Raw genomic sequence first — 56172 nt, 5'->3', positions numbered from 1 at the left:
CGTCCTCGGCCCGGTCGCGGCCGGCAGCGTCGCCGCCTTCGTGGCCGGCTACATCTCGGTGCGCTTCCTCACCAAGTACTTCGAGACCCGCAGCCTCACCCCCTTCGCCGTCTACTGCTTCCTGGCCGGCGTCGGCAGCGCGATCTACCTGTCGATCTGAGCCATTCCACCCGCTACGGGCCGTCCGGCAGGGTGCCGGGCGGCCCGTCGTGCTTCGGGCGGGGGTTACGCGGTGAGGCCCAGGGTGGCCAGGCGGGTGGGGTCGGTGAGGATGTCCAGGCCGGTGATCCGGCCGTCGTGGATGGTGAAGGACATGACCGACAGCGGGCGGCCGTCGGCGAAGGACACCACCCCGGGCGAGCCGTTGACCAGGACCAGGCGGGCCTCGGCGGCGAACCGGGCGAAGGCGACCGCCTGGGCGGCGACGTCGGCGGCGCCCAGGCGCAGCACGCTCGGCACCAGGGTGCCGCCGTCGGAGCGGGCCAGCACCTCCGGGGCGAGCAGGAGCAGCAGGGCGTCGAACTCCCCGCCCCGGGCGGCGGCCAGGAAGGCCTCCACCACCGCGCGCTTGCGGGTGTCGTCGGTGTCGGCCGCCGGGGTGGCGCCCTGGACCCGGCGGCGGGCGCGGCTGGCCAGCTGCCGGGTCGAGGCGGCGGTCCGGCCCAGCACCTCGGCGATGCCGTCGAAGGGCACGTCGAACATGTCGTGCAGCACGAAGGCCACCCGCTCCGCCGGCGAGAGCGTCTCCAGCACCACCATCAGGGCGATCCCCACCGAGTCCGCGACCAGGATCTCGTGCACCGGGTCCAGCGTCGCCAGCCCGCTGACCACCGGGTCCGGCAGCCGCACCTGCCCGTCCTGCTCGGGCAGCGGGTCCTCCCGGCGGGAGGCGCGGGAGCGCAGCTGGTCCAGGCAGATCCGGCCGACCACGGTGGTCAGCCACGCCCCGAGGTTGCGCACCTCGGAGACGTCGGAGCGGCCGAGCCTCAACCACGCCTCCTGGACGGCGTCCTCGGCCTCGGCCAGCGATCCGAGCATCCGGTAGGCCACCGAGCGCAGTTGGGGCCGCTCGGCCTCGAACCGCTCGGCCAGTTCGGCCAGTTCGGCCGGCCGATCCGCTGGAAAGGTTTCCTCGCCCATCTGTCACACCTTCGCGTCGGGATCCGTCGGATCAGTGACGGACGCTGACCGAACCGAAGGAGATCACGATCACCACCACCTCCGCCACCACCGCCCGGCGAGACCGACGAGGAGCCGGCCGGCGCCACCCGATGACCTCCGGCCACGCGAGAATGGGCGCGTGAACGGCTCCTGGACCGCCTTCGGCGGCGACCTGCACCTGGACCTCACCGAGCGACGCGCCGCCGGGGCCGGGCTGCGGGCCGCCCTGGAGGACGCGCTGCGGGAGGCCGTCCAGGACGGGCGGCTGGCCCCCGGCACCCGGCTGCCCTCCTCCCGGGCGCTCGGCGAGGACCTCGGCATCGCCCGCAACACCGTGGTGGAGGCGTACGGGCAGCTCACCGCCGAGGGCTGGCTCAGCTCCCGGCAGGGTTCCGGCACCACGGTCGCCCGGCGGGCCGTGCCGGTGCGGGGCGGGCGGGCGCAGGGCGGGTCGACGCGGACCGGGCCGGTGCGGGGCGGGCGGGCCGCACCGGCGCCGGTGCGGCCGACCGTCCGGCACGACCTGATGTCCGGCCGGCCCGACCTCTCGCTGTTCCCCCGCACCGCCTGGCTCGCCGCGGCCCGCCGCGCCCTGGCCACCGCCCCGCACGAGGCGCTCGGTTACGGCGGCCCGCTCGGCCGGATCGAACTGCGCGAGGCGCTCACCCACTACCTGGCCCGGGTCCGCGGCGTCCGCACCGACCCGGACCACCTGCTCGTCTGCAACGGCTTCCAGCAGGGCTTCGGCCTGCTCTGCACGGCCCTGCGGGAGCGCGGGGCGCGGGCCCTGGCGGTCGAGGGGTACGGGCTGCCGCCGCAGCACGCGGTGGCCCGGGCCGCCGGTCTGTCCCCGGTCCCGCTGCCGCTGGACTCCGACGGCGCGCTGGTCGACCGGCTGGACGCCCGCTGCGGCGCCGTCCTGCTCACCCCCGCCCACCAGTACCCCACCGGGGCACCGCTGTCCGCGGACCGGCGGGCGGCCGCGGTGCGGTGGGCGCGCGAGCAGGACCGGTACGTGATCGAGGACGACTACGACGGCGAGTTCCGCTACGACCGGCAGCCGCTGGGCGCGATGCAGGCGCTCGACCCGGAGCGGGTGGTGTACGCCGGGACGGCCGCCAAGAGCCTCGCCCCGGGCCTGCGGCTGGCCTGGCTGGCCCTGCCGGACGCGCTGGTCGAACCGGTCGCCCGGCTGAAGGCGCTGACCGACACCATGTCCCCGGTGCTCGACCAGCTGACGCTGGCCGAACTGATCACCTCCGGGACGTACGACCGGCACGTGCGGCGCTGCCGGCTGCACTACCGGCGCCGCCGCGATCGGCTGGTCGCTGCGCTCGCCGAACACGCCCCGCAGGTCGAGGTCACCGGCATCGCGGCCGGGCTGCACGCCGTGCTCCAACTCCCGCCCGGCTCGACGCCGGAGGCCGAGTTGCTCGCCCGTGCCGAGGCCGCCGGCCTCGCCCTCGGCAGCCTCGGCTGGCACCGCGTCGACCCGACGGTCGCCGAGGACGCCGCCCCCGCGCTGGTGATCGGCTACGGCACGCCGCCGGAGCACGCCTTCCCGGCGGCCCTGGCGGCCCTGTGCGAGGTGCTGCGCACGGCCTGAGGGCGAGCAACAGGAGCACGGGTGCGGCCCGGGGCCTTCCGCCTCGCGCCGTTCCCCGCGCCCCTTTCGGGACGCGGGGAAACAGAGAGGAGAGGGGATCACGGGGAGAGCGCCCGTCCCCGACGGGGGTGGCGGGGGCGGGCGCCCGGTATGGGAAGGGACCGGGCGACTACTTGTTGCGGGTGCCCAGTTCGAACAGCAGGATGATGAACCCGGCGAAGAGGTGGCAGCCCACGGTGTAGATCACCAGGCGGTGGTAGACCCGCTTGTTGGCCCACTTGCCGGCGTCGACGGTCTTCGGGCCGGCCGCGGTGTCGGGGGCGGCGGCGGGGGCCGCGGTGTCGGCGGGGGCAGCAGTGGTGGTGGGATCGGCCATGGGGATCTCCTCCGGGGTGTGCTGACGGCGGGTCAGTGGGCGGCGGGGCCGCCGCCGAGGCAGAGTTCGCCGCCGGGGCTCTGCAGCAGGGTGTGGACGAAGAGCAGTTCGACGCCGGAGCCGGACTCGGCGGCGATGCAGTGCGGGGTGAGCGAGTCGTAGTGGGCGGAGTCGCCGGGGGCGAGCAGGTGGACGCGGTCGCCGAGGGTGACCCGCAGCTCCCCGCGCAGCACGTACAGCCACTCCTCGCCGGGGTGCACCCGGACCACCGAGTCCTGGACGCCCGGCGGGACCTGCACCCGCAGGGCCTGCATGGCGCGGCCGGGGGCGCCGGCCCGGCGGTAGCCCCAGCCGCCGGCCCGGCCGGGGTCTATGGCGCCGCCGCGGACCACCGGGTCCGGTTCGACCATGGCCTCGCCGAGCAGTCCGGAGACGGACGTGCCGTAGGCGCGGGCGAGACCCAACAGGACGGGCAGCGAGGGCTGTCGGCGCCCGGTCTCCAGTCGGGACAGATAGGCTGGGGAGAGACCGACCCGGCCGGCCGCGACCTCCAGGGTGAGCCGGCTGCTGAGCCGGTGCTCGCGGAGGCGGGCGGCGAGGCCCGCGACCTCCTGGTCGTCGGACTGGTCGCCGTCGGCGGGGGTGCCGGTGGAGCTGGTGGTCATGTGACCAGTGGACACCCCACCTGCCCAGCGGGCAAGAATTTTGCCTCAGAGGCAAAGAGGCGGAGACTCCGGCTCACGGCCGGGGCACGTTCCGCAGGTTGCTGCGCGCCAGGTCGACCATCCGCCCGACCCCGCCCGAGAGCACCGTCTTCCCGGCCGCCAGGGCGAAGCCCTTCAGCTGGGCGGCGGTGATCCGCGGCGGGATGGACAGCGCGTTGGGGTCGGTGACCACGTCCACCAGCGCCGGACCGGGCCGCTCCAGCGCCTCCGCCAGCACCTCCCGGACCCGGGCCGGCTCGGTGACCCGCTTCGCCGGGATGCCCATCGCCCGGGCGATGCCCGCGTAGTCCACGTCGCCGTTGTCGATCTCGAACTCCGGGTAGCCGGAGACCAGCATCTCCAGCTTGATCATGCCGAGGGCGCCGTTGTTGAAGACCACGGTCTTCACCGGCAGCCGGTGCTTGACCACCGTGAGCAGTTCGCCGAGCAGCATCCCGATCCCGCCGTCCCCCGCCATCGCGACCACCTGCCGTCCCGGGCAGGCCAGTTGGGCGCCGATCGCGTGCGGGAGGGCGTTCGCCATCGAGCCGTGCAGGAAGGAGCCGATCACCCGGCGGCGGCCGTTCGGCTGGAGGTAGCGGGCGGCCCACACGTTGTTCATGCCGGTGTCCACGGTGAACACCGCGTCCTCGGCGGCCACGTCGTCCAGCACCGAGGCCACGTACTCCGGGTGGATCGGCAGGTGCTTGTCGATGTCCCGGGTGTAGGCGCCGATGACGTCCTCCAGCGACTTGCAGTGCTTGCGCAGCATGCCGTCCAGGAAGGAGCGGTCCGACTTGGCGTCCAGCAGCGGCAGGACCGCCCGCAGGGTCGCCGCGACGTCCCCGTGCACGGCCAGCTCCAGGGCGGTGCGGCGGCCCAGCCGGGTCGCGTCGTGGTCGACCTGGACGGTGCGGGCCTGCGGCAGGAAGGAGTCGTACGGGAAGTCGGTGCCGAGCAGCAGCACCAGGTCGGCCGAGTGCAGCGCCTCGTGGCAGGCGCCGTAGCCGAGCAGCCCGCTCATCCCGACGTCGTACGGGTTGTCGTACTGGATCCACTCCTTGCCGCGCAGCGAGTGCCCGATCGGCGCGTTCACCGCCTGGGCGAGCGCCAGCACCTCGCCGTGCGCCCCGCGCACCCCGGCGCCGCAGAACAGGGCCACCCGGCGGGCTGCGTTCAGCAGCCGGGCCAGCTCCTGCACCTGCGACCAGGGCGGCGCGGCGACGGCCTGCTCGGTGAGGAAGTGGCTGGTGCCGGTCGGCCCGGCGGCCGGGAGGGCGGCGACGTCCCCGGGGAAGGCCAGCACCGAGACGCCGTGCGAGCCGAGCGCGTGCTGGATCGCGATCCGCAGCAGCCGGGGCAGCTGGGCGGGGGTGGAGAGCAGCTCGCACCAGCTGCTGCAGTCGGTGAACACCCGCTCGGGGTGGGTCTCCTGGAAGAAGCCGGTGCCGATCTGGCCGGACGGGATGTGCGAGGCGAGGGCGAGCACGGGCAGGCCGCTGCGCTGGGCGTCGTACAGGCCCTGGATGAGGTGGGTGTTGCCGGGGCCGCAGGAGCCGGCGCAGACCGCGAGCCGGCCGCTGAGCTCGGCCTCGGCGGCGGCCGCGAAGGCGCCGGCCTCCTCGTTGCGCACGTGCACCCACTGGATGCCGTCCGCCCGGCGGATCGCGTCGACGACGGGGTTGAGGCTGTCCCCGACGACGCCGTACACCCGCTCCACCCCGGCCTGCCGGAGCACCTCCACCATCTGTTCGGCCACGGTCGCCACGGGCGCTTCCCTTCGCTCGGCACGGGTCCCCTGCAGCCTCGGACAGGGCGGGGGCGGGCGCACACGGGGCGGGTCGAACGGGTGAGCGGGATGTGGTGGCGCGCGGGGCCGGGGGCGGCCCCGCGCGGGTGGGGCTACTCGGCGGCCAGGTGGTCCTGCTGGCCGAGCTTGCCGGCCACCAGGCCGGCCTGGGGCTGGCGGCGGGCGGGTTCGCGGCCCGGCGGCTGGGCGCAGCGCTCCTGGGCGGGCGGGACGGTGGTCGGCAGGGTGACCGGGGAACCGGCCTTGACCTGGACCGTCCCGCCGTCGTGCCGCAGGTGGATCACCTCGCCCCGGCGCAGCGTGTAGGTGGTGGACTCGTGGCTGATCGTGACGCCCAGCAACTGCCCGCGGACCAGCAGCGAGAAGCTCAGCCGCATCAGCCCGGAGGGCAGTCGGGGCCGGAAGTCCAGGGTCTCGCCGTGGTCGCGCAGTCCGCCGAAGCCGGCCACCAGGGCGATGCAGGCCCCGGCGAGCGAGGCCATGTGGAGGCCGTCGCGGGTGTTGCCGCCGAGGTCGTGGAGGTCCATCAGGGCGGCTTCGGCCGTGTAGTCGTAGGCGAGGTCGAGTTGGCCGACCTCGGCGGCGATCACGGCCTGGGTGCAGGCGGAGAGCGAGGAGTCGCGGACGGTGAGCCGTTCGTAGTAGGCGAAGTTGCGGGCCTTCTGCTCGTCGGTGAAGGCGTCGCCGCGGACCTGCATGGCGAGCACCAGGTCGGCCTGCTTGACGACCTGCTTGCGGTACAGGTCGAAGTACGGGTAGTGCAGCAGCAGCGGGTACTTCTCCGGCGGGGTGGACTCGAAGTCCCAGACCTGGTGGTGGGTGAAGCCGTCGGCCTGCGGGTGGACGCCGAGGTCCTCGTCGTACGGGATGTACATCGCGGCGGCGGCGTCCCGCCAGGCGGCGGTCTCCTCGGTGTCGACGCCGAGTTCGGCGGCCTCGCGCGGGTGGCGGACGGCGGCCTCGGCGGCGGCGCGCAGGTTCGTCTGGGCCATCAGGTTGGTGTAGACGTTGTTGTCGGCCACCGCGCTGTACTCGTCGGGGCCGGTGACGCCCTCGATCCGGAACTTTCCGGCGGTGTCGTGGTGGCCGAGCGAGCGCCACATCCGGGCGGTCTCCACCAGCAGTTCGAGGCCGTACTCGCGCTCGAACTCCTCGTCGCCGGTGGCCCGGACGTAGCGGGCGACGGCGGTGGCGATGTCGGCGCCGATGTGGAAGGCCGCGGTGCCGGCCGGCCAGTACCCGGAGCACTCCTCGCCGCGGATCGTGCGCCAGGGGAACACCGCTCCGGCCAGGCCGAGTTGGGTGGCCCGCTCGCGGGCGAGCGGGAGGGTGGTGTGCCGCCAGCGCAGGGCCTGGTTGACGGCGCTGGGCAGGCAGTAGGTGAGCACCGGCAGGACGAAGGTCTCGGTGTCCCAGAAGCTGTGGCCGTCGTAGCCGGGACCGGTCAACCCCTTGGCGGGGATGGCGCGTTCCTCGCTGCGGGCGCCCGCCTGGAGGACGTGGAAGACGGCGAACCGGACGGCCTGCTGGAGTTCGACGTCGCCCTCGATCTCGATGTCGCTGGTCTCCCAGAACTCCTTGAGGTAGTCGGCCTGTTCGGCGACCAGGCCGTCCCAGCCGGTGTACCGGGCGGCGTTCAGCGCGGCCTCGACCTGGTCCCGGACGGCGGGCAGCGAGCGGGTGCCGGACCAGCCGTAGGACATGAACTTGACCAGCCGCAGCCGCTCCTGGGGTTCCAGCACGGTGGTGACGCTGATCCGGCAGTGGTCGGCCTCGGCCTCGGCGACGGTGTCGAGCCGGTCCGGCCCCTCGATGACGTGGTCCATCCCGGCGGCGACCCGGATGCCGCTGAACCGGGTGCGGTGCACCAGGACGGCCTTGGTGCCGGTGGCGTGGTGCGCCTCGGGCTGCAGCGGCGCCTCCAGGACGGCGGCGGCCCGCGGGTCGCCCTCGGGACCGCCGGGCAGCTGCTCGTTGGCGACCAGTTCGGACTGGAGCACGATCCGCACCGGCCCGTCCACCGCCTCGACGCTGTACTCGACGGCGGCGATGGCGCGTTGGGTGAGCGAGACCAGCCGGGAGGAGCGCACCCGGATGGTCCGCCCGGCCGGCGAGGTCCATTCGCACTCGCGGTGCAGCAGGCCCTCGCGGAAGTCCAACCACCGGGTGTGGCTGACGAGTTCGCCGTAGCGCAGGTCGAAGGGCTCGTCGTCCACCAGCAGTCGGATGATCTTGCCGTTGGTGACGTTGATGACGCTCTGGCTGGACTCCGGGTAGCCGTAGCCGCCCTCGCCGTAGGGCAGCGGGCGCAGTTCGAAGACGCCGTTGAGGTAGGTGCCGGGCAGGCCGTGCGGCTCGCCCTCGTCCAGGTTGGCGCGCAGGCCGATGTGGCCGTTGGAGAGCGCGAGGACGGACTCGGCGCGGGCCATCGAGGACGGGTCGACGCCGTGCTCGGTGATCTGCCAGGGATCGATGGTGAAGTTGTCGGCGGGACTCATGCCTTCTCATCCCCCAGCAGCTCGGCGAGGTCGTCGACGACCACGGTGGCGCCGTCGCGGCGCAGTTCGGCGGCCTGCCCGGTGCGGTTGACCCCGACCACCGCGCCGAAGCCGCCGGCCCGGCCGGAGGCGACCCCGGCGAGCGCGTCCTCGAAGACGGCGGCGTGCGCGGGTTCGACGCCGAGCGCGCGGGCCGCGTACAGGTAGGTGTCCGGGGCGGGCTTGCCGGGCAGCGCCTGCTGCTTGGCGACCACGCCGTCCACGATCACCTCGAAGAGGTCCAGGATGCCCGCCGAGCGCAGCACGTCCCGGCAGTTGGCGCTGGAGGAGACCACCGCACCGGGCAGTCCGAGCGCGCGCAGCCGGTGCACGTAGGCGACCGAGCCCTCGTACGGCCGCACCCCCTGCTCGCGGATCAGCCGCAGCACGGTGTCGTTCTTGGCCCGGCTGATGCCCTGCACGGTACGGGCGTTGGGCGGGTCGTCCTCGGTGCCCTCGGGCAGGTCGATGCCCCGGCTGCGCAGGAAGGACCGGGTGCCGTCCAGGCGCGGGCGGCCGTCCACGTAGGCGTCGTAGTCGGTGACGGCGTCGAACGGGGTGAACTGCCCGCCGGTGCGGGCGGCTTCGGCGCGCAGGAAGGCGTCGAAGGTGTCCTTCCAGGCCGCGGCGTGCACGGTCGCGGTCTGGGTGAGCACTCCGTCGAGGTCGAAGAGGAAAGCGCGGATGTCGTCCGGTAGCCCCAGCATGGGTGCAGTCTGCCCCGGGAACGCGGGGGATGCCGCCCATTCCCGGCGGCGCGTCGCGGGAAGGGCGGCTTCCGGTCGCCGGCGCGGGACGACGCGCGGGCTCAGGGCGAGTCGGGCATCTGCGCCTCGGGCGACTGGATCACCGCGAAGACCGCGCCCTGCGGATCGTTGACCACGGCCATCCGGCCGGCCTGCATGTCGAAGGGCGGCTGGATCACCGAGCCGCCGGCCTTGACCAGGGCGTCCACCACCGAGTCGGCGTCGTCCACCAGGAAGTACGTCATCCAGTGCGAGGGGGTGCCGGGCGCCAGGTACTTGGGGATCCCCTGCATGCCGCCCACGGTGCGGTCGCCGACGTTCAGCGAGTAGTAGCCGTCCATGCCCTGGATGGTGGCCGGGCGCAGGCCGAGGGCCGGCTGGTAGAAGCCACCGGCCGCCCCGGTGTCGGCGGTGTTGAGCTCGTTCCAGACCAGCGCGCCGGGCTCGTTGACCACGCCCGCGCCGATGAAGTCCATCGCCTGCCAGACGCCGAACACCGCGCCGGTCGGGTCGGCGGCGACCATCATCCGGCCGATCGTGCCGACGTCCATCGGGTCGTGGAAGACGGTGCCGCCCGCGTCGGCGATGGCGGTCCTGGCGGCGTCGGCGTCGTCCGAGGCCAGGTAGGTGGTCCAGGAGACCGGAGGCAGCGGCTGGCCCTCGGGCGCCGACTGCGTCATGATCCCGGCGACCGGGCGGCCGTTGAGGGTGCACACGGCGTAACCGCCGAACTCGGCCGGGCCGACCTCGCCCTGCCAGCCGAACAGGTCGCGGTAGAAGTCGAGCGCGGCCTGCTGGTCGCTCGCCATCAGGTCGACCCAGCACGGGGTGCCGGGCTTGTACGGATCGGTCACTACGGGCATTGCTGGGCCTCCCGGAGGCAGTGGTGGCCGGCAGTGGTCGTCGGGCGGGCGCGGGGCCGGTCCGACCGGTGCGGCCGTCCGCGCGGGCGGCCGTACGACGGAGGTACACCGCCCACCTTCGGCCCGCCGCCGCGTTCCCGCCACCGGACGGCGCCCTGGCGGGCGAGGGCGGGGGCCGCTCACCGGGAGGCGGTGGTCACTGCTCGTCGTGGCGCAGCGCGGTGACGAAGTAGGGCTGCGCCTTGCCGCTCTGCGCGTAGTCCTTGAGCCGGACCAGCAGTTCGGCCCAGGTGCCGGCCACCATCGGGACGCCCGCCTCGCTGCCGGGCTGCCAGCCGCCGTGCCGGAACAGCAGCCGGGTGCGCTCGGGCGCCTCCGGCTGGTCGTCGAGGTCCCAGCTGATCCAGGTGCCGGCCCAGTGCGGCGGGAAGGCCCCGGCGTTGGCCCAGAGCACCCGGTCCCGGTCGGCCCGCTCGCGGCGCAGCCGGAACGGTTCGGGGATGCCGGGGAAGTCGAAGAGCAGCACGTCGCCCTCGCGGTCCACGGCGGTGGTCCACCAGCCGGTCAGCCCGTCGTGGGTGTTGAGCGCGGCGAGGACGACGTCGCGGGGTGCGGCGATGTCGAACTGCAGGGCGATCCCGGGCATGGGGTCCGCCTTCCGGTGACCGGTCCCTCCACGGCCCACCATGGCACGACCCCGGGACGTACGCGCCCCGGGGTCGTGCCGCTCACGGCGGGTGCGGTCAGCCGCCGCTGCCGTAGGTGGTGTTCGCGCAGATGTCGTCGTCCGCGGAGCGGGCGTCGTTGGTGACGGTGGTGGGCAGCGGCTGCGGGGCGCCCGGGGTGCCGCCGGTGGCCGTGCTGCCGCCGGTGCTCGGCGTGGCCGCGCCCATGCCGTTGGCCGCGGCGAAGTCCTGGCCGACGATCACGTTGATGCCCTTGCCGCTGCCGGCCTCGACGCTCGCACCCGGGAACAGCGCGGCGAGCTTCTCGGCGTTCGCCTTCTGCCCGGTGCCGTACTCGATCGTGGTGGTCTTGTACTTGGTGCTGGCCGCCTGACCGGCCGTGGTGGCCGCGTACTTGGCGCCCTTCAGCTGCTCGGTGGCCTTGCCGGCCAGGCCGTTGGCGAGGGTGCCGTTGTAGACCGAGACCCTGATCGAGGCGTTGGCCGGGTCCGCGGCCGGGGCGGCGGGCGTGCTGGGCGCGGCCGGCTGCCCGGAGGCGGGGGCGCTGGCGGCGTCCGGCTGCTGGCCGGTGGCGTTCTGGCCGTCGATGGTCTGGTCGGCCTTGAGGGTCTCCCAGAGCTTGTTGGCGTCCGGCTGGACCAGGTCGATGTTGGCGTCCTGGGTGCGGTAGCGCCAGGGGGCCGTCACGAACTTGAGGTCGTGCATGTCGATGTTCTTGAGCGACAGGCCGAAGGAGAGCAGCTTGTCGGCGGAGTCCAGCCCGGGGTCGACGGTCAGCGACTTGGTGGCCGCGTCGGCCAGCGGCAGCAGGGTGGTCGGGCTCAGCCCGTCCTTCTTCATCTTGGTGGCGAGCGAGCTCATGAAGGCCTGCTGGCGCTTCATCCGGCCGATGTCGGAGCCGTCGCCGATGCCGTGCCGCAGGCGCACGTAGTCGAGCGCCTGCTGGCCCTGCACGGTCTGCTTGCCCTGCGGGAGGACCAGGTTGCCCTTCTTGTGCAGGTTGGGGTTGATGTCCCCCTCGTAGATCGGCTTCGGCAGGCAGATGTCCACGCCGTTGACGGCCTTGGTCATCGCGGAGAAGCCGTTGAAGTCGACCACCATGGTGTGGTCGATCCGGATGCCGGTGACCTTCTCGATGGTGTTCTGGGTGCAGGCGGGGTTGCCGCCGTCGCTGCCGCCGACCGAGAACGCGGCGTTGAACAGGTCGTTGCCGCCCTTGGTCCACTTGCCGTTGGGCAGCTTGCAGGACGGTATCGGCACGATCGCGTTGCGCGGGATCGAGATGCCGACGGCGTGCTTGTGGTCGGCGTAGACGTGCAGCAGGATCGTGGTGTCCGAGCGGGCGCCGCCGTCCTCGCCGCCGCCGAGGTCGGAGTTGTTGCCGCCCCGGCTGTCGGAGCCGATCAGCAGGATGTTCACCGGCTTGTTGCCGTCCGCGTCGGCCTTGGCCTCGGGCGGGCGGTCGGTGGCTATCGCGTCGGCGTCGAAGGACTTGATGTTGGCGTTCAGCTTGTAGTAGATCGCGCCGCCGGTGCCCGCGATCAGCACCAGCACCCCGGCCGCCGACCAGGCGACGATCTTCTTGACGTTCTTCTTGGGCTTGGCGCTGCGCCGCGCCGCCGCCCGTCCGCCGCCGCCCCCGGCGTTGCCCGCGCCGCCGTCCTTGCCCGCGCCGCCACCGCCGCCCTTGCCCTGGGCCGCGCGGCGGGCCTCGGCCCGGCCTCCGGAGCGCGGGGCGGGCACGCCGCCCGCCTTCTCCTCCGCCGGGAGTGCCTCGGGCGCGCCCTCGTCCCGAGCCGGGCTCTCGCCCCTGCGACCTGCCATGCGCGTACCTTTCACCGACTCACCGACGGAAGCGACGCCCCGGACGATCTGGCGCACCGCACACAGGGAGACGGGCCGAGCCGTTCCCAGGTTGTACGTACGAAGGTCGGTACGGACCGACTATCGCGGCTTCCGATCATATTGAGATCAGATAAGAACACGGACCTCCGGTACACCAACGATCCCGGCAGTCACAGGACCATCCCGCTACAGACCGTTCGAAATCGCCCGATTCGGGCAGGTACGCCCGCGCGGGCGGATCAGAAGACGCAGGGGATGCCGCCGTCGGACTGGGCCTCGACCTTGGGGCCCTGCATCGGCAGGTTGGCGGTCGGGTCGCTCGGCGCCGCGCTGGGGGCGGCGGGCCGGTCGGAGGCGACACCGTCGAAGGAGGTGCCCAGGGTGACCACCACATGGCCGGAACCGGCCGAGGCGGACTCCGCGGCCGTGACGCCGTACCGGGCGGCGATCTGGTCGGCGGCCTCCTTGGCGCCCTTGCCGTAGGTCACCGTGGTGGCCTTCGGTTTGGTGTGCGCCGGGCCGGTCACCCCCTGCTTGAAGCCCAGGCCGACCAGGACCTTGGCCTCGTTGGCGGAGGACACCCCGGCGGCGGAGGAGGCGTTGTACACGTCCACGGTGGCCGGGGCGGCGGCCTGGGTGGCGGTCGGGGCGGCCGTGGGGGCCGGGGTCGCGTCCCCGCTCGGGGTGTCGCTCGGCGCGGGCGCGGGGGCGGCGGCGTCGGCGTAGCCGAAGACCTGCTTGACCACCTTCTGGATCTTCGACGGGGTGACCAGGTTGACGTCCTGGCCGTCCCGCTTCGCACCGTTGTCGTACGTCAGCGTGTTGAACTCCACGTTGCCGCCGGTCAGTGCCGGGGCCTGCTGGGCGAAGTCCAGCACGTTCCACTGGTTGTCGATCACCAGGTCCTGCTGCACCACGCCGAACAGCTTCTGCATCGCCCCGAGGTCGCTGATCACGCCCTGGGTCTTGAGCTTGTGCATCACCGAGGAGATGAAGGCCTGCTGGCGGTGGGTGCGGGCGAAGTCGTCGGAGTCCCCGTGGCCGTCGTTGAGGTTGTGGCGCTGGCGGACGAAGGAGAGCGCGTCGGCGGCGTTGAGGTGACTGACTCCGGCCGGGAGCTTGAGGCCGGTCCCGCCGCCCTCGTGGCCGGGGGTCCTGGCGATGATCGGGTCGTTCACCGGGTGGGTCAGGCAGACGTCGATCGGCTCCAACTGCTTGGCGATGTCGTAGAAGCCCAGCAGGTTGACCTCGGCGATGTGGTCCACCGGCTGGTCGACGAACTTCTGCACGGTCCGGATGGTGGCCGCCCGGCCCGCGTCCCGGCCGGCCTTCTCCAGGTCGGCGCCCTTGAGCCCCTTGGCCTTGGCGCTGCCGTTGAACGCGTCCTTGGCGTTGCCGTAGGCCTCCTTGATCTTGTGCATGCCCGCCTCCTTGCCGTCCGCGCCGTACGTCATGACGTAGTCGTCGCGGGGGATGGAGACCGCCTGCACCTTGCCGCCGTTGGCCGGTATGTGCAGCAGGATCAGCGAGTTGGTGTTGTAGCCGCCGATGCTGGAGTCCGCACCGGCGTGCAGGTCGTTCTGGACGATGGCCGGGTCGACGTCCGAACCGTCCATGTTCTTGCGGCTGTCCAGGCCGATCAGCAGCAGGTTGACCGAGTTGTCGAGGTGCTTGGGGGCGTCCTTCTTGGTCTGCTCGATCGCGTTGGACGTGGTCATCCCGTCGGTCAGCGAGGTGTACTCGTACCAGACCACCCCGCTGGCCGCGAAGACCGCGAAACCGACCGTGCAGGCCGCCACCCGGCCGGCGATCAGCAGCGGGGAGCGCTTGGGCCCCTCGGTCGCCCTGCGGGCCGCCGCCCGACCGCCCGACGGCGGCTCCTCGGCGTCCGGCTGCTGTTCGCTGTGCTCGGCCATGGTGTGTCCCCCGGCTCCGGGACCGTTCGGTCCGTGTTCGACAGGCATGGAGCGGCCAGCGAAACACAGAAACGGTTCGGGCCAAAGCGCTTCGCCGTCAAATTACCCACCCTGCACCCGATTTACCGCCGATTGCACCCGTCGGAGGGCGCCTCAGAGCCAACCGCGGCGCCCCGCCAGCAGGCCCGCCTCGAACCGGCTGCGCGCGCCCAGACGGTCCATCAGGTCGGCCATCATCCGGCGGGCGGTGCGCAGCGAGAGGCCGAGGTGCTTGCCGGCCGCCTCGTCGGTGTAGCCCTGCCCCAGCAGGCGCAGCAGTTCCTGTTCCTGACGGGTGAGGCCCTGCTCGTCGCGTTCGCGCGGGGCGCCGAAGGGGGTGGCGTCGGACCAGGTCTGGTCGAACAGCGAGACCAGGGCGGCGAGCACGCCCGGTGACGAGATCTGGACGGCGCCCTTGAGGGTGTTGGCCGGATCGATCGGGACGAGGGCGACCTGGCGGTCGATGACCAGCATCCGCAGCGGCAGCGCGGGCGCCGTCCGCACCTCGCAGCCCAGTCCGGTGAGCCACTCGGCGTGCTGGACGGTGGCGCGGTCCTTGCGCACCGAGTCCAGGTAGACGGTGCGCATGGTGACGCCGCGGGCGAGCAGGGCCTCGTTGTCGGGGCGGCTGGCCTGGAGGGAGGCGGCGGACTGGGCGCCGCCGGGGCTGAAGGTGAGCAGTTCGTCGCGGACCCCGCCGACCAGCTCCTCCATCCGGGCCTCGACGGTGGCCATCCCGAGCAGCCGCTCCAGCTGGCTGTCCTCCCGGGCGGACTCGTCGCGGAACTGGGCGAGCATGCCGGAGATCTCGGCCTGGCGGCGCTCGAACTCCAGTTGCGCGCGCTGCTGGACGGATTCGTAGTGGCGCAGCAGGGCGGGCAGGCCGACCCGCGGATCGACCGGGCGCAGGTTGCCGGAGAGCTCGCCCGGGTCCCCCTCCTCGCAGGGGCGGAGCAGGCGCAGCCCGGCGAGCTGGTCGAGGGCGGCGCGGACCTGCTCGCCGGTCAGGTCGAGCCGTTCGGCCAGACCCTCGACATCGAGCTGATGATCGGTCAGCATCAACCGGTAGACCGCCTGCGCGGCGTCGTCGATCCTCCGCGTCATCGGCTGCACCACTCCCCCGAGGCCGGTACCGATTTCCGGCACTTGGCCGGACAAGTCCGCTGCCCGATCATGCCAGGACGGGCAGGTCAGGACAACTGCGGAAGCGTTTCTTTCGGTGCGCCGGAAGAGCCCGTCGGGATAAAGGTAAAAGGAAGGCAATGGCACCAAGGTGCCACGGCGATCTTCCTGCCGCCCCGAACACCTTCCGGCAGCCCTCGACATCCTCCAGACTTTCGGTTGTCGGGGAGCCGCGAGCTCCCCCGCCGGGCCCGCCGATGATCACGGACCGTCATCACCGACGGCCGACCGACCGAGTCGGGGAATCGGCCGGCACCCGCTTCCGAACGTACTTTTCCTGGGGGATTTCCATGCTGCTTTCCTGCCGCAAGCTCGCCTGTACCGCCGCGGTCGCCGTGGCCGCCGCGGGCGGTTTCCTGGCCGGATCCGCACAGGCCGCGCCGAGCCCCGTACCGGCCGTCGGCCCCGCCACCACCTCGGTGCAACAGTTCACGAACCATCTCACCAACCAGCTCCGCCCGAGCCAGCTGCTGATGCTCGGCGGCGAGGCCACCCCGGCCGACTGGCGCTGGGGATAACCCTCCCACCAGCGGTTCGAGGCGCCTGACGCCTCCCGCCACGATCGACCGACGGGCAGTTCCCACCCGCCCGTCCGAGCGGCCGCGAGCCGGACGAACTCCGGACCGCCGCATCAATTGAATGTGCAACAAACCTGCCAGGAGCGACAGTGCCGGTCATCGAGCCGATTGTGCTGAACTTCTTCGGCCTCGAAATCGCCCTCGTCCAGGCCGACCGCGACGAGATCGCGTTCCATTTCGGGCCGCACCTCACCGGGAATTCCCGGGACCCCGACCAACTGCGGGTGGAATTCTCCGGCGGCCCGGGGAAGGGCGCACCCGGCGATTTCCTGGTGCGCCGCAGTGACGGAACGCCATTGCTGCGCCGCACCTGCCGGGGCTGGGGGAACGTCCCCGGCGCGGTGCCGCCGTTCGCGGCGCTCCAGGACCGGTTCTGCCTCACCCCCGCCGTGGTGCTCGCCAAGGGCGACGCCACCGTCGCCCTGGTCGGCGGGCCGTACTCGGAGCAGGCCAACGTGGGCGCCGCGCTGGCGCAGCGCTCCTGGGAGTTCGTCTCCGGACGACTGCTGGTGCTGGACCGCCGCACCGGACACGTGCTGCCCTACCTCGCGCCGCTGGAGGCGCGCGGGGCGGCCGCGGCCCGGCTGCGCGGCGCCGGGCTGCCCGAGGGGACGTGGCGCACCGTCACCTCGCCGGTCGGCGGCGAGGTGCTGCTGGTACGGCCGGAGAGCCTCGGCCCGGTCGTCCCGGTGCGGGCCCGACTGGCCCCGCCGGCACTCGTCCGGCTCTGCCGCAGCGTCGACGAGGAAGTACGCCTGGCACCATGGGAGTTCACCACCCGGACCTGGCCGGCCGGCTCCAGCGGCCTGCTCGCCGACGCACCGACGCACTGCCTGCACCTGCCCGGTGTGAGCGGGGCGGAGGAGGCGGCCGGCCTGATCGATCACGCCATGACCAAGGAGAAGGACGACCCGTGCCTCGACGTACCGGCTATGCCATCGGCGCACCGTGCTGGGCTGACTGCATCACTCCCGATCTGAGCGGCAGCCGGGAGTTCTACTCGGCGCTGCTGGGCTGGGAGTTCGTCACCGAGTCGCCGGACTACCAGCTGGCGGTGCTCGACGGGGAGGTCATCGGCGGCTTCGGCGCCGCCCCGGCCGGGCTGCCGCCGCTGGCCGCCTGGAACGTCTACCTGGCGACCGAGGACGCGGACCACTGCTGCACCCGGGTCGGGCTGCTGGGCGGGCGAGTGGTGATGCCGCCGGTGCCGGCCGGGGAGAACGGGCGGCTGCTGCTCGCCGTCGACCCCTCGGGCGTCACCGTCGGCTTCTGGGAGGGCGCCCGGGCCGAGGGCGTGGTGCTCGCCGACGAACCGGGCGCGATCTGCGGGCACGAGCTGCGGGTGCCCTCCGCGACCCGGGCCGAGGACTTCTACGGGTCGCTCTTCGGCTACCGACTCGGCCCGGAGGGGGAGTTCACGCTGGACGGCGTCCCGCACGCCCGGGTGGTGGAGAGCGACCAGGGCCGGCCGTGCTGGCTGCCCCACTTCGGCGCGGCCGACCCGGCGGAGACCGTGCGGCAGGCGGTCGGGCTGGGCGCCCGGCTGGTCCGGCCGGGTCGGGAGCAGCCGCCGGTGCTGCGCGACCCCTGGGGGGCGGAGTTCGGCGTCGTGGCGGCGGGCTGAGCCGCCCCGGCCGCGGCGCCGCGCGTCACAGCCCCCGCCCTGAGTCACAGCCCCCGCCCCGCGTCACAGCCCCCGCCTCGCGCCTCACAACGCCTTGACGGCGGCGCCCAGTTCGGGCCTCCCCTTGATGGCCAGCTTGCGGTAGATCCGGCCCAGGTGGGTGTCCACGGTGCGCTTGCTGAGGCAGAGCCGCTCGGCGACCTCCAGGTTGCTCAGGCCCTGCAGCACCAGTTCGGTGACCCGCCGCTCGCTCGGCGTCAGCCGGACCGGCCCCGCGTCGCGGGTGCCGATGGCCGGGCCGCCGCGCGGCTCGGCCGGACGCGGCCGGGGGTCGCCGCCGGGCAGCGGATCGGCCGCGATGGTCCGGGCCGCGGCGTGCTCACCGAGCGCCTGGTAGGCCTGGGCCGCGTGGGTGCGCCACGGCACGCAGGCCGGGTTGGCCACGCCGCGGGCGGCCAGCTGGTGCCCGCACTCCAGGAAGAGCCGCAGCGCCTGCTGGTGGTCGCCGCGCTGCGCGGCGACCAGCCCGCGCGCCTCCAGCAGCACCCCGCGCAGCAACGGATGCGCCTCCGCGGGCAGTTCGACCGCGGCGAGGGCGGCGGCGTCCACCGGCAGGCCGCGCCGCAGCCGGGCCCGTACCGCGAGCGCCCGGGCGGCGCCCGCGAGGTCCTCGGCCCGGATCTGCCCGGCCAGTTCGGCGGCCTGTTCGGCGTCGGCGAGGGCGGTGTCCAGCCGGCCCTGCCGGTGGGCGATGTCGGCGCGGGCCAGCAGGGCGAGGGCGAGTTCGGCGCGGTGGTTCCAGCGCTGGGCGGAGCGGACCGCCCGGCCGACCCAGGCGGCGGCCTCGTCCAGGCGTCCGGTCCAGGCGTAGGCCATCGCCGCGCCCAGCACGTCCGTCCCGGCCTCGGCGGGCGAGACCCGGCGCACGCAGCGTCCGGCCAGCCGCACGGCCGTACGCGGCCGCCCCCCGGCTGCGGCCAGCGCGGCCAGCGCGCCGAGCAGGGCGGTGGCGGCGGGTGCGGCGGGCTCGGCCCGCAGTGCGGCCAGGGCGGGCCGCAGCGCGGTGCGCCGGCCGGTCAGCGCGGCCTGGGCGGCGAGCGGCAGCAGCAGGTCGGCCGGTGGCGGGCCGGCGGCGGTCCGCGCCCCGGCGACCAGGGTCCCGGCGACCAGCGCTCCGGCGGCCTCCGCGAAGGGGACGGCGGCGGCGCCGGCCGCGCTGAGCGCGAGCACCGGCCCGGTGAACGGCCGCAGCAGTCGGGCCCGTTCGACCGGGTCGGGGGTGGCGGCCAGGCCGGCGGCGCAGCGGGCGGCGGCGGCCACGTCGCGGTGGAGTTCGACGGCGCCGAGCTGTCCGGTGAGCGAGCGGACCAGGTCCGGGTCGGCGGCGTCGGCGAGGGCGCGCTGGAGGTAGCGGGCGGCGTCGTCCCAGTGGCCGTCGGCGGCGGCCTCCTTGGCGGCGGTGCGCAGCACCGGGACGGCCCAGTCCAGTCCGGTGGTGCCGGAGGACATCAGGTGTTCGGCGGTGCGGGCGGCCGGGGCGCCGAGGCGGGCCAGCAGGGCGGCGGCGCGCTCGTGCAGGGCGACCAGGACGCGCGGGTCGGTGCGGGCCAGGACGGCGGTGCGGACCAGCTCGTGCCGGAAGGTCTCGGGCGGGCCGGGGTCGATCAGGTCGGTGCGGCGCAGCGCCTCGCGGGCCTCGTCGGCGAGCAGTTCGCCCTGGCCGGTGAGCAGGGCGGCGGTGGCGAGGTCGGCGTCGGTGCCGAGCACGGCGAGGCCGGTGAGCAGTTCGGCCGCGCGGGGGTGGCTCTGCCGCAGCCAGCTGAGGGTGGTGTCGGCGAGGGCGCCGGCGCCGATCCGCAGCACGATGTCGAGGTCGGGCGATCCGGGCGGGATCCGGGCGGCGGCCAGGCGGGCGGTGAGTTCCTCGACCACCAGGGGGTTGCCCCGGGAGAGGTCGTGGCAGACCGCGGCGAGTTCCGGGTCGACCGGGGCGTCGAACTCCTCGGCGACGCGTTCGGCCACGCAGCTGTCGCAGAGCGGGCCGGGGGTGAGGGTGCGGGCGTGGCGCAGCGCGGCGAGTTCGGCGGCGAGCGGGTCGGCGGCCTCGTCGGCGGTGCTGGCGAGCAGGGCGACGGGCAGGCCGTCGAGCCGGCGGGCGAGGTAGGAGAACCACTGCCGGGACTCCTCGTCGGCCAGGTGGAGGTCGTCCACGGCCATCACGACGGGGGTCCGGGAGGTGAGCGAGCGGGCCGCGTGGAAAAGATTGCTCAGGACCCGTTCGCGCCCGTTTCCGGCGTTTTCGGTGCGCGCCCCGGAGGTTCCGTGAACTGTGCCCGGAAGGGCTTCGGTGAGGAATTCGTCGGGTGATTCGCCCAGGAATTGGGAGGCGGCCGTCGAGCCACTTGTCATGCCCATGAAAGGGTCGAAGAGCTGGCGCACCACGCCGTACGGAAAGTCCCGTTCGTTGGCGTGACATCGGGCCCGCAGCACCACCGCCTCGCCCGGTATCCGGGCCAGCGCGGCCCGCAGCAGCGCGCTCTTCCCGATCCCGCGCGGGCCTCTGACCAGCACGACAGCGGATCGACCCACCCCCGCGCCGGCCACCGCCCGGGCCAGCTCGGCCAGCTCCGTCTCCCGGTGCAGCAAAACTCCAGTCGGCACCGCAACCCCCCGTCGTACGCGCCTGCGGACACACCAATATCGCCTCCGGCACCCCCCTGTCAATGTTCCGGGCTAATACGTACGGGGCTACGTACCGTCCGCGCGGAATACGTAATTCCGCTCGATGCGTAACTCGACCACCCTGCCGAATATGCAGTATGTACAGCCGAATTGGTGACGTGCTCGAATACTCGCAAGGAACTTGTGAACACAGGGGGATGACTTATGGAGCGTCCGCGGCTCAAGGCCCATTTCCTCACCGAAACGGTGGGCGAGAAGGTCTTCCTGCTCGGAGAGGGGCAGGACTACCTCGTCCCGGGGGCCGCCGCGGTGCGCCTCCTGCCCTACCTGGACGGACGGCGCACCGTCGCCGAGATCCTCCAGGAACTGGGCGCCGAGGTCCCGCTCGGCCAGGCGCTGACCGCGCTGCGCCGCTACGAGGCGGCCGGGCACCTCGCCGAGGGCCGGCCCGACCTGCCCGACCACGTGCTCGCCTACTGGGACGCCCAGGGCGTCGACCCGGCCGTCGCGCTGGAGGCCGCCCGGGCCACCGAACTGCTGGTGCTCGCCCTCGGCGCCGCCGAAGCCGCCCCGCTGGTCGACGCGCTCACCGCCACCGGCCTGCGCGCCCGCGCCGTGACCGAGGAGCAGGCCGTCGCGGCCGGCCCGGACACCCTGGTCGTCGCCCTCACCGACGACTACCTGGACCCCGCCCTGGAGCGGCTGAACACCGCCCGGCTGGCCGACCGGCGCGCCTGGCTGCTCGCCAAGCCCACCGGCACCTCCCCCTGGCTCGGCCCGCTGCTGCGCCCCGACGAGACCGGCTGCTGGACCTGCCTGGCCCAGCGGATCAGCGGCAACCGCCAGGTCGAGCGCTACCTGGCCGGCAAGCGCGGCCAGACCGTGCCGCTGCACCCCACCCGCGCCGCGATCCCGGCCGGACCGGCGATGACCGCCCAGCTGCTGGCCACCGAGGCCGCCCGGATCCTGGCCGACGAGTGCTGCTCCGCCCTGGCCGGCACCATGGTCAGCCTCGACCTCAACACCCTGCAGACCACCGAGCACACGCTGGTCCGCCAGCCGCAGTGCCCGAGCTGCGGCGACCCGGCCCTGCTCACCGAGCGCAGCCCCAAGGTCGTCCTCCAGCCCAGCCCGGCCCGGCACACCACCGACGGCGGCTACCGGGTCCAGGCCCCGCAGTTCACCTACGACCGGCTCAAGCACCACATCAGCCCGCACCTGGGCGCGATCACCCGCCTCGGCGCGCACGACGACACCGGCAACGGCATCACCTACAGCTTCACCGCCGGCCACAACTTCGCCATGGTCAACGACAACATGGACCTGCTGCGCCGCAACATGCGCGGCCAGAGCGGCGGCAAGGGCCGCTCCGAGATCCAGGCCAAGGTCAGCGCGATCTGCGAGGCGATCGAGCGCTACTCGGCGGTCTGGCGCGGCGAGGAGCCCGTCGTCCGGGCCGCCTACCGCGACCTCGACCCGGCCGTGGCCGTCCACATGGACGCCCTGCTCCAGTTCTCCGACGCCCAGTTCGCCGGCCGCGCCGAGTGGAACGCCGACCCCAAGCACCGCCTCCACCTGGTGCCCGACCCGTTCCCGGTCGACGCCGAACTGGACTGGACCCGCGCCTGGTCGCTCACCCACGACGAGGAGCGGCTCGTCCCCTCCGGCTACGCCTGGTACGGCCACCCCGACCTCCAGCAGCACTTCTACTGCGTCGGCGACTCCAACGGCTGCGCCAGCGGCAACACCCTGGAGGAGGCGATCCTCCAGGGCTTCTGCGAGGTCGTCGAGCGCGACGCGGTGGCGCTGTGGTGGTACAACCGCACCGCCCAGCCCGAGTTCGACCTGGACTCGCTGAACGACCCGTACGTGGACACCATGCGCGCCTTCTACGCCTCGGTGGACCGCGAGCTGTGGGTCCTGGACATCACCTCCGACCTCGGCGTGCCGGTGTTCGCCGCGATCTCCCGCCGCAAGCACGCGGTCGAGGACATCATGGTCGGCTTCGGCGCCCACCCGGACCCGCGGATCGCCGCGATCCGCGCGCTCACCGAGGTCAACCAGTTCCTCCCGTTCATCGACCGCCGGGACGAGGACGGGAACACCCTCTACCGCACCGACGACCTGGAGACCCTGGAGTGGTGCCGGACCGCGACGATCGCGGACGAGCCCTGGCTGCTGCCCGCCCGTGAGCTGCCCGCCAGCACCCTCGCCGACTTCGCCCCGCTCGCCGGCGACGACCTGGCCGGACACGTCCGGGACTGCGTCGAACGCGCCCGCCGGGCCGGCGTCGAGGTGATCGTGCTCGACCAGAGCCGCCCCGACCTCGACCTCGCCGTGGTCAAGGTGATCGCCCCCGGCATGCGCCACTTCTGGCGCCGCCTCGCCCCCGGCCGGCTCTACGACGTGCCGGTCCGCCAGGGCCGGCTGGCCGCTCCGCTCACCGAGGAGCAGTTCAACCCGAAGAACGTCTTCTTCTAGGAACGGCCGGGTACCGACGCGATGACCACCGCCCTTGACCGGATCCACCGGCCCGCGACCGCCCGTGCGGTGCGCCGGCTGCGGCTGCGCCCCGACGGCGCGCTCACCCCGCTCGGCCCGAAGGCCGTCCGGCTGACCGCGCCGATCGGCGCGCTGAACCTGTCCGACCTGGCGCCCGGCGCCATGGCGGCGGTGGCCGCGCTGGCCGCCGCCGAGCAGACCGAGGAGGAGCTGGCCGCCCTGGTCGCCGCCCGGGACGGCGACGCCGGACTGCTGCGCTGGCAGCTGACCCGCCGCCGGCTCGGCACGGTGGGGCTGCTGGAGCACTCCGTCCACCTCGTGGGCGACGGCACCGGCCCGGACGACGGCACCGGCCCGGGCAACGGCACCGGCACCGGCACCGGCGCGGCCGCGGACGAGCCGCTGGCCCGGCTGCGCCCGGTCGGCCGGGGCGCCGCCGAGCCGGGCCCCACCCCGGACCCGACCGGGCAGGTGAAGCTGTCCCGCTTCGCCTCCGCCGCGGTCGAGGACGGCGCCCTGCTGGTGCGCGCCCCGGGCAGCCCGCTGGCCGTCCAGCTGACCACCCGGGCGGCCGGTCTGCTGGCCGCCCTGGCCGACTGGACCAGCCCCGCCGCGCTCGCCCAACTCCCGGGCGGGCTCCCGCTGGAGGCCGTCCGGCAGACCCTGCGGCTGTTCGCCGCGGCCGGGCTGCTGGCCTACGGCGCCCCCGGCGCCGAGCCGGAGGCCGAGGAGCAGCGCTTCGCCCAGTGGACGGCCGCCGACCTCGCCTTCCACTCCCGCACCCGGCGGCCCACCAGCGTGGCCGGGTACGGCGGCACCTACCGGTTCGGCGACCGCTTCGCCCCCGAGCCGGCCTCGCCCGCGCCGTTCCCCGGCGCGAAGGTCACCCTGCCCGTCCCCGACCTGGACGAACTCGCCCGCGCCGACCGGCCGTTCACCGAGGTGCTGGAGCAGCGCCGCTCGGTGCGCGACCACGACGAGCAGGCGCCGATCACCCTGGCGCAGCTCGGCGAGCTGCTCTACCGCAGCGCCCGCCGCCGGCAGACCTTCACCGGCGGGGACGGCCAGGAGCTGGCCGACCGGCCGTACCCGAGCGGCGGCGCGGTGCACGAGCTGGAGCTGTACCCGCTGGTCACCTCCTGCGCGGGCCTGGAGCCCGGGCTGTGGCACTACGCGACCGACCGGCACGAGCTGGAGCTGGTCAGCGCGCCGAGCCCGGCCACCGCCCAACTGGTCAAGAGCGCCCGCGAGTCCAGCCTGATGCAGGCCGACCCGCAGGTGGTGCTGCTGGTCACCGCGCGGTTCGGCCGGGTGATGTGGAAGTACGAGACAGTCGCCTACCCGCTGGTCCTCAAGCACGTCGGCGCGCTCTACCAGACCCTCTACCTGGTCGGCACCGCGATGGACCTCGCGGTCTGCGGCCTCGGCGGCGGCGACGCGGCCGACTTCGCGGCGGCCAGCGGCCTGGACTACTTCACCGAGGGCACCGTCGGCGAACTGGTGATCGGCAGCCGCCCGGCGGCGCTGCGCCAGGACGTCGGTGTGCCGCGCGCCCCCCGGAGAGAAGCCAGACGATGAAGTTCCGTTTCAAGGCCCTGCAGCGGATGCGCGAGCCGGACGAGCTGGACTCGCCCACCCTGCTCGCCGCGCCGCGGGGCTGGATCGCCCTGTTCGTCGTCATGATCACCATGGCGGCGGCACTGCTGTGGACCTTCGCCGGGACGATCCCGATCACCGTCGACGCCCCCGGCCTGCTGACCCACCCGCACGGCACCGCGATGATCCAGAGCCCGTACGGCGGGATGGTCCGCACGGTGCTCGCCAAGCCCTCCGACCAGGTCCAGCAGGGCCAGTCGGTGGTCCGGGTCGAGGACACCGAGGGCCACAGTCGGGAGATCACCAGCCCGTTCGGCGGGCGGGTGGTCGGCCTGTCGGTCACCGACGGGCAGGTGGTCGCCCCCGGCTCGCCGGTCGCCTCGGTCGAGCGGGTGGACGACCCCAAGGAGGCCGTGGTCGCGATGGTGTTCGTGCCCGCCACCCGCACCGTCGGGCTGGAGCCCGGCGACCAGGTCGACCTCAACGTGTCCACCACCCCGGCCGGCGCCTTCGGCCTGCTGCGCGGCACCGTCAGCTCGGTCAGCCCGTACGCGCTCACCCGGGAGGCCGTCTCCGGGCTGGTCGGCGGCGACCTCGCCGCCCAGCGCTACCTCGGCAAGGACGCGCCCCGGCTGGTCGTGGTCGAGCTGACGCCCGACCCGAACACCCCGAGCGGCTTCGCCTGGACCTCGCAGAGCGGCCCGCCGAACCCGCTGGGCACCCAGGTCTCCGTCACCGCCACCATCAACGTGGGCAAGCAGACCCCGTTCAACCTGATCCTCGGCCGCTGAGAGGGGGCTCCGAATCCGATGACCGCCGTGACCCCGGAGAAGACCGCCTCCGTTCCGCCGGAGGGGAATCCGTCCGAGCTGAATCCGTCGGAGGGGAATCCGTCGGAGAAGAACTCGCCGAAGAAGAAGAGGCCCCGCCGCGGCCGCCCCACCCGGGCGGCCGCGCCGCGGCGCTGGCGCCACGTCGTGCCGACCGTCCTGCAGATGGAGTCGGTCGAGTGCGGCGCCGCCAGCCTCGCCATGATCCTCGCCCACCACGGCCGTTGGGTCCCGCTGGAGGACCTGCGCGGCGTCTGCAGGGTCTCCCGCGACGGCGCCCGCGCCTCCACCCTGCTGAACGCCGCCCGGACGTACGGGCTGACCGCCCGCGGCTACCAGACCGAGGCCGAGAAGCTCCGCGACCTCGACGGCCCGGTGATCATCTTCTGGGCCTTCCAGCACTTCATGGTCGTCGAGGGCGTCCGCACCCGGTACGGCCGCACCGTCGTCGCCGTCAACGACCCGGCCAGCGGCCCCCGGCTGATGGAGTGGGACGAGTTCGACTCCGGCTTCACCGGCATCGTGCTCTCCTTCGAGAAGGGCCCCGACTTCGAGCCCGGCGGCGACAAGGGCGGCATCGGCCGCGCCCTGCTGGAACGCCGGCTGCCCACCGGCCGCGCCATGCCCCTGGTGCTGCTCGCCAGCCTGCTGCTGGTGCTGCCCGGCATCGCGATCCCCGCGTACACCCGGGTGTTCATCGACCGGGTGCTGGCCGGCAGCGGGAGCGGCTACCTCCTCCCGCTGCTGGCCGCCATGACCGCCACCGCCGTGGTGGTCTTCGTGCTGACCTCCGTGCAACGGCACTACCTGCTGCGGATCGAGATCCGGATGGGGCTGGTCAGCTCCGCCCGGTTCTTCCGGCACCTGCTGCGGCTGCCGGTCGACTTCTTCCTCCAGCGCCGCCCGGCCGAGGTCGCCAAGCGGGTCTCCGGCAACGACGTGGTCGCCGAGATCCTCTCCCGCGACCTCGCGCTCACCGTGATCAACCTCGGCCTGGTGCTGTTCTACGCGGCCGTGCTGATCCGCTACGACATCCTCCTCGGGGTGGTCGGCGTCGGCATGGCGCTGCTCAACGTGGTCGTGCTGCAGGCCGTCGCCCGGGCCCGGACCGACGCGGTCGCCGCGCTGCGCACCGACCGCGGCAACCTCACCGCCACCACCTTCACCACCCTCTCGCTGATCGAGACGGTCAAGGCCACCGGCGCCGAGCAGGACGCCTTCGGACGCTGGGCCGGCTTCCTCGCCAAGGTCGTCACGGCGAAGCAGAAGCTGGGCATCCCCAGCGCCGTGCTCACCGTGGTGCCGCCGATGCTGGCCGCGCTCAACAGCGGGCTGATCCTGCTGGTCGGCGGCCAGCGGGTGGTGGACGGCGCGATGAGCGTCGGCATCCTGGTCTCGTTCCAGACCCTGCTCGCCGCGCTCAGCCGCCCGGTCACCCAACTCACCAACCTGGGCGGCCGGTTGCAGGACGTCACCGCCGACATCAAGCGGCTGTACGACGTCGAGCGCTACCCGGTGGCCGCCGCCTTCGCCCGGCCCGAGCCGCCGGCCGGGCCCAAGCTGGACGGCACCCTGGAGTTCGAGGACGTCCGCTTCGGCTACAGCCCGCTGTCGGAGCCGATCATCAAGGGCCTCGACCTGACCGTCGTGCCCGGCCGCCGGGTCGCCGTGGTCGGCGGTTCCGGCAGCGGCAAGTCCACCCTGGGCCGGCTGCTCACCGGGCTCTACACCCCGTGGTCCGGCCGGATCCTGCTGGACGGGCGGCCCCGCGAGGAGATCTCGCGGACCGTGCTGGCCTCCTCGCTGGCCTACGTCGACCAGGACATCTCGCTGTTCGAGGGCACCGTCCGGGACAACCTGACGCTGTGGAACGACGACGTCCCCGACGAGGCGGTCACCGCCGCGCTGCGCGACGCCGCCGTCTTCGACACCGTGATGACCCGCCCCGGCGGCATCCACAGCCCGGTCCTGGAGGGCGGCCGCAACTTCAGCGGCGGCCAGCGCCAACGCCTGGAACTGGCCCGGGCGTTGGCCAGCGAGCCGACCCTGCTGGTGCTGGACGAGGCGACCAGCGCGCTCGACCCGGAGACCGAGCGGGTGATCATGGACAACCTGCGCCGCCGCGGCTGCGCCTGCCTGATCATCGCGCACCGGCTCTCCACCGTCCGCGACGCCGACGAGATCATCGTGCTGCACGAGGGCTCGATCGTCGAACGCGGCACCCACGACGAGCTGTTGGCGCTCGGCGGGCACTACACCGCGCTCATCGAGTCGGCGCGCCGCGAGGAGGAGGACGAGCTGTGACGCTTGCCGTGGAAGTCTGCTCGCCGCTGCTCGCCGGGGCGGCCTCGCCGGTCGAGCCGCTGGCCGACCGCTACCTGGTGCTGGACGACCCGGAGCGGCTGCTGCTGGTCCGCTCCGGCGCCGTCGACCTGTTCGCCGTACAGCTCGACTCCGGTGTGCCGCAGGGCCGTTGGCACTTCCTCTGCCGGATCGCGGCGGGCACCCTGGTACCCGGCGCGGCCGGGGCCGGGCAGCGCCGGGGCATCGTCGTCCGGCCGGTGCTCGGCGCCGAACTGGCCTTCCTGCCGACCGCCCGGGTGGACGGGCTGTCCGCGGCCGGCGGCGGCGCCGTCGACCAGTTCCTCGGCGGCCTGGCCCGCGGCCTCACCGCGCTGGCCGGCGCCCTGCGGGACACCCTGCCGCCCCGCGAGTTCACCCCGCTCGACCCCGTCGACCCCACCGTCCTCAAGAAGGGCCAGGCGCTCCGCTCGGTCGACGGCCTCCAGTGGGTGCGGGTCGAGGAGGGCGGCGTCGAGGCGCCCGAGGGCGCCGGCGGCGAGCTCACCGCCGGCGCCGAGCTCTGCCTCACCGAACGGGACTGGCTGATCGCGGCCGGCCCGGCCACCGTCCTGGCCCGCTCCCCGCGCCAACTGCTCGACCAGGGCGGCCTGTGGGAACGCCTGGCCACCCACTGCGGGCGGCTGCTGGACGCCGTCGACCGCCGGATCGAGGCCCGCCGGGGCACCGAGACCGAGCTGATCGCCGCCCGCCGGGAACGCGACGCCGGCACCCTCGCCGACTCCGCGCGCGGCTTCGAGACCATCCTGCGCGACACCTCCTCCCGGCTGCGGATCGGCGACGCCACCGGCGACGAGCCCACCCTGGCCGCCGCCCGGCTGGTCGCCGCGCACGAGGGCTTCGCCGTCACCGCCCCGGTGGCCGGCAACGGCCACGACCGACGCCTCGACCGGCTCCAGGCGATCGCCCTGGCCTCGCACGTGCGCACCCGCTCCGTCCGGCTGGACGGCACCTGGTGGCGCGGCGACCTCGGCGCCATGGTGGCCTACCGCAAGGCCGGCGCCCCCGTCGCCCTGCTCCCGCTCGGCAGCGGCTACGTACTGGCCGAGGGCGGCAAGGTCACCCCGCTGACCCCGAAGCTCGCCGCCGAACTCCAGAACAAGGCCACCGTGCTGTACCGGCCGCTGCCGGCCGCCGTCCGCTCGGTCGCCGGGCTGCTCCGCTTCGGGCTGCGCAACAACCGGCAGGACCTGTGGATGTTCACCGGGATGGCCGCCCTGGTCGCGCTGATCGGCCTGCTCGTCCCGGTGATGACCGGCGAGGTGCTCGGCACCTTCGTCGCCCACGCCCAGCGCAACCTGATCACCGAGGGCGCGCTGGTGGTGATCGGCTCCGCGATGGCGGTCGCCGCGCTGTCCATCGTGCAGAACATCGCGGTGCTGCGGATCGAGAGCCGCTCCACCGCGGCGATGCAGGTCGGCGTCTGGACCAGGCTGCTGTCGCTGCCCGCGCCGTTCTTCGCCAACTACTCCACCGGCGAGCTCGGCACCACGGTGCTCGGCGTCAGCGCCGCCCAGGAGACCCTCTCCGGGATGATGACCACGGCGACCCTCGGCCTGCTGACCGGCCTCGCCAACCTGGTGCTGGTCTACTTCTACGACCTGCGGCTGGCCGGCCTGGCCACCCTGCTGGTGCTGGTCGGCGTCGCCGTCGGCCTGGCCGCCGGGCGGCTGGAGGTCCGCTGGCAGCGCCGGCTGTACTCGCACGAGCAGGCGATGTCCGCCCGGGTCTTCCAACTGCTCACCGCCGTCCCCAAGTTGCGGGTCACCGCGGCCGAGGACCGGGTGTTCGGGGTGTGGGCCGCCGAGCTCGGCAAGGGGCGGGGGCTGGCGGCCTCCTCCCGCCGGGTGCAGAACGCCGTCACCACCTTCAACGCGGGCTTCCCGCTGATGTGTTCGGTGGTGGTCTTCGGGGTCATCGCCGGGCCGCTGGGCGGTGAGGTGCCGATCCCGGTCTTCCTGTCCTTCTTCACCGCCTTCAACCTGCTGATCGCCTCCAGCCTCCAGTTCACCTCGGCCGCCGTCACCGCGCTCGGCGTGGTGCCGATGCTGGAGCGGCTGCGGCCGATCCTGGAGGAGAAGCCCGAGGTCGACGACAGCAAGGCCGACCCCGGCGACCTCTCCGGTCGCCTCGGCCTGAGCCACGTCACCTTCCGCTACGGCGAGGACGGCCCGGCCGCCCTCCAGGACGTCACGCTGAGCATCGAGCCGGGCGAGTTCGTCGCCGTCGTCGGCCCGTCCGGCAGCGGCAAGTCCACCGTGCTGCGGCTGCTGCTCGGCTTCGAGCGGCCGGAGAGCGGGACGGTGCTCTACGACGGCCAGGACCTCGGGGAGTTGGAGGTCTCGGCGGTGCGGCGGCAGTGCGGCGTGGTGCTCCAGAACGGCGCCCTGCTGGCCGGCGACATCAAGGCCAACATCGTCGGCTCCACCAACCACACCCTGGACGACGCCTGGGCCGCCGCCGAGATGGCCGGCATCGACAAGGACATCGCGGCCATGCCGATGGGCATGAACACCGTGCTCTCGGAGGGGACGAGCACGCTGAGCGGCGGCCAGCGGCAGCGGCTGATGATCGCCCGGGCACTGGTCTCCCGGCCCCGCATCGTCTTCTTCGACGAGGCGACGAGCGCGCTGGACAACCCGACCCAGCGGCTGGTCACCGAGTCGACGCGAAGACTCAACGCCACCCGGGTGGTCATCGCGCACCGGCTGTCGACTGTGGCCGAAGCCGACCGGATCATCGTGATGGACCAGGGCCGGGTGGTCCAACAGGGCAGGTACGAGGAGCTGTTGGCCGACCGGGACGGGCTGTTCGCCCGGCTGGCACACCGGCAGATGTAGACGGAGAACTGAGGACCATGGAATACACCCTGCTCATTCACGGCGACGAGCGGGTCTGGAACGCGCTGAGCGAGGCCGAACAGGCCGAACTCGACGCCGCGCACGCGCGGTTCGGACGCGAGCTGCACGAGGCGGGGGTGGGCGTGCGGTACGGCGGCGGACTGCGGCGCAGTTGCAGCGCCCGGCTGGTGGTGCCGGGCGGCGGGCAGGAGACACCGGTCTCCGACGGGCCGTACCGGGAGGGGCACGAGCACCTCGGCGGGCTGTGGGTGATCGACGTGCCGGAGGAGTCGGAGGCCGTCGCCTGGGCCCGCCGGATGCCCGCCGCACCGGGCGACCTGGTCGAGGTCCGGCCGGTCCGGGTGACCTGAGGCCGTGACCGCGGAAGCGGCCCGCTCCTGGTCGGGGGCGGGCCGGACGGCTCAGGACCGGAAGTCGTCGATGACGACCACACCGGTCGGACCGTACGTCGCCAGGTCCGCCAGGACGGCGCCCGCCTCGCTCAGGCCGACGGTGCGGGAGACGATCCGGCCGGGGTCGAGGCGGCCGGATTCGATCATGGCGAGCATGGTGCCGAAGCGCTGGGCCTGCATGCCGAAGGCGCTCCGGAACTCCAGCTCCTTGACCAGCATGACGTCGATCGGGAGGGGGACGTTTCCCTTCTCCGCGCCGGTGGTGTGGCCGAGTTGGAGGTGCCTGCCGCGGGTGCGGAGGGAGAGCACGGAGTTCCGGCAGGCCTCGGCGATGCCGACGGCGTCGACCGAGACGTGGGCGCCGCCATGGGTGAGGGTCTTCACGGCCTCGGTGGGATCGTCGTCCGTCGCGTTGACGGTGTGGACGGCGCCCAGCGCGCGGGCGGCGGCCAACTTCTCTTCGGTGAGGTCGATCGCGATCACATTGGCGCCCGTTGCGGCGGCGATCTCCACGGTGGACAGGCCCATGCCGCCGCCGGCGCCGTACACGGCGACCCACTCGCCGCCACGGACGCGGGCCTGGTCGACCACGCCGTGGAAGGCGGTCATGTAGCGGCAGGCGAGGGCAGCGACGTCGGTGAAGCCGACGGCGTCGGGGACGCGGACCAGGTTGACGTCGGCGAAGCGGACCATCACGTACTCGGCGAAGGCGCCCCAGTAGGAGACGCCGGGGACGAGGGCGTCGACGTTGTCGCAGACGTGCTGGTGGCCGTCGCGGCACATCGGGCAGGTGCCGCAGCCGGGGTTCATCGGGAAGATCACGCGATCGCCTTCGTGCCAGTCGCGTACTGCTGAGCCGACTTCGACGACGGTGCCGGCGAACTCATGGCCGAGGACGAAGGGGGGCGCGAGGGTGGGGCCGCCGGTCCAGAACTCGCCCGCCCAGAGGGCCCAGTCGGTACGGCAGATGCCGTTGGCGCCGACCCGGAGGACGGCGCCGTCGGGCGGGCAGCCGGGGTCGGGGACGTCGTGGACGACCAGGGGCTTGCTGAGCTCTTCGATGACTGCGGCGCGCATGGCGCGGCCTCCTCGGGGGGCTAATGTCCACTGGTTGAAGGGGTGGACTCGGACGCTAGCCAGTGGCCCGGATCGATGTCAACCACTTAGAGTGGTGGACATGAGTGAGGAAGACGGGCGGCAGCGGGAGGCGCGCCAGCGCGCGAAGACGGACTTCCGGTTCGACGACGCCCGGCTGTGCTTCGCCTTCGCGGGGACGCTGGCGGACCGGGGGACGGCGGAGCCGTTCGAACGGCTGGGGCGGCCGGAGGACTTGGGGCGGTGGTGCGTGGAGAGCGGGTGCGCGGCGGAGGCGCCGGACTGCACCTCGGAGGAGCTGATGCAGGCTGTTCGACTCCGCGAAGCGATCCAACGCATCGGCCAGACCCTGGCGGAGTCACGACCCCCGGCCCTTGAGGACATCACCCTCGTCAACGCCGCTGCGGCGGAGCCAACTTCGGCCCCCGAACTCTCCGCCGATGCGACGACGGTGAAGTGGACCGGCGGGAACGTGGCGGCCGTACTCTCCATGGTCGCCCGCGACCTGATCACCCTGTGCGGATCCGAGCAGCGCACAAAGGTCCACCTCTGCGGAAACCCCACCTGCGGCGCCCTGTTCGTGGACACCTCGCGCGCAAGCGCACGCCGCTGGTGCTCGATGAAGACGTGCGGCGCCCTACTGAAGAAGCGCGCCTACCGCGCCAAGGCGCAGCGGTAAGTCGGGCTGCCGGAAGCTCACTTGCCGCTGTCGACGGCGGCGCGCTGATACCGCGGCGGGAGGGGCGCCCCTCCCGCCTGGTAGGGCCGTGCTCCGACGCCCAGTACCCTGCTGTCGCGGGTCGGCGAGCCGAGCGCCCGCGCCTGCCCGGTCTGCGGATCGGGTACCACCTACCAGACCCTGGAAGGCCGATGGGGCTGCACGGCGTGCGGCGCCACCTGGGCCTGAGCCCGAGGAGGGCCCGATGGCGGACTGCGTGCAGTGCTCCGCTCCTGCGGTGATCGAGGATCTCGACACGCAGCCACCACAGCCCTGGTGCCTCGGCTGCGCGACCGCCCTCGTCCGGGCCGGCGACCCGGTGCTCAACTACCGCTCGCTCGGCGGCGAAGACGCCTACGCACGCATCCTGGCCGGCGGCAGCACCCAGGTCCTGCCCTTCGGCTGACAAGCGCACCCGAGCGACTGACCACCGGCGGCCTCTTGCGGGGAGCAAGAGGCCGCCGGAACGATTCACTCAGACGTCGAACTCACCGTTCTTCGCGCCCCGGAGGAAGGCAGCGAACGCGGGGCGACTGGTGCAGAGGATGACGTTTCCCTCGTCGGACTCGCGAACCTCGATCACGTCGTCAATGGCGCGAACCTCAACACAGTCGTCGTTTGCAGCAGAGTAACTGGACTTCTGCCACGCAGTAAGGGTCATAAGAACCAGGCTAGCCACCGGCGGCCCCTTGCGGGGAGCAAGGGGCCGCCGGAACAACTCGCTCAGGCGCTGACGATCAAGTGGTCGAACTCGCCTGCCCTCGCACCTCGGAGGAACGCGGCAAACTTGGGCGAGGTCGTGCGAACGATGACGTCACCCTCGTCGGACTCTCGGAGCTCGATCACTCCATCGACGGCCCGCACCTCCACGCAATTGTCACTGGAGCTACTGAAGGACGACTTCTGCCAACGGATTTGGGACATCTCAGCCTTTCAGGTTCTTGGCCGTGCAATGGATTAGATCTCGCGAGTCATCAGCACTGAGGGCAGCAGCCTCGATGCGGTCGAAGACTTCGCGATAGGAGTCGAGTTCATCGGGCGCGTCGAAGAAGATCGGCCCCTGTGAGGACTCCATCTCGACCGTATCAAGCTCAGAAACCACCCCGAAGCTGTAGGCCAAGCTCTCGATCGGTGCGGGATAGGTGTGAGCCGCGAAGGGGATGACTCGGATACTTATGTCATCCCTGAGCGAGTCATCAAGCAAGCTATGCAGCTGTTCGCGCAGCACTTCGGTACCACCGAAGCGGGTGAGCAGGCTGGACTCGTGCAGATAGGCTTCGAGCTTCTTCCGGGGGCCTTCGAGGATTCTCTTCCTGCGCTCCGCTCGGAATCCGGTGTGCAGAGCAAGTTCCTCCGCAGAGAGTTGGGGTCTCCGACGGCTGAAGACGCCTCGTGTGTAGTCATCGCTCTGAAGGAGTCCCGGAAGGAACGTCGACACGCAGACCCTGATCTTCCCTGCGGCGAAGTCCTCATGCTCGGCAGATTCGATGAAGACATCGGGGAGACGGCCGCGATAGCTCTCCCACCAACCCTTGTCCCGCATGGCGATGATGCTGCCGAGGGCATCGATGAGTGGCCGATTGTCGTACCCGCACACGTCAGCGACCTCCCGCAGTCGGTCCGCACTGATGGCCGACTTGCCACTCTCCATCTGGGTCACCATGGCTGGCGTCACACCGAGCAGGCGCGCGAGGTGGCTGCCGCCAAAGCCAGCACGCTCTCGCATCTTCCGCAGCTCGGCCCCGAGACGACGCTGGCGATAAGTCGGTTTCTGGCGGTTGGCCATGACTTCCTCTCTGCTGATACAGGCGCCAGTGTGCCGCGTCGCGCGCAGGCGTGGCCATTCGAGCCAAGCACTCCTTAGAGGGAACCTTCTCGTCGGGGCTTAACTTTAACGGATCGCGCGGCTATGGTCGTCACCAGATCGATCCGACGGATCGTCAGCAAGGCGTTGTGCTGCCGTCTTTGCAGCACACCTCTCCCCACACCACAGCCTCCCGGAGGTTCCCGTGTGCACCCGTAACACCCCCTCCCTCACCCTCTCTCGCCAAGCCCTCCGCGCCGCCATGGCCCGCAGCGGCCGCTGGCACGCCGACACCGTCTTCCACGCCGAACTCGCCCTCTGCGAGCTCATCTCCAACGCCTGGCGCCACGGCGAAACCCCCGCGCCCGTCGTCTGGTTCTCCATCCTCGACCGCACCCTCCGGGTCACCGTCTCCGACGAGAGCGACGCCCTCCCGCAGCTGCGCATGAACTCCGACCTCGCCGAGTCCGGCCGGGGCCTCCAGCTCGTCGAGGGCCTCACCGACCGCTGGGGCGTCGACCCGCAGAAGCGCGGCAAGAGCACCTGGTACGAGCTGGACTCCGACGCGTGACCCGCGACCCCATCGCGCCCGACGACCCCCGGATGCGCGACTACACCAAGCCCCAGATCACCACCCTCCTCGGCGAGTTGCACCGCCGCGGCCTCCCCTACGGCCTCCTCTGGGGCTCGGCCGGCACCCCCGAGTCCACCCTCGACGGCCGCATCCTCGTCGACTTCGGCAACGCGCCGGTCAGCACCCTGATCAACCTCCTCCACCTCCTCCGCGACCTGGAGCGCGACGAGGCCTGGCGCCGGTGAGGTTCTTCGTCGGCGCGATCCTCCTCGCGCTCCTCGCCCTCGCGATCACCAGCGTCGCCCTCGGCGTCGTCGCCACCCTCAAGATCCGACCGCCGGACGACGGCTCCGATCAGCACTGAATCCACACGAAGGCCCGCTCCGTCTCACGGTGCGGGCCTTCGGTGTCCGCCCAGCGGACGCTTCGTCAAGTGGCCTTCCCAGCCCGGCAATGGCTTCGCCAACCTTCCCCAGATGCCTCTTGCCCAGGTCATGACACCCCCGTCATCCTGTACTGCCACCCGCCAACGGCAGCCCCCACGGCCCAGGTTGACGGGTGGACCTCCTGTTCGTCCCCTCACGAAGGAGTCCAGCATGCGCAAGTCCCTGATACGTCTCATCACCCTCGCCGCCACGGCCACGGCCTTCGCCGCCCCCGCCGTCCCGGCCAGTGCGACAGCCGCCCACGCGGCGCTGTCCTTCCGCCCCCTCTCGTACAACACCAACGGCTACAACTGGGGCGGGTACGCCGCCCAGGGCAGCGGCTACAGCTCGGTCGCGGCCTCCTGGGTCGAGCCCGACGCGAGCTGCAACTCCTCCAACGACCTCTACGCCCCCTGGGTCGGCATCGACGGCTACGGCTCGTCCAGCGTCGAGCAGACCGGCGTCGCCACCGACTGCTCCAGCGGCAGCCCGGTCGACCAGGCCTGGTACGAGATGTACCCGGCCGCCCCGGTCTACCTGAGCCAGAGCTCGTACCCGGTCTCGGCCGGCGACCACATCGCCGCCTCGGTGACGTACGCGGGCAGCAGCCGCTACACCCTCAAGCTCGTCGACTCCACGGCCGGCTGGACGTACACCACCACCAAGTCCACCTCCGCCCAGCGGACCAGCGCCGAGGTCATCATCGAGTCGCCGACCGGCTCCTACCCCAACTTCGGTTCGGTGACCTTCACTTCGGCCACCGTCAACGGCAAGTCCCTGGGCTCCGCCAACCCGGTCGCGCTCGACCCCAGCTCCAACGCCGGCTACGAGGCCAGCACCAGCGCGCTCAGCTCCAACGGCACCAGCTTCAGCGACACGTACATCCAGGAGTAGCCGTACGAAGCGCTGGGGCGGGCCGCCGCCCCGCCCCAGCGCTACCGCCTCCGGGCCGCCACCGCTGCGGCCGCCAACGCCGTGCACCCTCCGGCCACCATCACCACCGACGTCGACCAGGCGTCCACCACCGCCCCGCCGGCCAGGGCGCCGACCGAGATGGTGGCCTGGAACGAGGACGTGAAGACGACCGTCGCCGCCTCCGGCGCGTGCGGCGCCGCGCGAGCGAACCAGCCCTGGACGCAGACCGGGACGGCCCCGTACGCGAGGCCCCACCCCACCAACAGCACCGCCGCCCCCGGCTCCGACCGTCCGAGGACGGGCAGCAGCAGGACGGCCGTCGCCAGCAGCAGGATCACGCCGGTGAACGCGGCACGCCGCAGCCCGCCCACGAAGTTCCCCACCACACCGGCGATTCCGTACACCAGCAGCAGCGCGGTGACGCCGCCCGGCCCGACGCCGGTGACCTCCGCCAGGAACGGCGTGACGTAGGTGTACGTGCCGAAGTGGGCGGTCACCAGGAGCAGCGTGACCACGAGCCCGGTCCGGACGGCCCGCAGCCGGAGCAGTCCGCGCAGCACGGCGAAGGCGGTCGGGGTCTGCGGCGGCAGCGGGGGCAGGGTCGCGGCGAGGGCCGCGACCACGGCGAGGCTCAGCACCGCCATCGCCGCGAACGCCGCACGCCACCCGGCCAGTTGGCCGAGCAGGACCCCGGCGGGCACCCCGAGCACCGAGCCCAGCGGCACCGCCGAGAAGATCACCGCGTTCGCCCGCCCCTGCCGCTCCCCGGCCACCAACCGCGGGGCGAGCCCGGCCCCGATCGACCAGAACGCGCCGATGACGACTCCGAGCACGACCCGGGCGCCGAGCACCGCCCAGTAACCGGGCGCGGCCGCGTTGACCAGGTCGGCGAGTGCGAGGGCCAGCATCAGACCGCAGAGCACGACCCGGCGGTCGGCCCGCCGGACGGCGACCGTGACGGTCGGGGCGGCCACGGCGGCGACGAGGCCCGGCAGGGTCATCATCAGCCCGGCGGTGCCGTCGGAGATCCGGAAGGTGGCACCGATCGGGGTGAGCAGGCCGATCGGCAGCAGTTCGGTGGTGACGATGGCGAAGATCCCCGCCGTCACGGAGACGACGGCGAGCCAGTCACGCGCCCGTCCCGGGGCGGGCCTGCGGACAACAGCGGGAGAAGTCGTGGTCACCCGACCACCCCACCAGCCGCCCCGCCCCGGCACCGGCGTGATTGCGACGCCAACCTTCCCGCCACCGTTCCGGTGTAGGAAGTCGGACGGGCCGACTTCCTACACCGGCCGGCACCGCTTCGAACCCGCTGCCCACTACGCCGCCGGAACTAGTCCAGGAACGGCGCGTACCTGAGCGGCTGGGTCGAAGAAGCCGCCCCGCTGTGGTGTATCGCGGCAGAACTCGAGCCACCGGAACCGACATGGTCCAAGGTCTCCGCCGAGGCTGCTTGGGCAGGAAGCGCCACGCCACCGAGGCCGACCAGCGCTGCGGCTGCCAGCCCGACTACTACACGCTTGATCACGATGATCCTCCATGATCTCCAAGGGGTCAGTGCCATGAGTGGACCGGACCGGAGTAGACGTCCGGTCAACGACCAGCCATGAGGCCTGCTCAGCACGGGTGGTAATCGGCATGTGGATGCCGGCGGTCCGAGGGGCGCCCGGTGATCCGGTCCAGTAGGGCCGGCATGTCGTCGGCCGGACCATGGTCATGGCCGAGCCGCGACCAGTTCGTCATGCGGAGATCCAACCGGGCCGGCGGGAGCGGCTCCCGCCGAGATCGGCGGAGCCGCCCACCGGGCCGCGCGTCAGACCACCGCGAGCCGGTCCACCAGCAGTTCCACCCGGCTCTCGATGAGCTCCGCCGGGAGCCGGCCCGCCCGGGTCAACGTCGCCTGGCCGTGCAGGGCGGCCCAGAACACCTCGGTGAACACCCCCGGGTGGACGCCCTCCCCCGCCACCTCGCCGAGGGTCTCCAGCAACGCGGCGAAGGCGTCCTTCAGCTGCTCCGGAGTGGACTCCTGTGCGAAGGCCAGGCCGCCGTCGAGCTGGAACATCGCGTCGTAGACCGCCGGGTTGGCGGCGGCGAAGTCCAGGTAGGCGCGGGCGAGGGCGGCCACCCGGCCGCGCGGGCCGGCCGCGGTGGCGGCCGTCGCGGCCCGCAGCACCGCAGCCATCTCGGTGGCGCCGTCCAGGGCGACGGCGCCGATGATCTCGCGTTTGCCGCGGAAGTGGCTGTAGAGGACGGGCTGGCTGTATTCGATGCGCTCGGCGAGCCGGCGGGTGGTGACCGCGTCCCAGCCCTGCTGCTCGGCGAGTTCACGGGCGGTCGCCACGATGAGGCGTTCGCGCTCCGCCCGTTCGCGCTGCTTGCGTTCCTGTACCGACATGACCCGAATCCTAGCACCGCTAGACAATGGAGCGGCAGCAGTACTAGCGTTGCCTCACCACCTAGCAGCGCTAGAAACCAGGGGGTTCATCATGCTCACCGCACTCGAGGTCTTCACCACCGTCGCCGTCGGCCTGATGGTGGGCGTGGAGCTCTCCGTCGCCTTCGTCATGAACCGGATCTTCGCCGCCCTCCCCGAGGACGCCGGCCAACAGGCCCGCGCCCACGGCGGCCGGATGCTCGGCGCCCTGATGCCCTTCTGGTACATCGGCTCGGTCGTCCTCGCCGGCGTCTGGGCCGTCGCCGGCCGGCAGCACGGCACCGGCCTCGTCCTCACCGCCGCCGCACTGCTGGTCGTCAGCGTGCTGATGTCCGTCCTGCTGCTCGTCCCGATCAACAACCGCAGCAAGACCTGGACCCCGGAGAACCGGCCCGCGGACTGGAAGGAGCAGAGCGACCGCTGGGACCGCTACCACTACGCCCGGGTCGCCGTCATCGTCGCCGCCTTCACCCTGCTGGTCACCGCCCTCGTATGAGCCCGGCGGCTCGACTCAGCACCACCGCACGGCAGCCCCACAGCACAGCACGGCAGCACGGCGCAGGAAGTCGGCCGGTCCGACTTCCTGCGCCGACCCACGTCCGTCCCCCGTTACGGGGAGAGCCGGTTCGGCCCCCGGAACAGGAAGGTCGCCTCGCGGATCGAGCCGAGGCCGAGCAGGACCATCAGCACCCGGCCCAGGCCCATCCCGAAGCCCCCGTGCGGCGGGCAGCCGTAGCGGAAGGCGTTCAGGTAGTCCCGCATCGGCTCCAGCCGCGCGCCCTTCTCGGCCGCCTGCTCCACCAGCACCTCGTACCGGTGCTCGCGCTGGGCGCCGGTGGTGACCTCCAGGCCGTTCCACAGCAGGTCGAAGCTCAGCGTCACACCCGGGTCGTCGGCCGCCCGCCGGTGGTAGAACGGCCGGATGCCGACCGGGTAGCGGGTGACGAACACGAACTCGTGCCCGGTGCTCTCCTTGATGCAGGCCGAGAGCGCCCGCTCGCCCTCCGGGTCCAGGTCCTCCTTGACCTCCTCCGGGTCCCAGCCACCCGCCCGCAGCAGCTCCTGCGCCTCGGCCATGGTGATCCGGGGGAACGGCGTCGTCGGCACGGTCACCTCGACGCCGAACTGCTCGGCGATCGCCCGGCCGTGGACCTCGGCGACCTTCCCGATCGCATGGGCGAGCATCCGCTCCTCGAAGGCCATCACCTCCTCGACGTCGTCGATCCAGGCCAGTTCGACGTCCACGCCGGTGAACTCGGTGGCGTGCCGGGAGGTGAAGGACGGTTCGGCACGGAAGACCGGACCGATCTCGAAGACCTTCTCCACCCCCGCCGCGATCGCCATCTGCTTGTAGAACTGCGGCGACTGCGCCAGGTACGCGCTGCGGCCGAAGTAGCCCAGCTCGAAGACCTCCGCGCCGGACTCCGAGGCGGTGCCCATCAGTTTGGGGGTGTGCATCTCGGTGGCGCCCTCGGCGTACGCGAATTCGCGCATGCCCCGTTCCAGGGTGGTCTGCACGGCGAACACCAGCTGCGCGGCGGGCCGCCGGCGCACGTCCAGGAAGCGCCAGTCCAGGCGCTGTTCCGATCCGGTGTGCTCGTCGATCGGCAGCGGCGTGGCGGCCCGGTTCAGGACCTCGACCGCCTCGGGAACGATCTCCAGGCCGCCGAGCTTGACCTGGGCCGCCTCGACCACCCGGCCGGTGATCCGTACGGCGGACTCGGGGGTGAGCGCTTCGAGCCGGGCCTCCAGCGGCCCGCCGTCACGCCGGTGGGTGACCTGCACCGGTCCGGTGCCGTCCCGCACGATGACGAACTGCATCCTGCCCTGCAGGCGGAGGGCGTGCACCCACCCGTGGACGGTGACCGTACGGCCGAGGTGTTCGCTCAACTCGGCGACGCGTACGCGGTTGTGGATCATTGAGGTCCTCCGGAGGACATCGTCATGATCCCTTGGGAGTGCGGGCGAGAAGGGGACTCGCGGTACCACCGCACTTTCGCCGCCACACGGGTGGCGGCCTCGTTCGGCCCGATGACGGAGGCCGGCCGGCGGGGCATTGGACCGCCTCGGCGGCGGCCGTTCCTCCCCGCGGCTCAGGAGGGTCTTCACCTCGGGGCGCGGGACCGCCTTCCCAGCTACCGGCGGTTCTCTCTGCTCGCGTGATCCCTGGCTACTCGTCTCCGTCGACGCGTTGCGCAGCAGGATACGAACCGCCCGACGGCGGGGCAACCGATAAACGGGCCCGGACACATGCGGCGGCCTCCCCGCCGGGCGCGAACCCGGCGGGGAGGCCGCCACGGGACCGTACGGTCAGTTCAGCATCATCGAGGACGTCTGGTCGTTGAACGACGCGGGCACGTCGGTGCAGCGGCCGGACGGGACGGTGAAGGAGGTGCCCTCGTAGGCGGGCTGCGAGAAGAGGGTGACGGACGTGCCGGTGTGGTTGCAGACCGAGCTGATGATCTTGTCGAAGCCGTAGTCGGACATCCAGTCGACGTTCTCGTCGGCCAGCAGGACCCGGCCGAACTGCGGGTTGTTGAGCCCGTAGTTCTCGTAGAGACAGACGAACCCGTCGTTGCACAGGGCGGCGCCCTGCCCGCTGATGACGTGCACGCTCCGGGTGGTGGCGGTGGCCGACTGGACGGGGAGGGCGACCATACCGGCGAGCACGGCGGTGGCCATGACGAGGGGGAGGCGAAGCTTCAAGGAGATCTCCTTGGTCGGCGGGGGTGGGTCCCCCGGCTTCCCGCATCATGGACAAACGACACAATATGGACACGTAGGCACAAAGTATCTACATGAACATCACTGGGATGGGGCACCGGCCAGATGGGCGGCGAGCAGCGGCGCGCAGACGTCCGGACGCTCCAGCAGGGGCAGGTGGCCGGTCTCCGGCAGCGTCTCCAGCCGACAGTCGGGGACGGTGTCGCGCAGCAGTCCGGCGTTGCGGACGAACGCGGGCATGTCCTCGTCGCCGAGCAGGACCAGGGTGCGGGCGGTGATCCGGCGCAGGTCGTCCGCGGTGTGCCGGTGGGCGGTGAGGGCGTCCATGGCACGGTTGCCCAGCTCGGCCCAGCTGTGCCGGGCGATGACGGCCCGCAGGGCGGCCCGGAGTTCGGGGTGGCGCTCGGTGCCGGTGAAGATGTCCGGCGGGGACTGCATCCAGAGGTCGGCCAGTTGCTCGCCCGGGCCGGCGAAGCGGTGGAGCATGGCGAGCTGCTGGTAGCGGACCCGGGCCGAGTCCTCGTTGGGGGTGCCGGCCAGGGTGGGCGCGGCGAGGACCAGCCGGTCCAGCAACCCCGGCTCCTGGATGGCGAGTTGCAGCGCCGACATCGAGCCGAAGGAGAGCGCGACCACCGAACGGGCGCCGGTCTCCTTGACGACCTCGGCCAGCCGCCCGGCCAGCGCGGGGAGCGTCAGCCCCGGGGTCAGCGGGGCGGAGGAACCGTGACCGGGCAGGTCCACACCGATGTGGGTGAACCCTGGCAGCCGGTCCCACAGTGGCTGCCAGGTGGTGGAGTCCATGGTGTAGCCGTGGATCCACAGCACCGCAGGACCATCGCCCTGCCGGTGCAGGTGCAGGCGCAGGTCAGCGGTCATCGCGGCCTCCCGGGAAGTCGGCGCAGAAGTCGGCGCAGAAGCGGCGGAAGGCGAGCACGGGCTCGTCGCGGGCGTCGTAGCGCGGGGTCATGGTGTGGTCCAGGTGCTCCCAGACCACCTTGTCCTCGGCGAGCGCCTTCCCGCTGCCGCCGAGCAGGGCCGGCAGTGCCCCGCGCTGGTCCTCGCGCACCCCGATGGCGACCCGGGCGACGCAGCCGCCGTCCTCGGTCGGCACCGAGCCGGTGACGATCACCTGCCGGGTCTCGGCCGGACCGAACTCGGTCACCACCACGTTCGGGCTGAACGCCTGGGCGTGGAAGCGCGGCTTGAAGTCCCACCGCACCCGGCCCGTCCGGACGGCCTCCCAGCGGATCTCCTCCAGGGTGCGGGCGTCCTGCCAGGGCGAGGTCTGCATCAGGAACTCGCCCTCGATGACCAGTTCGCCGTGCTCGCCGTCCCGGGTGGCCATCCCCCGGTTGCCGGGCACGCCGTGCACGGCCTTGAAGTGGTCCGGGTCGAAGGCGTTCTCCACCACGTACTCGGAGGGCACGTCGACCGGCAGGCTGACCGCCGCGACCAGCGGGTACTCCTCCGCCCAGCCCTGGACGGACCGCTCGAAGCCGCGGTCGCCGTCCGGGTCGTCCGACAGCCGGACGAACAGGGCGTCGCCCCACTCCAGCACCCGGTGCTCGGCCACCGACCAGTGCTTGGACGGGTCCCCGAGGCCGATCCGCTTGCCGTGGAACGGGCAGACCAGGCAGTCGCCCTCGCGCCGCCCGCCGTAGCCCAGGTGGGCCCCGCGGTGCGGGCAGTTGGCGTCCAGGACGCGCACCCGGTCACCCTCGCGGAGGGCGATCAGGCGGCGCGGGCCGACGGCCAACGGGGTGATCTCGTCGGTCAGTTCGGATCGGAAGGCCAGCAGGTACCAGCCGTGGTGCACGGTCATCGGACTCACGTTCATCGCAGTGCCTTGAGAACTTGTTCGGCGGCCCGCTCCCCGCTCTTCAGGGCGCCCTGGACCCAGGGCAGTTGCTCGCCGGCCACGGTCGCCTCGCCGGCGAAGAAGAGCGTGTCGTCCACCGGTGCGGCCCACCGCCGGGCGGCGTCCTCCAGCCCGGCCCGGGGCGCGGTGAACGCCCCACCGGCGTACCGGTCCCGGCCCCAGTCGGCAACCGCCGTGTCCAACACGGCGGCGCCGGCGGTCCAGGGGAGCACGGTGGCCAGCAGCGCGGACAGCTCACCCCGGTCGACGGCCGCGCGGAACGTCGCGGCGGCGTCGGCCTTGGCGACCACCAGCACCTCCGGGCGTCCGGCCGCGCACCGGGTGAAGCCGGTGCGGCCGTCCACGTCGAAGACGATGACGGTGTCCGGCGCGGGCCGGTCCAGTGTGATCACGGCGCAACAGCCGTCCCCGGCGGGGAGATCGGCGGCCTCGGACAGCTTGGCCGCGGGCAGCCCGGCGATCCCGGTGGCGGCAGCGGGCGGCACGGTGAGCACCACGGCCCGCGCCCCGACCGAACCGCCGTCGGTCCGGACCGTGACCCGCCCGGGCTCGTACGCCAACTCCCGCACCGCCGAACCGAGTCGGACGTCCAGCCCGTCCGCCAGCCGCTCGGGCAGCCGCCCGAAGCCGCCGGCGACGGCGAACTCCCCCTCCCCGGCGGCGTCCCCGCGGTGCGCCTCGGCGACCCCGGCGGCGCTCAACTCCTCCGGCGCGGCGGCCCAGTTCTGCCGGAACCACTCCTCGGCGGCCGCCGCCTCCGCACCGCCGCTGCCGCAGGCCCGCAGCCACGTCCCGACCGACAGCCCGGTGACACCGGGGCTGCGGTGCAGCATCGCCTCCAGCTGCCAGGGCGCGCGCCGCCCCCGGCCGAGCTCCCCCATCGGCCGGTCCACGCCGCCCTCGACGATCCGGGCGGTGACCCGGCGCGGGACGGCGGCGGTACGGCCGGGGCCCAGCAGCGCGTGCACCGGGTTGTGCTCCCCGTGCACGACCTGGGCGCCGAGCTCCAACGGCGGTCCGCCGTCGGCCGGTCGGAAGGTGTGGATCCGTCCGCCGAGTCGGGTCCGGGCCTCCAGCACCAGCACGTCCAGGCCTTCCGCCCGCAGCAGCCGGGCGCAGTTGAGGCCGGACGCGCCGGCACCGACCACGATGACGTCAAAGGTGTTCACGCCGCACCCCCGAGCTCGATCGGCAGGGCCCGCAGTCGGCGCGGCACCAGGCACTGGTCCCAGTCCGGCGCCCCGGCGGGCCCGCGCAGCGCCGGGAAGCGGCGGACCAGGCGGGGCAGCAGCAGCGCGGCGGTCTGCCGGACCAGCGGGGCGGCCAGGCAGAAGTGCGGGCCGCCGCCGAAGCCGAGGTGCGGGTTGGGGCTGCGGTCGAGGTGCAGCGCGTCCGGGTCGGCGAAGACCGCCGGGTCGCGGTTGGCGGCGGTGAGCACGGCGAGCACCCGGGCGCCGGCCGGCAGCACGCCGCCGTCCAGCTCGACCCGGTCGGTGGTGACCCGGGCGGTGAAGGGGATCGGTGCCTCCAGCCGCAGCAGTTCGTCGACGGCGAGCCGGGCGGCGTCCTCGTCGGCCCGGCCCAGGGCGGCGACGGCCGCGCGGTCGGGCAGCAGCAGGTGCAGGGCGTTGCCGATGAACTCGGCGAGCGGCTGCCAGCCGCCGATCACGGCCAGGCTGAGGACGCCGAGCATCTCGGCGCGGCTGAGCCGGTCGTCGGCGGCCAGGGCGGCCAGCGGCACCTCGGTGTCCGCGACCGTACGGGTGTGCCCGTCCAGGAAGTGGGTGAGCGCGGCGGCCGCGCTGCGGCCGAGGGCGGCGCGGGCCGGCGGCACCATCGGGTCGAGGTTGACGGAGGCGGCCCGGGCGAGCGCCTCGAAGCGCCTCAACTGCTCGGCGGGCAGCCCGAACAGCCGGGCGTAGACGGCGGTGGCGAGCGGCCGGCCGAGGTCGGCGACGGCGTCCACCCGGCCGGCCGCGGGAAGCCCGTCCACCAGCGCGTCCACGTCGGCGGCAAGCCCGGCGGCCACCGAACGGACGGCCGCCGGCCCCAGGAGCAGCGCCCCCGGGGCCCGCAGCCGGTGGTGGTCCGGCGGGTCGGTGGTGAGCATCGACGGCGGCAGCGCGTCGTCCCGGGCGCGCTCGCGCTGGCCCTGGGCGGCGGAGAAGCGCGGGTCTCGCAGCACCGTCGCGCAGTCACCGTGCCCGGTGACCAGCCAGAGCCGGGACGCGGCGTCGTAGTGGACCGGGTCGTTGGCCCGGAGCCACCGGTACGCCGGGTGCGGGTCCGCGCGCCCGGCGGGGGCGAACGGGTGGATCAGGTGCTCCGGCAGGCGCACCGGCGCCGTCGTGCTCATGGGTCCGGCTCCTTGAAATCAGCGGACCCGGGGTCCGCGCCAGCGGAAGGAGAAGGCGGTCAGCACCAGGCCGGCCAGCGACCAGGCGACCAGGACCATCGCGATGTGGCCCAGTTCCCAGTTCCCGGCGGGTTCCACGGCGGTGAAGGAGTCCGGCAGGAAGACCGAGCGGAAGCCCTGGGCCATCCACTTGACCGGGAAGAACGCGGCCACCGTCTGCATCCAGGCGGGGAGTTGGCCGAACGGGAAGAACACGCCGGAGATGAACTGGAGCACCATGAAGACCGGGGTGACGATCGCCGCCGCGGACCGGCTGTTGGGGATCAGCGCCGAGTAGGCGGCGCCGGCCATCGCGCAGGCGACGGTGCCGAGCGCGAGGTCCCAGCCGAGGGTGAACCAGCGTTCCGGGGTGCTGGGCAGCGGCAGCCCGAACAGGGCGAGCGCGATGCCGATCAGCAGCACCGCCTCCAGCGCGGTGGTGACGATGACCCGCACCAGCTTGCCGATGAAGTACGCCGACTTGGGCATCGGGGTCATCGCGAGCCGGCGGACCGTGCCGGTGTCCCGCTCGATCGCGATGTTGATCGCCAGGCCGGAGAAGGAGGTGCTCATCACGCCGGCGGCGATGATGCCGGCCATGAACACCTGCTTGAGGTCGGTGTCGGTGCCGGCCACCTTCCCGGAGAAGATCGAGCCGAAGACGACCAGCAGGATCACCGGGAACATCAGGGTGAAGACCAGCGACTGCTTGTTCCGGAAGAACGCCCGCAGCTCCACCTTGGAGCGGGCCACCGAGGCCCGCCAGATGCCGGGCGGCCGGCCGGCGCGACGGGGCGCGTCGACGGCCGGCGCCGTCGCGGGGGTGTGGGTGAGGGTCATCGCTTGCCCGCCTCGTCGCCGATGCTCTGGGTGGTGTCCGCGCCGCGGTCGGTCCCGTCCACGTTCTCCCGGATCAGGTCCAGGTACACGTCCTCCAACGTGGGCCGGTGCACCCGCAGTTCGGGCAGTTCGCCGACCCCCGCGTGGTGCGCCCAGGGGACCAGCGCGGCGAGCAGCGCGGTCGGGGCGTGGGTGCCGATCCGGAGGACGCCGTCCGCGCCCACCGGGGCCGGTTCGGCCCCGGGTGGCAACGACGGCAGCGTGCGGCCGGCCAGCTCCGGCGGAATCCGGAAGGAGACCGTGGTCGGAGTCTGCGTTCGGCCGCCGAACTCGGCCAGCGGCCCGCACTGGACCACCCGGCCGGCGACGATCACCGCGGCGCGCTCGCAGAGCGCCTCGGCCTCGTCGAGGTAGTGCGTGGTGAGCACGGTGGTGCGTCCGCGCTCGGAGAAGTAGCGGACCAGGTCCCAGGCCTCCCGACGGGCCACCGGGTCCAACCCGGTGGTGGGTTCGTCGAGGAAGATCAGGTCCGGGTCGCCGACGATGCCCACCGCGACGTCGAGGCGTCGGGCCTGGCCTCCGGAGAGGTCGGTGCTCTGCTTCTTCTCGTGCTTGCCCAGTCCGACCATGTCGATGACCTGGCCGACCGGCAGCGGGTTCGGGTAGAACGCCGCGAAGTGCTCGACGACCTCGCGGACCGTCAGGTCCGAGTAGGCGCCGGTGGTCTGCGGGACCACCCCGATCCTGGCGCGCCAGTCGCGCCGGTCCTCGGCTGGGTCGCAGCCGAGGACCCGCACGTCACCGCCGGTTCGCTGGCGGACGCCCTCCAGGATTTCGACGGTCGTCGTCTTGCCCGCGCCGTTCGGCCCGAGCAGGGCGAAGACCTCACCCCGGTAGATGTCCAGATCCAGACCCTGGACCGCATGCCAGTCGCCGTAACTCTTGCGCAGGCCGCGGACTGAGACGGGGTGTTCCCCGACGGCAGTCGCCACTGTGGATCGCTCCTTGGTGGGGTAATCAGGCCGACCTGGTGCTCAGGTCGACCGGCCGGGCGCCTTGCCCGGCGGGCGGGTTTCCCGGCTGGATCAGGTGCAGCAGCAGCACGGGCAGCAGCAGGAGTTGCCGCCGGCCGCGATGTCCGACAGGTCGCCCTCGCTGAGCTCAGCGGTGTCGATCTGCGGGGTCTCCGGGATGTGGAACTCGTAGCGGCCGGTCGCCAGACCGATCTCGTACAGCTCCACCTGCACCTCGAGGTTGCCCTCCTGCTCGCCCTCGGCGGCAGTCTGGACGATGACGATCTCCGCGTCGGCCGGGAGCTCCAGGCCGGCCTCGGCGAGGGCGGCACGGGCGTCGGTACGCAGGCGGGCCGCGTACTCCTCGCTCGACCAGGCGCTGATCAGGGCGCGGGTGTAGCCGTTGACGAACTCGGCCCGCTTCCTCTGGTCCAAAGCCATGAGAATTTTCCTTTTCTCCGGTTTCCGGTTGGCCGTCGGCGGGCCTCGGCACTTTCGTGCTTCCCGGCGCCGCCGACAAATGAAGAATGACACGGTCGCAATTGGCCGCCAAGACCTCACTTCCGGCGCCTGGACTAAGTATTGAGCACGTGCGGCGGGTGCGGTAGATTTCAGGCGTCCCGCACCCTTGAATACGTATCAGAATACGCATCGACCTACGCATCGAAATGCGTACCGGGAAATCACCGGGAAATGCGTACGTACGTATTCGGCGGATGCGTACGTACTCCGGAAGTCCCGGGTGAGCATCGAGAGGAAACACGGGGGTGGTCCGCACCGTGCCTACGCACACCGTCCCGCCAGGCCCTGCCGACGACGTCGACATGGCGCTGATGAGGGAGTCGCCGCTCGACTTCATCACCGGCCTGGCCCGCACCTACGGCGACGTCACCCGGCACCGCGCCGCCGGCGACACCGTCTACCTGCTCAACCGGCCCGAGTACGCCCGGCACGTGTTGAAGGACAACGGCGCCAACTACAGCAAGGAGGGCACCCCGGACGACGCCATGCTGCGCCCGCTGCTCGGCAACGGGCTGCTGACCAGCAACGGCGCCGACTGGGCCCGCCAACGGCACCTCACCGCGCCCGCGTTCCGCCCCAGCGCGGTCCGCACCTTCGACGCGATCGTCACCGACGCCACTGCCCAGATGCTGGAGCGCTGGCGGCCCGCCGTCGAGGCCGGCACCCCGCTGGAGGTGGACCAGCACCTCACCGCGCTCACCCTGGGCACCCTCACCCACGCCATCCTCGGCGCCGACATCGACGGCATCGGGGAGGGCTTCGCCCGCGCGGTGGACGCCGTCAACCGCTGCATCGGGCACTACGTGCCCAGCCCGGACCCGGACCCGGCCGACACCGCCCGCCGGTACGCCGACTTCGGGCGCGCCCGGGTGTTCCTCGACACCGTCACCCGCACCCTGATCGCCGCCCGCCGGGCGGGCGGCGGCAGCACCGGCGGCAGCAGCTGTCCCGTAGGCGGCGACAAGGCCGTCGGTGGCAAGGCCGGCGGTGGCAAGGCCGGCGCTGGCAAGGCCGGCGCTGGCAAGGCCGGCGCTGGCAAGGCCGGCGGCGACCTGCTGGACACCCTGATGTCCACCCACCACCTGGTCTCCGACAAGGACCTCCGCGACCAGGTGCTGACCATCGTGATGGCCGGCCACGAGACCACCGCCAAGTCCCTGACCTGGACCCTCTACCTGCTCGACCGCCACCCCGAGGAGCTGGCCAAGGTCCGCGAGGAGGTCGACCGGGTGCTCGGCGGCCGCCCGCCGACCGCCGCCGACCTGGCCGCCCTCCCCGCCTGCCGGCGGGCCATCCAGGAGGCGATGCGGCTCTTCCCTCCGGTCTGGCTGATCTCCCGCCGGGCCGTCGGGCCCGACGTCATCGGCGGGTACGACGTCGAACCCGGCACCCTGGTGTGCGTCAGCCAGTGGGTGCTGCACCGCCACCCCGAGTACTGGACCGAGCCGGACGCCTACCGCCCGGACCGCTTCGACGGCGCCGACCTGCCCAGCCACCTCTACCTGCCGTTCGGCGGCGGCGACCGGATCTGCGTCGGCCAGCACTTCGCCATGCTGGAGGCCGTCCTGGTGCTCGCCGCCCTGCTCCAGTCCGTCCGGCTGGAACTGGTCGAGGGCTTCCCGGTCGAGCCCGAGGCCCTGGTCACCCTCCGCCCCAAGCACGGCATGACGATGATCGCGAGGCCCCGATGACCACCTCCGTACGCCCCGTGGGCGGTTCCTACGACCCGGCGCGCACCACCGGCGGCGGCCTGGCCGCCGAACTCGACCGGCTGGAGGCACAGGCCGCGCTCTCGTTCCCCGAGGAGCTCCGCATCCTGCGCGAACTCGGCATCGGGGGAACGGTGTTGGAACTCGGCGCCGGACCGGGCGCGGTGACCCGACGGCTGCGCGCCGCGCTGCCCGCCGACAGCGCGCTGATCGCCGCCGACATCGACGGCGAACTGCTCGCCCACGCGGCCGGCCCCGGCGTCACCCTGCTGGTCGCCGACGGCGCCGAACTGCCCCTGCCGGACGCGAGCGTGGACTTCGTGCTGCTGCGCTACGTCCTCCAGCACGTGCCCGACCCGGTCGCGGTGCTCGCCGAGGTCCGGCGGGTGCTGCGCCCGGGCGGCCGGGTCGCCGTCACCGAGGTCGACTCCGCACTGTGGGGCGCCGCCGAGCCCTCGTACCCCGAACTCGCCGGCGTGCACGCCAAGATGGCCGCCGCCCAGCGCGCCGACGGCGGCGACCGCTCGATCGGCCGCCGGCTGCCCCGGCTGCTGCGCGCGGCCGGCTTCGAACAGCCGGTGCTGCGCCCGTTCGCCACCACCAACGACGACCACCCCACCGACGCCTTCGCCCCGCAGCTCGGCCCGCAGCGCCTGGAGCCGCTGGTCGCCCGGGGCGTCCTCTCACTGGCCGAGCTCGCCCTCGCCGCGGACCGCTGGAACCGCTTCCGGTCGGACCCCGACGCCTGGGTGATGCTGCTCGGCCTCACCGCCGCCGCGACCGCACCCGCGGGCCGCGGACCGCAGGAAACCGCAGCACCCGCAGCTGTCTGACCCCCGCACCCACCTCTCGGAAAGGACCCTCTCCATGCACCCCAAGGTGAAGATCTTCATCACCATCTTCTGCTACATCAGCGCCGTCGCCGGCCTGGTCACCGCCGTGATGGACGCCAGCCGGAAGCCCGCCGACACCACCTCCGCAGTGGTCGCCGGCGCGCTCGGGGTGGCCTTCCTGCTGGGCGGCCTGGCGCTGACCCGGAAGCCGCGCTACTGAGGACGGCGGCCGGTGGCTTAGCGACGACGGAACGGGTCGGGGGGTAAGGCTTCGAAAGCCTTACCCCCCGACCCGTTCCTGGCGCCCGACCCGTATCCGGCCCCCGGCCGTTGCCGCTCCCCGCGCCTACCGCCCCCTGCGCAGCGGGTTGATCACCCCGAACGCCCCGGTCAGCGTGGACGGGTCGACGAAGGAGCCGCCCGGCCCGTGGGTGCGGACGAAGTTGCTCACCAGCCCGGAGAACGACGGGTCGACCTTCGCCCGGTACGCCGCCAGCAGGTTGACCCGCTCCGGCGTGGACAACTCCTGCTCGGCACGCAGCTGGTGGCTGCGCGAGAGGTGGTACATGCCCTCGACGGTGTAGCCGGCGTCCAGCCAGCCCTGCCAGAGCGCGTCGCGGTCCGCCTCCTGCCCGGCGAAGTGCTCCAGGGCGCGCGGCCGCGGCTCGGTCGGGGCCACCGGCGTCGGCGCCCCGTCCGCCGACACCGGCTCGGCCCGCAGCTCGACCCGTCGTCCACCCAGGTACAGCACCTGAACGCCCTTGCGGACGCAGAAGTTGAGCGCCTGGGCGGCCTGGTCGACGACCGCCTCGGCCTTGTCGTTGAGCGAGGTGTTGCACAGGATCGGCACCCCGGTCGCGGCCCGGAAGGCGTCCAGCGCCCGGTGCAGCCGCGGGTTGGCCGCCGCGCTGACCGTCTGGTGCCGGGCCGAGCCGTCCAGGTGGACGATCGCGGGCACCAACTCCCTTACCTCCGGCCGGACCTGCACGGCCTCCAGCATGTACGGCGACTCGCGGTCGGAGGCGAACCACTCGCCCGCGTGCTCGGCCATCACCATCGGCGCGACCGGCCGCCACCACTGGCGCCGCTTGTACGCGTTCAGCAGGTCCTTGACCTTCTCCGAGCGCGGGTCGCCGAGCAGGCTGCGGTGGCCCAGCGCGCGCGGCCCGAGCTCGGCCCGGCCGTCCACCCAGGCGATCACGCCGTCCGAGACGTCGGCGACGAAGCGCTCGTCCTCGAAGTCCGTCACCGAGACGATCCACGGCGCGAACTCGGCCAGCGCCTCCTCGGTGTCCAGCACGTCCCGGCCGTAGTACGGGGAGTCGATCCGCAGCTCGGAGTCGGCGAGCAGGCCGGCCCCGTACAGGCCGAGCAGGCCGAGGCCGATGCCCTGGCCGGAGTCGTTGGCGCACGGCGGGGAGACCAGGCCGCGGAAGCCGAAGCGGTCCATCAGCAGGGTGTTGGTGGGGCAGTTGAGCGCGTAGCCGCCGGTGGTGGCGAGGTGGGTGTCCTCGGCGCGGATGCCGCCGACCTCCAGCAGCCGCTGCACATTGCGGATCGCGACGCCCTCGCAGCAGCGCTGGACGACCTTCATCACGGCGCTGCGCAGGTGGTCCTCGCGGCTGAGCGAGTCGTCCAGCTCGGCGTCGGCGAGCTGCCGTTCGGCGGCGTCCACCACCGAGCGCACCAGGTCGTGGGCGGCCTTCCAGGGCTGGGTCGCCGAACCGCCGAAGAAGGTGACGTCGGCGATGGCGGCCTCGGCGTCGAACTCGATCGCGGCCGTGGACGCGGAGGCCAGCGCCATCAGCGAGCCCGGCTCCAGCCCGAACACCGTCTCGGCCGCGGTGTACAGCGGCCCGGGGGACTCCACCGGCTCGAAGGTGATCCGGCCCTGCTTCACCACGCAGCCCGCGTACCAGTACGGGTTGGGGCGGCTCTCCTGCGCGTAGTCGGGCAGCGCGTCGATCGCCAGGCCGACGATCTGGCCCTCGCGGAACAGCGGGACGTCCCGCAGCACGCCGCTGAACAGGTGCGCCAGGCTGTGCAGCGGGAAGTCCTCCGCGCCGGCCGGCTTCGGCACCGGCTGCGTCCCGGGCAGACCGGGGGTGCCCCAGGTGGCGGTGACGTCGTCGAGGGTCAGCCCCTCCTCGGCCAGCAGCGCCGACAGGAAGGCCGCCGAACGGCCCTCGGTGTACAGCGGCCAGAAGTGGTGCTTCTGCCCGCTGACCCGCTCCAGTTCCCAGACCCGGACGAGTTCGACGTCCGCCCCGTCCCGGCGCCAGAGCGCGACGTTCTGGTCGTGCCGGACCGAGAAGACCGCACCCGGCCCCGGCGGCGTGAGATAGGCGGAAAGGAAATGCTCGGCCACGGTTACCTCTTTTTCCTCGGTCTGCCAGGTTCTGTCAGGACGAGGTATTTCCGGCCCGTGCGCGAAGGGCTGTCCCGGGAATTCCCGTACCCCGCCCAGGGCCGGCCGCCTGCCCCCGGCACCAGCGACTACCCGGTCATTCGACCACGCGTGCGGAGGGCCGGTACATACTGAAATCCCCGTTTACGCACGGCCCCGGGCCCGGGCGTACGCATGCGCAGCAGGGCCCTCCCCGGTCCGGCGGGCGCGATCTGACGGTGTTTTTGACAGGGCAGCCAAGAACTGGCACGATCCCCACCATGGCACGCCCGAGGAAGTTCGACACCGAGGCCGCGATCGACGCGGCCATGAACACCTTCTGGACCAAGGGGTACACCGCGACCTCGACCGACGACCTCGCGGAGAGCACCGGCATGCTGCGCGGCAGCCTGTACAACGCCTTCGGCGGCAAGCGGCAGCTGTTCGAACTCGCCCTGCACCGCTACCGCGCGGGCGGCGCCGCCGGAGCCAACCCGCTGCACGGGGACCGGCCGCCGCTGGAGCGGGTCCGGCAGCTGCTGCTGACCGGGATCGACCAGGCCGCGACCGACCGCCGCGGCTGCCTCGCGGTCAACACCATCACCGAACTCGCCCTCCGAGAACCGGAGTTGACGCACCTGGCCCGACAGTCCTTCGTCCCGCTGGAGACCGCGCTGACCACCGCCGTCGAGCAGGGCCGGCTGCACGGCGAGATCCGCGCCGACCGCGCCCCGCAGGTGCTCGCCCGCCAGGTGATGGCCGGCTTCCACGGCCTGCTGCTCCAGGCCAAGGCGGGCTTCGAGCCCGAGTCGCTGCACGCGACCGTCGACGCGATCATCGACGACCTGCGCGCCTGACGAGCTCCACCCCGGGCCCGCCCGGGCTTTCTCATGCCCACGTTTTTGGCACTTCCACCAATAATCGAAGCGGAGTCCAGCCCCATGTCCCTCCTGCGCCGCCCCCCTCTCCTCCCCGTCGTCCTGGCGGCCTTCTTCATGTACGGCTTCGACGGCAACGTCGTGAACGTCGCCCTCCCCGCCATCCGCGCCGACCTCGGCGCCGGCCAGGCCTCACTCGAACTGGTCGTCGCCGGCTACGTGTTCAGCTACGCGACCGGACTCGTCCTCGGCGGACGGCTCGGGGACATCCTCGGCCACCGCCGGATGTTCCTCGCCGGAATGGCCGCCTTCACCGCCGCCTCCGTGCTGTGCGGACTCGCCCAGTCCCCCGCCCACCTGGTGCTCGCCCGCATGCTCCAGGGCCTCACCGCCGCCGCCATGGTCCCCCAGGTGCTCGCCCTGATCACCACCGCGATCCCCGCCGGGGGCCGGCCGCGCGCCCTCGCCTGGTTCGGCGTCACCGGCGGACTCAGCGGCGTCTGCGGCCAGTTGCTGGGCGGCGTGCTGCTCGACGGCGACCTCCTCGGCCTCGGCTGGCGCGCCGTCTTCCTGGTCAACCTGCCGGTCGGCCTGGTCGTCCTCGCCCTCGCCGCCACCGTTCTGCCGCGCACCACCACCGGTCGCCGCCCCGCCCTGGACGGCATCGGCGTGCTCGCGATCTCCGGCTCGCTCGCCCTCGCCCTCGTCCCGCTGGTCCTCGGCCGCGAGGCCGGCTGGCCGCTCTGGGGCTGGGCGATGCTCGCCGCCACCGTCCCCGCCCTCCTCGCCGCCCTGCGCTGGGAGCACCGGCTCGCCGCCCGGGGCGGACAGCCGCTGCTCGACCCCGCCCTGCTCCGCAGCCGCGTCTTCCGCACCGGACTCGCCGTGAACGCCGCCTTCATGGCCTTCTTCGCCGGCTTCGTCTTCGTGATCAGCCTGACCGTCCAGACCGGCTTCGGCTACAGCCCGCTGCGCTCCGGCCTGCTCTTCACCCCCATGGCCGTCCTCGCCATGGTCGCCTCGCTCACCGGCAAGCGGCTGCTCCCCCGGTACGGGCTGCGCGTCCCGATCGCCGGCGGGGCGATCACCGCCCTCAGCCTGCTGCTCACCGCGCTCGCCCTGCAGACCGAGGGCGCGCACCACGCCCTGCCCGTCCTGCTGACCGCCATGGGCCTGATGGGCCTCGGCAACGGCCTGGTCCTGCCCTCGCTGATCGGCGCCCCGATGGCCGACATCGCCCCCGAACGGGCCGGCACCGCCTCCGGCACCCTCGCCACCACCCAGCAGTTCGCCTCCGTCACCGGCGTCGCCGTGATCGGCGGCAGCTACTTCGCCGTCCTCGACCACCACGCCCCGGCCACCGCCGCGGCCGTCGGCAGCTGGCTCGCCCTGGGCGCCGTCCTCGCCATGATCGGCCTCACCGCCCGGCTCGCCCGCGTCACCCCGGCGTCGACGCCCGCACCCGCGCCGGCCGACGCACGGGTTCAGCCCGCCTGACGGACCTTGACCCCACCCACCAGCGAGTACGAGCGGACCTTCACCACCGGCCCACCCGGCTCCCCGGCCACACCCTTGCTGCGCCCGCCCAGCAGCGAGAACCCGCTGACCTCCACCGCCGTCCCGGCCGGCACGGTCAGGTCCACCCCACCGAACACCGAGAACGCGTCCACCTCGGCCGAGGCACCCTCCGGGTAGGCCAGCTCCGCGCCACCGACCAGGGCCGCCTTCACCAGGTGCGTCCCGTCCACCGGCAGCACCGCCCCGGTGTGGTCCAACTTGGCCCCGCCCACCGCCGCCACGTGCACCGTGCGCTCCCGGACCGCGAAGTCGCCCCGGTGCTTCAGGCCGCCCAGCAGGGCCAGGCTCCACTCGGTGCGGCGGGCCGGGGTCCCGGTGTTCTTCGTGATCTCCATGCCCTGAAACCTACGGCCGCGCCCTGAACCCCCGTCAGTGCCCGCCGCCACCTCTCCCGCATGACAGACGTCATGGTCAGCGCCCCACGCACCGCAGAACGGCCCGGGTGCCCGGCGGGGGGGGGGGCGCCCGCCCGGGGCCCGGGGGGCGGCGGGGGGGCGTTCCGCACGCGCGCGCGGGGGTGGGGCGGCGCGGGGGGGGGGGGGCGGGGCCGGGC

52 protein-coding genes (1 of these 52 only partly in view) are annotated in these 56172 nt (G+C 73.0%); 23 read left to right on the top strand and 29 right to left on the bottom strand.

Annotated features, from left to right (window positions below):
• Window positions 1–160 carry the end of an undecaprenyl-diphosphate phosphatase gene (locus ABTZ03_RS15950; protein WP_350513549.1) on the top strand. The gene continues 761 nt to the left of window position 1, outside the view, so the window shows 160 of its 921 coding nt (coding positions 762–921); its start codon lies off the left edge, out of view; it ends in the stop codon at window positions 158–160.
• A gap of 65 nt (window positions 161–225) precedes the next feature.
• On the opposite strand, the gene sigJ is transcribed toward ABTZ03_RS15950, so the two are convergent.
• Window positions 226–1140, bottom strand: coding sequence for an RNA polymerase sigma factor SigJ (gene sigJ, locus ABTZ03_RS15945; RefSeq protein ID WP_350513548.1), 915 nt, complete (start codon window positions 1138–1140; stop codon window positions 226–228).
• A gap of 160 nt (window positions 1141–1300) precedes the next feature.
• On the opposite strand from sigJ, the gene pdxR reads away from it, so the two are divergent.
• A complete protein-coding gene (gene pdxR / locus ABTZ03_RS15940) occupies window positions 1301–2767 on the top strand; it encodes a MocR-like pyridoxine biosynthesis transcription factor PdxR (protein WP_502894481.1) in 1467 nt (488 codons plus the stop codon).
• A gap of 169 nt (window positions 2768–2936) precedes the next feature.
• Here the strand turns inward: pdxR and ABTZ03_RS15935 are convergent, their stop codons facing one another.
• The 10 genes from ABTZ03_RS15935 to ABTZ03_RS15890 form a co-directional block, all read right to left on the bottom strand.
• Entirely contained in the window at window positions 2937–3143 is a 207-nt protein-coding gene (locus tag ABTZ03_RS15935; protein ID WP_350513547.1) for a DUF6126 family protein, read from the bottom strand.
• A gap of 32 nt (window positions 3144–3175) precedes the next feature.
• Window positions 3176–3808 (bottom strand): helix-turn-helix domain-containing protein, encoded by a 633-nt coding sequence (locus ABTZ03_RS15930; protein ID WP_350513546.1) that lies wholly within the window; start codon window positions 3806–3808, stop codon window positions 3176–3178.
• 73 nt (window positions 3809–3881) lie between these two features.
• Window positions 3882–5594, bottom strand: coding sequence for a pyruvate dehydrogenase (locus ABTZ03_RS15925; protein WP_502894483.1), 1713 nt, complete (start codon window positions 5592–5594; stop codon window positions 3882–3884).
• Between the two features lie 155 nt (window positions 5595–5749).
• Entirely contained in the window at window positions 5750–8155 is a 2406-nt protein-coding gene (locus tag ABTZ03_RS15920) for a glycoside hydrolase family 65 protein (RefSeq protein ID WP_350513544.1), read from the bottom strand.
• Window positions 8152–8901, bottom strand: a complete 750-nt coding sequence (locus tag ABTZ03_RS15915) for an HAD family hydrolase (RefSeq protein WP_350513543.1) — start codon at window positions 8899–8901, stop codon at window positions 8152–8154. Before ABTZ03_RS15915 ends, ABTZ03_RS15920 begins: the two co-directional genes overlap by 4 nt.
• A gap of 101 nt (window positions 8902–9002) precedes the next feature.
• Entirely contained in the window at window positions 9003–9803 is an 801-nt protein-coding gene (locus ABTZ03_RS15910; protein ID WP_350513542.1) for a VOC family protein, read from the bottom strand.
• Between the two features lie 196 nt (window positions 9804–9999).
• Window positions 10000–10449, bottom strand: a complete 450-nt coding sequence (locus tag ABTZ03_RS15905) for an SRPBCC family protein (RefSeq protein ID WP_350513541.1) — start codon at window positions 10447–10449, stop codon at window positions 10000–10002.
• A gap of 97 nt (window positions 10450–10546) precedes the next feature.
• Window positions 10547–12313 carry an LCP family protein gene (locus ABTZ03_RS15900; RefSeq protein ID WP_350513540.1) on the bottom strand — a complete coding sequence of 589 codons (1767 nt, stop codon included), beginning with the start codon at window positions 12311–12313 and terminating at the stop codon, window positions 10547–10549.
• Between the two features lie 260 nt (window positions 12314–12573).
• Window positions 12574–14250: an LCP family protein gene (locus tag ABTZ03_RS15895; RefSeq protein WP_350513539.1), complete on the bottom strand. Its 1677-nt coding sequence runs from the start codon at window positions 14248–14250 to the stop codon at window positions 12574–12576.
• A gap of 153 nt (window positions 14251–14403) precedes the next feature.
• A complete protein-coding gene (locus ABTZ03_RS15890; RefSeq protein WP_350513538.1) occupies window positions 14404–15393 on the bottom strand; it encodes a helix-turn-helix transcriptional regulator in 990 nt (329 codons plus the stop codon).
• A 368-nt stretch (window positions 15394–15761) separates the two neighbouring features.
• Between ABTZ03_RS15890 and ABTZ03_RS15885 the strand changes: the two genes are divergently transcribed.
• The 3 genes from ABTZ03_RS15885 (at window position 15762) to ABTZ03_RS15875 (ending at window position 17673) form a co-directional block, all read left to right on the top strand.
• Complete coding sequence (locus tag ABTZ03_RS15885; RefSeq protein WP_350513537.1) at window positions 15762–15989, top strand: hypothetical protein; 228 nt, start codon at window positions 15762–15764, stop codon at window positions 15987–15989.
• 149 nt (window positions 15990–16138) lie between these two features.
• Window positions 16139–17029 carry a hypothetical protein gene (locus tag ABTZ03_RS15880; RefSeq protein ID WP_350513536.1) on the top strand — a complete coding sequence of 297 codons (891 nt, stop codon included), beginning with the start codon at window positions 16139–16141 and terminating at the stop codon, window positions 17027–17029.
• Window positions 16963–17673 carry a VOC family protein gene (locus ABTZ03_RS15875; RefSeq protein ID WP_350513535.1) on the top strand — a complete coding sequence of 237 codons (711 nt, stop codon included), beginning with the start codon at window positions 16963–16965 and terminating at the stop codon, window positions 17671–17673. Before ABTZ03_RS15880 ends, ABTZ03_RS15875 begins: the two co-directional genes overlap by 67 nt.
• Before the next feature lie 84 nt (window positions 17674–17757).
• On the opposite strand, the gene ABTZ03_RS15870 is transcribed toward ABTZ03_RS15875, so the two are convergent.
• The gene (locus ABTZ03_RS15870; protein WP_350513534.1) at window positions 17758–20334 is read right to left on the bottom strand and encodes an ATP-binding protein; all 2577 of its coding nucleotides are present in this window, start codon (window positions 20332–20334) and stop codon (window positions 17758–17760) included.
• 225 nt (window positions 20335–20559) lie between these two features.
• On the opposite strand from ABTZ03_RS15870, the gene ABTZ03_RS15865 reads away from it, so the two are divergent.
• The 6 genes from ABTZ03_RS15865 to ABTZ03_RS15840 are packed head-to-tail and all read left to right on the top strand — an operon-like array spanning window position 20560 to window position 30855.
• Window positions 20560–22836: a TOMM precursor leader peptide-binding protein gene (locus tag ABTZ03_RS15865; protein WP_350513533.1), complete on the top strand. Its 2277-nt coding sequence runs from the start codon at window positions 20560–20562 to the stop codon at window positions 22834–22836.
• A 21-nt stretch (window positions 22837–22857) separates the two neighbouring features.
• Window positions 22858–24435 (top strand): SagB family peptide dehydrogenase, encoded by a 1578-nt coding sequence (locus ABTZ03_RS15860; protein ID WP_350513532.1) that lies wholly within the window; start codon window positions 22858–22860, stop codon window positions 24433–24435.
• Window positions 24432–25244 (top strand): biotin/lipoyl-containing protein, encoded by an 813-nt coding sequence (locus tag ABTZ03_RS15855; RefSeq protein ID WP_350513531.1) that lies wholly within the window; start codon window positions 24432–24434, stop codon window positions 25242–25244. Before ABTZ03_RS15860 ends, ABTZ03_RS15855 begins: the two co-directional genes overlap by 4 nt.
• A gap of 18 nt (window positions 25245–25262) precedes the next feature.
• Window positions 25263–27587, top strand: a complete 2325-nt coding sequence (locus ABTZ03_RS15850; protein WP_350513530.1) for an NHLP family bacteriocin export ABC transporter peptidase/permease/ATPase subunit — start codon at window positions 25263–25265, stop codon at window positions 27585–27587.
• Window positions 27584–30484 (top strand): NHLP bacteriocin export ABC transporter permease/ATPase subunit, encoded by a 2901-nt coding sequence (locus ABTZ03_RS15845; RefSeq protein WP_350513529.1) that lies wholly within the window; start codon window positions 27584–27586, stop codon window positions 30482–30484. Before ABTZ03_RS15850 ends, ABTZ03_RS15845 begins: the two co-directional genes overlap by 4 nt.
• A 17-nt stretch (window positions 30485–30501) precedes the next feature.
• Entirely contained in the window at window positions 30502–30855 is a 354-nt protein-coding gene (locus ABTZ03_RS15840) for a YciI family protein (RefSeq protein WP_350513528.1), read from the top strand.
• A 51-nt stretch (window positions 30856–30906) separates the two neighbouring features.
• Here the strand turns inward: ABTZ03_RS15840 and ABTZ03_RS15835 are convergent, their stop codons facing one another.
• Window positions 30907–31974, bottom strand: coding sequence for an alcohol dehydrogenase catalytic domain-containing protein (locus ABTZ03_RS15835; RefSeq protein WP_350513527.1), 1068 nt, complete (start codon window positions 31972–31974; stop codon window positions 30907–30909).
• 100 nt (window positions 31975–32074) lie between these two features.
• Between ABTZ03_RS15835 and ABTZ03_RS15830 the strand changes: the two genes are divergently transcribed.
• Together ABTZ03_RS15830 and ABTZ03_RS15825 are read left to right on the top strand one after the other, a co-directional pair.
• Entirely contained in the window at window positions 32075–32671 is a 597-nt protein-coding gene (locus ABTZ03_RS15830; protein ID WP_350513526.1) for a CGNR zinc finger domain-containing protein, read from the top strand.
• 244 nt (window positions 32672–32915) lie between these two features.
• Window positions 32916–33116, top strand: coding sequence for a hypothetical protein (locus tag ABTZ03_RS15825; protein WP_350513525.1), 201 nt, complete (start codon window positions 32916–32918; stop codon window positions 33114–33116).
• Window positions 33117–33185: 69 nt separating this feature from the next.
• Here the strand turns inward: ABTZ03_RS15825 and ABTZ03_RS15820 are convergent, their stop codons facing one another.
• The 3 genes from ABTZ03_RS15820 to ABTZ03_RS15810 all read right to left on the bottom strand — a co-directional run bounded on the left by ABTZ03_RS15820 (window position 33186) and on the right by ABTZ03_RS15810 (window position 34496).
• Window positions 33186–33371, bottom strand: a complete 186-nt coding sequence (locus ABTZ03_RS15820; RefSeq protein ID WP_350513524.1) for a DUF397 domain-containing protein — start codon at window positions 33369–33371, stop codon at window positions 33186–33188.
• A gap of 62 nt (window positions 33372–33433) precedes the next feature.
• On the bottom strand, window positions 33434–33634 hold the full coding sequence (locus tag ABTZ03_RS15815; RefSeq protein WP_350513523.1) for a DUF397 domain-containing protein: 201 nt from the start codon (window positions 33632–33634) through the stop codon (window positions 33434–33436).
• 1 nt (window position 33635) lies between these two features.
• On the bottom strand, window positions 33636–34496 hold the full coding sequence (locus ABTZ03_RS15810) for a helix-turn-helix domain-containing protein (protein ID WP_350513522.1): 861 nt from the start codon (window positions 34494–34496) through the stop codon (window positions 33636–33638).
• Between the two features lie 223 nt (window positions 34497–34719).
• On the opposite strand from ABTZ03_RS15810, the gene ABTZ03_RS15805 reads away from it, so the two are divergent.
• The 4 genes from ABTZ03_RS15805 (at window position 34720) to ABTZ03_RS15790 (ending at window position 36407) form a co-directional block, all read left to right on the top strand.
• On the top strand, window positions 34720–35085 hold the full coding sequence (locus ABTZ03_RS15805) for an ATP-binding protein (protein WP_350513521.1): 366 nt from the start codon (window positions 34720–34722) through the stop codon (window positions 35083–35085).
• Entirely contained in the window at window positions 35082–35333 is a 252-nt protein-coding gene (locus ABTZ03_RS15800) for a hypothetical protein (protein ID WP_350513520.1), read from the top strand. Before ABTZ03_RS15805 ends, ABTZ03_RS15800 begins: the two co-directional genes overlap by 4 nt.
• Window positions 35330–35452, top strand: coding sequence for a hypothetical protein (locus tag ABTZ03_RS15795; RefSeq protein WP_350513519.1), 123 nt, complete (start codon window positions 35330–35332; stop codon window positions 35450–35452). Before ABTZ03_RS15800 ends, ABTZ03_RS15795 begins: the two co-directional genes overlap by 4 nt.
• A 232-nt stretch (window positions 35453–35684) precedes the next feature.
• Complete coding sequence (locus tag ABTZ03_RS15790) at window positions 35685–36407, top strand: G1 family glutamic endopeptidase (protein WP_350513518.1); 723 nt, start codon at window positions 35685–35687, stop codon at window positions 36405–36407.
• Between the two features lie 41 nt (window positions 36408–36448).
• On the opposite strand, the gene ABTZ03_RS15785 is transcribed toward ABTZ03_RS15790, so the two are convergent.
• Window positions 36449–37612 carry an MFS transporter gene (locus ABTZ03_RS15785; protein ID WP_350513517.1) on the bottom strand — a complete coding sequence of 388 codons (1164 nt, stop codon included), beginning with the start codon at window positions 37610–37612 and terminating at the stop codon, window positions 36449–36451.
• 629 nt (window positions 37613–38241) lie between these two features.
• Window positions 38242–38823, bottom strand: coding sequence for a TetR/AcrR family transcriptional regulator (locus tag ABTZ03_RS15780; RefSeq protein ID WP_350513516.1), 582 nt, complete (start codon window positions 38821–38823; stop codon window positions 38242–38244).
• A gap of 91 nt (window positions 38824–38914) precedes the next feature.
• Here ABTZ03_RS15780 and ABTZ03_RS15775 point away from each other — a divergent pair, with 91 nt between their 5' ends.
• Entirely contained in the window at window positions 38915–39358 is a 444-nt protein-coding gene (locus ABTZ03_RS15775) for an anthrone oxygenase family protein (RefSeq protein WP_350513515.1), read from the top strand.
• 113 nt (window positions 39359–39471) lie between these two features.
• Here the strand turns inward: ABTZ03_RS15775 and aspS are convergent, their stop codons facing one another.
• The 9 genes from aspS to ABTZ03_RS15730 form a co-directional block, all read right to left on the bottom strand.
• A complete protein-coding gene (aspS, locus tag ABTZ03_RS15770; RefSeq protein ID WP_350513514.1) occupies window positions 39472–40782 on the bottom strand; it encodes an aspartate--tRNA(Asn) ligase in 1311 nt (436 codons plus the stop codon).
• A 390-nt stretch (window positions 40783–41172) separates the two neighbouring features.
• A complete protein-coding gene (locus ABTZ03_RS15765) occupies window positions 41173–41568 on the bottom strand; it encodes a peptidase inhibitor family I36 protein (protein ID WP_350513513.1) in 396 nt (131 codons plus the stop codon).
• Window positions 41569–41667: 99 nt separating this feature from the next.
• Window positions 41668–42462: an alpha/beta fold hydrolase gene (locus tag ABTZ03_RS15760; protein WP_350513512.1), complete on the bottom strand. Its 795-nt coding sequence runs from the start codon at window positions 42460–42462 to the stop codon at window positions 41668–41670.
• Entirely contained in the window at window positions 42452–43408 is a 957-nt protein-coding gene (locus tag ABTZ03_RS15755) for a Rieske 2Fe-2S domain-containing protein (RefSeq protein WP_350513511.1), read from the bottom strand. Before ABTZ03_RS15755 ends, ABTZ03_RS15760 begins: the two co-directional genes overlap by 11 nt.
• 11 nt (window positions 43409–43419) lie before the next feature.
• The gene (locus ABTZ03_RS15750) at window positions 43420–44634 is read right to left on the bottom strand and encodes a flavin monoamine oxidase family protein (RefSeq protein WP_350513510.1); all 1215 of its coding nucleotides are present in this window, start codon (window positions 44632–44634) and stop codon (window positions 43420–43422) included.
• Window positions 44631–45821: a cytochrome P450 gene (locus tag ABTZ03_RS15745; RefSeq protein WP_350513509.1), complete on the bottom strand. Its 1191-nt coding sequence runs from the start codon at window positions 45819–45821 to the stop codon at window positions 44631–44633. Before ABTZ03_RS15745 ends, ABTZ03_RS15750 begins: the two co-directional genes overlap by 4 nt.
• Before the next feature lie 18 nt (window positions 45822–45839).
• The gene (locus tag ABTZ03_RS15740) at window positions 45840–46700 is read right to left on the bottom strand and encodes an ABC transporter permease (RefSeq protein WP_350513508.1); all 861 of its coding nucleotides are present in this window, start codon (window positions 46698–46700) and stop codon (window positions 45840–45842) included.
• Window positions 46697–47692, bottom strand: a complete 996-nt coding sequence (locus ABTZ03_RS15735; protein WP_350513507.1) for an ABC transporter ATP-binding protein — start codon at window positions 47690–47692, stop codon at window positions 46697–46699. The genes ABTZ03_RS15740 and ABTZ03_RS15735 overlap by 4 nt, the downstream gene beginning before the upstream one ends.
• 93 nt (window positions 47693–47785) lie before the next feature.
• Window positions 47786–48154, bottom strand: coding sequence for a hypothetical protein (locus ABTZ03_RS15730; RefSeq protein ID WP_223886012.1), 369 nt, complete (start codon window positions 48152–48154; stop codon window positions 47786–47788).
• Window positions 48155–48537: 383 nt separating this feature from the next.
• Between ABTZ03_RS15730 and ABTZ03_RS15725 the strand changes: the two genes are divergently transcribed.
• Genes ABTZ03_RS15725 through ABTZ03_RS15715 form a run of 3 tightly spaced genes read left to right on the top strand, consistent with a single transcriptional unit; the run spans window position 48538 to window position 50997 of the window.
• Window positions 48538–49926, top strand: coding sequence for a cytochrome P450 (locus ABTZ03_RS15725; RefSeq protein ID WP_350513506.1), 1389 nt, complete (start codon window positions 48538–48540; stop codon window positions 49924–49926).
• Window positions 49923–50777, top strand: coding sequence for a class I SAM-dependent methyltransferase (locus ABTZ03_RS15720; RefSeq protein ID WP_350513505.1), 855 nt, complete (start codon window positions 49923–49925; stop codon window positions 50775–50777). Before ABTZ03_RS15725 ends, ABTZ03_RS15720 begins: the two co-directional genes overlap by 4 nt.
• A gap of 34 nt (window positions 50778–50811) precedes the next feature.
• The gene (locus ABTZ03_RS15715; RefSeq protein WP_350513504.1) at window positions 50812–50997 is read left to right on the top strand and encodes a hypothetical protein; all 186 of its coding nucleotides are present in this window, start codon (window positions 50812–50814) and stop codon (window positions 50995–50997) included.
• 126 nt (window positions 50998–51123) lie between these two features.
• Here the strand turns inward: ABTZ03_RS15715 and ABTZ03_RS15710 are convergent, their stop codons facing one another.
• A complete protein-coding gene (locus ABTZ03_RS15710) occupies window positions 51124–53145 on the bottom strand; it encodes a carbamoyltransferase C-terminal domain-containing protein (RefSeq protein WP_350513503.1) in 2022 nt (673 codons plus the stop codon).
• Window positions 53146–53444: 299 nt separating this feature from the next.
• Here ABTZ03_RS15710 and ABTZ03_RS15705 point away from each other — a divergent pair, with 299 nt between their 5' ends.
• A complete protein-coding gene (locus tag ABTZ03_RS15705) occupies window positions 53445–54020 on the top strand; it encodes a TetR/AcrR family transcriptional regulator (RefSeq protein ID WP_350513502.1) in 576 nt (191 codons plus the stop codon).
• An 84-nt stretch (window positions 54021–54104) separates the two neighbouring features.
• The gene (locus ABTZ03_RS15700; RefSeq protein WP_350513501.1) at window positions 54105–55538 is read left to right on the top strand and encodes an MFS transporter; all 1434 of its coding nucleotides are present in this window, start codon (window positions 54105–54107) and stop codon (window positions 55536–55538) included.
• Here ABTZ03_RS15700 and ABTZ03_RS15695 read toward each other — a convergent pair.
• Window positions 55526–55954 (bottom strand): hypothetical protein, encoded by a 429-nt coding sequence (locus ABTZ03_RS15695; protein WP_350513500.1) that lies wholly within the window; start codon window positions 55952–55954, stop codon window positions 55526–55528. The genes ABTZ03_RS15700 and ABTZ03_RS15695 overlap by 13 nt on opposite strands.
• Window positions 55955–56172: the final 218 nt, after the last annotated feature.

Origin of the sequence: Kitasatospora sp. NPDC096077 (genome assembly GCF_040303245.1) — a bacterium.
Lineage (GTDB): Bacteria > Actinomycetota > Actinomycetes > Streptomycetales > Streptomycetaceae > Kitasatospora.
Note: the sequence above shows the minus strand (reverse complement) of the source record. Positions and strands in the feature narration are given on the sequence as shown.

Excerpts from the sequence above, each read along its gene's own strand:
- ABTZ03_RS15890 (WP_350513538.1), bottom strand. The coding sequence starts at position 15,393 with ATGACGCGGAGGATCGACGACGCCGCGCAGGCGGTCTACCGGTTGATG.
- ABTZ03_RS15820 (WP_350513524.1), bottom strand. The coding sequence starts at position 33,371 with ATGACCCTTACTGCGTGGCAGAAGTCCAGTTACTCTGCTGCAAACGAC.
- ABTZ03_RS15930 (WP_350513546.1), bottom strand. The coding sequence starts at position 3,808 with ATGACCACCAGCTCCACCGGCACCCCCGCCGACGGCGACCAGTCCGAC.
- ABTZ03_RS15935 (WP_350513547.1), bottom strand. The coding sequence starts at position 3,143 with ATGGCCGATCCCACCACCACTGCTGCCCCCGCCGACACCGCGGCCCCC.
- ABTZ03_RS15730 (WP_223886012.1), bottom strand. The coding sequence starts at position 48,154 with ATGGCTTTGGACCAGAGGAAGCGGGCCGAGTTCGTCAACGGCTACACC.
- ABTZ03_RS15745 (WP_350513509.1), bottom strand. The coding sequence starts at position 45,821 with ATGAGCACGACGGCGCCGGTGCGCCTGCCGGAGCACCTGATCCACCCG.
- ABTZ03_RS15860 (WP_350513532.1), top strand. The coding sequence starts at position 22,858 with ATGACCACCGCCCTTGACCGGATCCACCGGCCCGCGACCGCCCGTGCG.
- ABTZ03_RS15835 (WP_350513527.1), bottom strand. The coding sequence starts at position 31,974 with ATGCGCGCCGCAGTCATCGAAGAGCTCAGCAAGCCCCTGGTCGTCCAC.
- sigJ (WP_350513548.1), bottom strand. The coding sequence starts at position 1,140 with ATGGGCGAGGAAACCTTTCCAGCGGATCGGCCGGCCGAACTGGCCGAA.
- ABTZ03_RS15775 (WP_350513515.1), top strand. The coding sequence starts at position 38,915 with ATGCTCACCGCACTCGAGGTCTTCACCACCGTCGCCGTCGGCCTGATG.
- aspS (WP_350513514.1), bottom strand. The coding sequence starts at position 40,782 with ATGATCCACAACCGCGTACGCGTCGCCGAGTTGAGCGAACACCTCGGC.
- ABTZ03_RS15905 (WP_350513541.1), bottom strand. The coding sequence starts at position 10,449 with ATGCCCGGGATCGCCCTGCAGTTCGACATCGCCGCACCCCGCGACGTC.
- ABTZ03_RS15720 (WP_350513505.1), top strand. The coding sequence starts at position 49,923 with ATGACCACCTCCGTACGCCCCGTGGGCGGTTCCTACGACCCGGCGCGC.
- ABTZ03_RS15780 (WP_350513516.1), bottom strand. The coding sequence starts at position 38,823 with ATGTCGGTACAGGAACGCAAGCAGCGCGAACGGGCGGAGCGCGAACGC.
- ABTZ03_RS15865 (WP_350513533.1), top strand. The coding sequence starts at position 20,560 with ATGGAGCGTCCGCGGCTCAAGGCCCATTTCCTCACCGAAACGGTGGGC.
- ABTZ03_RS15850 (WP_350513530.1), top strand. The coding sequence starts at position 25,263 with ATGACCGCCGTGACCCCGGAGAAGACCGCCTCCGTTCCGCCGGAGGGG.
- ABTZ03_RS15725 (WP_350513506.1), top strand. The coding sequence starts at position 48,538 with ATGGCGCTGATGAGGGAGTCGCCGCTCGACTTCATCACCGGCCTGGCC.
- ABTZ03_RS15715 (WP_350513504.1), top strand. The coding sequence starts at position 50,812 with ATGCACCCCAAGGTGAAGATCTTCATCACCATCTTCTGCTACATCAGC.
- ABTZ03_RS15925 (WP_502894483.1), bottom strand. The coding sequence starts at position 5,594 with ATGGTGGAGGTGCTCCGGCAGGCCGGGGTGGAGCGGGTGTACGGCGTC.
- ABTZ03_RS15705 (WP_350513502.1), top strand. The coding sequence starts at position 53,445 with ATGGCACGCCCGAGGAAGTTCGACACCGAGGCCGCGATCGACGCGGCC.
- ABTZ03_RS15815 (WP_350513523.1), bottom strand. The coding sequence starts at position 33,634 with ATGTCCCAAATCCGTTGGCAGAAGTCGTCCTTCAGTAGCTCCAGTGAC.
- ABTZ03_RS15915 (WP_350513543.1), bottom strand. The coding sequence starts at position 8,901 with ATGCTGGGGCTACCGGACGACATCCGCGCTTTCCTCTTCGACCTCGAC.
- ABTZ03_RS15810 (WP_350513522.1), bottom strand. The coding sequence starts at position 34,496 with ATGGCCAACCGCCAGAAACCGACTTATCGCCAGCGTCGTCTCGGGGCC.
- ABTZ03_RS15910 (WP_350513542.1), bottom strand. The coding sequence starts at position 9,803 with ATGCCCGTAGTGACCGATCCGTACAAGCCCGGCACCCCGTGCTGGGTC.
- ABTZ03_RS15740 (WP_350513508.1), bottom strand. The coding sequence starts at position 46,700 with ATGACCCTCACCCACACCCCCGCGACGGCGCCGGCCGTCGACGCGCCC.
- ABTZ03_RS15790 (WP_350513518.1), top strand. The coding sequence starts at position 35,685 with ATGCGCAAGTCCCTGATACGTCTCATCACCCTCGCCGCCACGGCCACG.
- ABTZ03_RS15695 (WP_350513500.1), bottom strand. The coding sequence starts at position 55,954 with ATGGAGATCACGAAGAACACCGGGACCCCGGCCCGCCGCACCGAGTGG.
- ABTZ03_RS15900 (WP_350513540.1), bottom strand. The coding sequence starts at position 12,313 with ATGGCAGGTCGCAGGGGCGAGAGCCCGGCTCGGGACGAGGGCGCGCCC.
- ABTZ03_RS15885 (WP_350513537.1), top strand. The coding sequence starts at position 15,762 with ATGCTGCTTTCCTGCCGCAAGCTCGCCTGTACCGCCGCGGTCGCCGTG.
- ABTZ03_RS15755 (WP_350513511.1), bottom strand. The coding sequence starts at position 43,408 with ATGACCGTGCACCACGGCTGGTACCTGCTGGCCTTCCGATCCGAACTG.
- ABTZ03_RS15855 (WP_350513531.1), top strand. The coding sequence starts at position 24,432 with ATGAAGTTCCGTTTCAAGGCCCTGCAGCGGATGCGCGAGCCGGACGAG.
- ABTZ03_RS15840 (WP_350513528.1), top strand. The coding sequence starts at position 30,502 with ATGGAATACACCCTGCTCATTCACGGCGACGAGCGGGTCTGGAACGCG.
- ABTZ03_RS15760 (WP_350513512.1), bottom strand. The coding sequence starts at position 42,462 with ATGACCGCTGACCTGCGCCTGCACCTGCACCGGCAGGGCGATGGTCCT.
- ABTZ03_RS15920 (WP_350513544.1), bottom strand. The coding sequence starts at position 8,155 with ATGAGTCCCGCCGACAACTTCACCATCGATCCCTGGCAGATCACCGAG.
- ABTZ03_RS15895 (WP_350513539.1), bottom strand. The coding sequence starts at position 14,250 with ATGGCCGAGCACAGCGAACAGCAGCCGGACGCCGAGGAGCCGCCGTCG.
- ABTZ03_RS15700 (WP_350513501.1), top strand. The coding sequence starts at position 54,105 with ATGTCCCTCCTGCGCCGCCCCCCTCTCCTCCCCGTCGTCCTGGCGGCC.
- ABTZ03_RS15825 (WP_350513525.1), top strand. The coding sequence starts at position 32,916 with ATGGCGGACTGCGTGCAGTGCTCCGCTCCTGCGGTGATCGAGGATCTC.
- ABTZ03_RS15830 (WP_350513526.1), top strand. The coding sequence starts at position 32,075 with ATGAGTGAGGAAGACGGGCGGCAGCGGGAGGCGCGCCAGCGCGCGAAG.